General features: G+C 58.6%; 51 protein-coding genes (2 of these 51 only partly in view). 37 read left to right on the top strand and 14 right to left on the bottom strand.

All coding sequences use genetic code 11. From position 1 onward, the window contains the following. A protein-coding gene (locus CU100_RS22450) for an Lrp/AsnC family transcriptional regulator (RefSeq protein ID WP_106718859.1) crosses the window boundary here: on the bottom strand, positions 1-233 show its 5' end (the start). Its footprint begins 274 nt before the window's first position; the window shows 233 of its 507 coding nt (coding positions 1-233); it begins with the start codon at positions 231-233; the stop codon falls past the left edge of the window. A 193-nt stretch (positions 234-426) separates the two neighbouring features. Here CU100_RS22450 and CU100_RS22445 point away from each other — a divergent pair, with 193 nt between their 5' ends. Beyond that, positions 427-1,275 carry a sugar phosphate isomerase/epimerase family protein gene (locus CU100_RS22445; RefSeq protein WP_106718858.1) on the top strand — a complete coding sequence of 283 codons (849 nt, stop codon included), beginning with the start codon at positions 427-429 and terminating at the stop codon, positions 1,273-1,275. A 14-nt stretch (positions 1,276-1,289) separates the two neighbouring features. On the opposite strand, the gene CU100_RS22440 is transcribed toward CU100_RS22445, so the two are convergent. Next, the gene (locus CU100_RS22440) at positions 1,290-2,456 is read right to left on the bottom strand and encodes a diphosphate--fructose-6-phosphate 1-phosphotransferase (RefSeq protein ID WP_106718857.1); all 1,167 of its coding nucleotides are present in this window, start codon (positions 2,454-2,456) and stop codon (positions 1,290-1,292) included. Between the two features lie 118 nt (positions 2,457-2,574). Here CU100_RS22440 and CU100_RS22435 point away from each other — a divergent pair, with 118 nt between their 5' ends. The 25 genes from CU100_RS22435 to CU100_RS22315 all read left to right on the top strand — a co-directional run bounded on the left by CU100_RS22435 (position 2,575) and on the right by CU100_RS22315 (position 30,903). Further along, positions 2,575-3,852 carry a DUF763 domain-containing protein gene (locus CU100_RS22435; protein WP_106718856.1) on the top strand — a complete coding sequence of 426 codons (1,278 nt, stop codon included), beginning with the start codon at positions 2,575-2,577 and terminating at the stop codon, positions 3,850-3,852. 193 nt (positions 3,853-4,045) lie between these two features. Next, positions 4,046-4,255 carry a cold-shock protein gene (locus tag CU100_RS22430; RefSeq protein ID WP_106718855.1) on the top strand — a complete coding sequence of 70 codons (210 nt, stop codon included), beginning with the start codon at positions 4,046-4,048 and terminating at the stop codon, positions 4,253-4,255. 126 nt (positions 4,256-4,381) lie between these two features. Further along, the gene (locus CU100_RS22425; RefSeq protein ID WP_106718854.1) at positions 4,382-4,744 is read left to right on the top strand and encodes a DUF6481 family protein; all 363 of its coding nucleotides are present in this window, start codon (positions 4,382-4,384) and stop codon (positions 4,742-4,744) included. 89 nt (positions 4,745-4,833) lie between these two features. After that, positions 4,834-6,747 (top strand): ABC transporter ATP-binding protein, encoded by a 1,914-nt coding sequence (locus CU100_RS22420; protein WP_106718853.1) that lies wholly within the window; start codon positions 4,834-4,836, stop codon positions 6,745-6,747. Between the two features lie 97 nt (positions 6,748-6,844). Further along, positions 6,845-7,342: an arsenate reductase ArsC gene (locus tag CU100_RS22415; RefSeq protein WP_106718852.1), complete on the top strand. Its 498-nt coding sequence runs from the start codon at positions 6,845-6,847 to the stop codon at positions 7,340-7,342. Between the two features lie 106 nt (positions 7,343-7,448). Continuing rightward, positions 7,449-7,733 carry a helix-turn-helix transcriptional regulator gene (locus CU100_RS22410; RefSeq protein ID WP_146141892.1) on the top strand — a complete coding sequence of 95 codons (285 nt, stop codon included), beginning with the start codon at positions 7,449-7,451 and terminating at the stop codon, positions 7,731-7,733. A 174-nt stretch (positions 7,734-7,907) separates the two neighbouring features. After that, complete coding sequence (locus CU100_RS22405; protein ID WP_106718850.1) at positions 7,908-10,445, top strand: EAL domain-containing protein; 2,538 nt, start codon at positions 7,908-7,910, stop codon at positions 10,443-10,445. 175 nt (positions 10,446-10,620) lie between these two features. Further along, positions 10,621-12,270, top strand: a complete 1,650-nt coding sequence (locus CU100_RS22400) for an FAD-binding dehydrogenase (protein ID WP_106718849.1) — start codon at positions 10,621-10,623, stop codon at positions 12,268-12,270. A gap of 66 nt (positions 12,271-12,336) precedes the next feature. After that, positions 12,337-13,302, top strand: coding sequence for a bifunctional helix-turn-helix transcriptional regulator/GNAT family N-acetyltransferase (locus tag CU100_RS22395; protein WP_245419200.1), 966 nt, complete (start codon positions 12,337-12,339; stop codon positions 13,300-13,302). A 157-nt stretch (positions 13,303-13,459) separates the two neighbouring features. Continuing rightward, on the top strand, positions 13,460-15,106 hold the full coding sequence (locus CU100_RS22390; protein WP_245419209.1) for an ABC transporter ATP-binding protein: 1,647 nt from the start codon (positions 13,460-13,462) through the stop codon (positions 15,104-15,106). 213 nt (positions 15,107-15,319) lie between these two features. After that, the gene (locus CU100_RS22385; RefSeq protein WP_106718847.1) at positions 15,320-15,814 is read left to right on the top strand and encodes a MarR family winged helix-turn-helix transcriptional regulator; all 495 of its coding nucleotides are present in this window, start codon (positions 15,320-15,322) and stop codon (positions 15,812-15,814) included. A 1-nt stretch (position 15,815) separates the two neighbouring features. Beyond that, positions 15,816-16,514: an SDR family NAD(P)-dependent oxidoreductase gene (locus tag CU100_RS22380; protein ID WP_106718846.1), complete on the top strand. Its 699-nt coding sequence runs from the start codon at positions 15,816-15,818 to the stop codon at positions 16,512-16,514. Position 16,515: 1 nt separating this feature from the next. After that, positions 16,516-17,847: an NAD(P)/FAD-dependent oxidoreductase gene (locus tag CU100_RS22375; protein ID WP_106718845.1), complete on the top strand. Its 1,332-nt coding sequence runs from the start codon at positions 16,516-16,518 to the stop codon at positions 17,845-17,847. Between the two features lie 105 nt (positions 17,848-17,952). Continuing rightward, a complete protein-coding gene (locus tag CU100_RS22370) occupies positions 17,953-19,629 on the top strand; it encodes a peptide ABC transporter substrate-binding protein (protein WP_106718844.1) in 1,677 nt (558 codons plus the stop codon). Positions 19,630-19,696: 67 nt separating this feature from the next. Then, positions 19,697-20,647, top strand: a complete 951-nt coding sequence (locus CU100_RS22365; protein ID WP_106718843.1) for an ABC transporter permease — start codon at positions 19,697-19,699, stop codon at positions 20,645-20,647. A gap of 10 nt (positions 20,648-20,657) precedes the next feature. Then, positions 20,658-21,545 (top strand): ABC transporter permease, encoded by an 888-nt coding sequence (locus tag CU100_RS22360; protein WP_106718842.1) that lies wholly within the window; start codon positions 20,658-20,660, stop codon positions 21,543-21,545. 13 nt (positions 21,546-21,558) lie between these two features. Continuing rightward, entirely contained in the window at positions 21,559-22,881 is a 1,323-nt protein-coding gene (locus tag CU100_RS22355) for an NAD(P)/FAD-dependent oxidoreductase (RefSeq protein ID WP_106718841.1), read from the top strand. Positions 22,882-23,025: 144 nt separating this feature from the next. Then, the gene (locus tag CU100_RS22350) at positions 23,026-24,447 is read left to right on the top strand and encodes an MmgE/PrpD family protein (protein WP_106718840.1); all 1,422 of its coding nucleotides are present in this window, start codon (positions 23,026-23,028) and stop codon (positions 24,445-24,447) included. A gap of 55 nt (positions 24,448-24,502) precedes the next feature. Then, entirely contained in the window at positions 24,503-25,471 is a 969-nt protein-coding gene (locus CU100_RS22345) for a tripartite tricarboxylate transporter substrate binding protein (RefSeq protein ID WP_106718839.1), read from the top strand. A gap of 73 nt (positions 25,472-25,544) precedes the next feature. Continuing rightward, complete coding sequence (locus tag CU100_RS22340) at positions 25,545-26,021, top strand: tripartite tricarboxylate transporter TctB family protein (RefSeq protein WP_106718838.1); 477 nt, start codon at positions 25,545-25,547, stop codon at positions 26,019-26,021. Continuing rightward, positions 26,021-27,517 carry a tripartite tricarboxylate transporter permease gene (locus CU100_RS22335; RefSeq protein WP_106718837.1) on the top strand — a complete coding sequence of 499 codons (1,497 nt, stop codon included), beginning with the start codon at positions 26,021-26,023 and terminating at the stop codon, positions 27,515-27,517. Before CU100_RS22340 ends, CU100_RS22335 begins: the two co-directional genes overlap by 1 nt. Further along, positions 27,514-28,881, top strand: coding sequence for an MmgE/PrpD family protein (locus CU100_RS22330; protein WP_106718836.1), 1,368 nt, complete (start codon positions 27,514-27,516; stop codon positions 28,879-28,881). Before CU100_RS22335 ends, CU100_RS22330 begins: the two co-directional genes overlap by 4 nt. Before the next feature lie 11 nt (positions 28,882-28,892). Next, entirely contained in the window at positions 28,893-29,651 is a 759-nt protein-coding gene (gene fabG, locus CU100_RS22325) for a 3-oxoacyl-ACP reductase FabG (RefSeq protein ID WP_210204113.1), read from the top strand. A gap of 135 nt (positions 29,652-29,786) precedes the next feature. Then, positions 29,787-30,347, top strand: coding sequence for a chromate transporter (locus CU100_RS22320; RefSeq protein WP_170113933.1), 561 nt, complete (start codon positions 29,787-29,789; stop codon positions 30,345-30,347). Between the two features lies 1 nt (position 30,348). Next, positions 30,349-30,903 (top strand): chromate transporter, encoded by a 555-nt coding sequence (locus CU100_RS22315; protein WP_106718833.1) that lies wholly within the window; start codon positions 30,349-30,351, stop codon positions 30,901-30,903. On the opposite strand, the gene CU100_RS22310 is transcribed toward CU100_RS22315, so the two are convergent. Genes CU100_RS22310 through CU100_RS22300 form a run of 3 tightly spaced genes read right to left on the bottom strand, consistent with a single transcriptional unit; the run spans position 30,892 to position 34,102 of the window. Further along, the gene (locus CU100_RS22310; RefSeq protein ID WP_106718832.1) at positions 30,892-31,914 is read right to left on the bottom strand and encodes a PdxA family dehydrogenase; all 1,023 of its coding nucleotides are present in this window, start codon (positions 31,912-31,914) and stop codon (positions 30,892-30,894) included. The two genes, CU100_RS22315 and CU100_RS22310, sit on opposite strands and share 12 nt — an antisense overlap. Next, on the bottom strand, positions 31,911-33,014 hold the full coding sequence (locus CU100_RS22305; RefSeq protein ID WP_106718831.1) for a tartrate dehydrogenase: 1,104 nt from the start codon (positions 33,012-33,014) through the stop codon (positions 31,911-31,913). The genes CU100_RS22310 and CU100_RS22305 overlap by 4 nt, the downstream gene beginning before the upstream one ends. Before the next feature lie 11 nt (positions 33,015-33,025). Then, positions 33,026-34,102 (bottom strand): tartrate dehydrogenase, encoded by a 1,077-nt coding sequence (locus CU100_RS22300; RefSeq protein WP_106718830.1) that lies wholly within the window; start codon positions 34,100-34,102, stop codon positions 33,026-33,028. Positions 34,103-34,269: 167 nt separating this feature from the next. Here CU100_RS22300 and CU100_RS22295 point away from each other — a divergent pair, with 167 nt between their 5' ends. Further along, on the top strand, positions 34,270-35,223 hold the full coding sequence (locus CU100_RS22295; protein ID WP_245419198.1) for an alpha/beta fold hydrolase: 954 nt from the start codon (positions 34,270-34,272) through the stop codon (positions 35,221-35,223). A 38-nt stretch (positions 35,224-35,261) separates the two neighbouring features. Here CU100_RS22295 and CU100_RS22290 read toward each other — a convergent pair whose 3' ends face one another. From CU100_RS22290 to CU100_RS22260, 7 genes are all read right to left on the bottom strand, one after another. Then, a complete protein-coding gene (locus tag CU100_RS22290; RefSeq protein WP_106718829.1) occupies positions 35,262-36,332 on the bottom strand; it encodes an isocitrate/isopropylmalate dehydrogenase family protein in 1,071 nt (356 codons plus the stop codon). Positions 36,333-36,345: 13 nt separating this feature from the next. Then, complete coding sequence (locus tag CU100_RS22285; protein ID WP_106718828.1) at positions 36,346-37,440, bottom strand: AbrB family transcriptional regulator; 1,095 nt, start codon at positions 37,438-37,440, stop codon at positions 36,346-36,348. A gap of 11 nt (positions 37,441-37,451) precedes the next feature. Beyond that, positions 37,452-38,867 carry an MmgE/PrpD family protein gene (locus tag CU100_RS22280; RefSeq protein ID WP_106718827.1) on the bottom strand — a complete coding sequence of 472 codons (1,416 nt, stop codon included), beginning with the start codon at positions 38,865-38,867 and terminating at the stop codon, positions 37,452-37,454. A 128-nt stretch (positions 38,868-38,995) separates the two neighbouring features. Next, a complete protein-coding gene (locus CU100_RS22275) occupies positions 38,996-39,760 on the bottom strand; it encodes an FCD domain-containing protein (RefSeq protein WP_170113932.1) in 765 nt (254 codons plus the stop codon). A 121-nt stretch (positions 39,761-39,881) separates the two neighbouring features. After that, positions 39,882-41,615 (bottom strand): ABC transporter permease, encoded by a 1,734-nt coding sequence (locus CU100_RS22270; protein ID WP_106718825.1) that lies wholly within the window; start codon positions 41,613-41,615, stop codon positions 39,882-39,884. Positions 41,616-41,621: 6 nt separating this feature from the next. Further along, on the bottom strand, positions 41,622-42,665 hold the full coding sequence (locus CU100_RS22265; protein WP_106718824.1) for an extracellular solute-binding protein: 1,044 nt from the start codon (positions 42,663-42,665) through the stop codon (positions 41,622-41,624). Between the two features lie 14 nt (positions 42,666-42,679). Further along, a complete protein-coding gene (locus CU100_RS22260) occupies positions 42,680-43,747 on the bottom strand; it encodes an ABC transporter ATP-binding protein (RefSeq protein WP_106718823.1) in 1,068 nt (355 codons plus the stop codon). A gap of 212 nt (positions 43,748-43,959) precedes the next feature. On the opposite strand from CU100_RS22260, the gene CU100_RS22255 reads away from it, so the two are divergent. From CU100_RS22255 to CU100_RS22220, 8 genes are all read left to right on the top strand, one after another. Then, positions 43,960-44,688, top strand: coding sequence for a FadR/GntR family transcriptional regulator (locus CU100_RS22255; RefSeq protein ID WP_106718822.1), 729 nt, complete (start codon positions 43,960-43,962; stop codon positions 44,686-44,688). Next, positions 44,685-46,265: an ABC transporter substrate-binding protein gene (locus tag CU100_RS22250; RefSeq protein ID WP_106718821.1), complete on the top strand. Its 1,581-nt coding sequence runs from the start codon at positions 44,685-44,687 to the stop codon at positions 46,263-46,265. The genes CU100_RS22255 and CU100_RS22250 overlap by 4 nt, the downstream gene beginning before the upstream one ends. A 63-nt stretch (positions 46,266-46,328) precedes the next feature. Continuing rightward, positions 46,329-47,288: an ABC transporter permease gene (locus tag CU100_RS22245; RefSeq protein ID WP_106718820.1), complete on the top strand. Its 960-nt coding sequence runs from the start codon at positions 46,329-46,331 to the stop codon at positions 47,286-47,288. Between the two features lies 1 nt (position 47,289). Beyond that, positions 47,290-48,165, top strand: coding sequence for an ABC transporter permease (locus CU100_RS22240; RefSeq protein WP_106718819.1), 876 nt, complete (start codon positions 47,290-47,292; stop codon positions 48,163-48,165). A gap of 18 nt (positions 48,166-48,183) precedes the next feature. After that, a complete protein-coding gene (locus tag CU100_RS22235) occupies positions 48,184-49,101 on the top strand; it encodes a dihydrodipicolinate synthase family protein (RefSeq protein WP_106718818.1) in 918 nt (305 codons plus the stop codon). An 8-nt stretch (positions 49,102-49,109) separates the two neighbouring features. Then, entirely contained in the window at positions 49,110-50,132 is a 1,023-nt protein-coding gene (locus CU100_RS22230) for an ABC transporter ATP-binding protein (protein WP_106718817.1), read from the top strand. Next, positions 50,129-51,085 carry an ABC transporter ATP-binding protein gene (locus CU100_RS22225; protein WP_106718816.1) on the top strand — a complete coding sequence of 319 codons (957 nt, stop codon included), beginning with the start codon at positions 50,129-50,131 and terminating at the stop codon, positions 51,083-51,085. Before CU100_RS22230 ends, CU100_RS22225 begins: the two co-directional genes overlap by 4 nt. A gap of 9 nt (positions 51,086-51,094) precedes the next feature. Then, positions 51,095-52,024, top strand: a complete 930-nt coding sequence (locus tag CU100_RS22220; RefSeq protein ID WP_106718815.1) for a dihydrodipicolinate synthase family protein — start codon at positions 51,095-51,097, stop codon at positions 52,022-52,024. A gap of 12 nt (positions 52,025-52,036) precedes the next feature. On the opposite strand, the gene CU100_RS22215 is transcribed toward CU100_RS22220, so the two are convergent. Further along, entirely contained in the window at positions 52,037-52,252 is a 216-nt protein-coding gene (locus tag CU100_RS22215; protein ID WP_106718814.1) for a cysteine rich repeat-containing protein, read from the bottom strand. Between the two features lie 167 nt (positions 52,253-52,419). Here CU100_RS22215 and CU100_RS22210 point away from each other — a divergent pair, with 167 nt between their 5' ends. Further along, positions 52,420-53,553, top strand: a complete 1,134-nt coding sequence (locus tag CU100_RS22210) for an efflux RND transporter periplasmic adaptor subunit (protein WP_106718978.1) — start codon at positions 52,420-52,422, stop codon at positions 53,551-53,553. Continuing rightward, positions 53,550-56,705 carry an efflux RND transporter permease subunit gene (locus tag CU100_RS22205; RefSeq protein WP_106718813.1) on the top strand — a complete coding sequence of 1,052 codons (3,156 nt, stop codon included), beginning with the start codon at positions 53,550-53,552 and terminating at the stop codon, positions 56,703-56,705. The genes CU100_RS22210 and CU100_RS22205 overlap by 4 nt, the downstream gene beginning before the upstream one ends. 28 nt (positions 56,706-56,733) lie before the next feature. On the opposite strand, the gene CU100_RS22200 is transcribed toward CU100_RS22205, so the two are convergent. Beyond that, positions 56,734-57,671 carry the 3' portion of a cryptochrome/photolyase family protein gene (locus tag CU100_RS22200; RefSeq protein WP_106718812.1) on the bottom strand. The gene runs 508 nt beyond the window's last position, so 938 of the gene's 1,446 nt are visible here — the last part of the coding sequence; the start codon falls outside the window, past its right edge; it ends in the stop codon at positions 56,734-56,736.

Raw genomic sequence — 57,671 nt, 5'->3', positions numbered from 1 at the left:
CCACGGCCTTGCGTGCTCACACCGACAATGGCCGAGATCAACTCGGGACGCTCCGTCAGGTTAAGCAGTCCGACTATCTTCAACAGGTTGCGGTCAAGCAGGTTGCGAAGGCGCGTCCGCACCGTGGGCACGGACATGGCCATGGTTTCAGCAAGGCGTGTGAGGCCAGGCTGCGCATCCTGCGAAAGCTGTTTTACGAGCCGCCGATCCGTCTGATCCAGATGTTCGCGCAACGGATTGGACTTTCATAAAAGAGAAAATACTGAAGGTATTTTTGTCGTTATGAGATATCCTATGCCGGGAATTTGCAGAATACAAGGGTTCGAGCGGACTGGAACATTTGCGCGGCAGTTGGCGCTAGGCTGGTGGTGGAATAGTTTGAAATCCACTACTCTACCGAAATCATCGGTGCGGGAGGAGGACTGCATGGAAGGTTTTGGTGTGCACACCAGCATGTGGACGATGCAATGGGATCGTGCGGGTGCAGAGAGGGCGATAGCGGCGGCCGTCAAGTACAAGATGGATTTTATTGAAATAGCGCTGTTGAATGCGCCGGCAGTCGACGCCGCTCATTCCCGCGCCTTGCTGGAGAAGCATCGATTGCGGGCGGTCTGCTCGCTGGGTTTACCCGAAACCGCCTGGGCGTCGGTCCGACCTCAGGCTGCCATCGACTACCTCACCGTCGCCATCGACAAGAGCGCAGACATAGGGGCGGAGGCGCTTTCGGGCGTCATCTATGGCGGGATCGGCGAGCGAACGGGTGTCCCGCCAACCTCGGCGGAATATGACAATGTTGCGCGGGTTCTGCAGGCTGCTGCCCGACATGCCAAGACCCGTGGCCTTGAACTCGGTATCGAGCCAGTCAACCGCTATGAAAATCATCTCATCAATACAGGCCGCCAGGCTGTCGATCTTCTGGAACGCGTCGGGGCCACGAACGTCTTTGTCCATCTCGATACCTACCACATGAACATCGAGGAAAAAGGCGCGGCCAACGGTATCCTCGAGGCGAGAGAGCATCTCAAATATATTCACCTCTCCGAAAGCGATCGCGGCACGCCGGGATATGGCAATATTCCGTGGAACGAGATTTATGCCGCTCTTGCCGCCATCGGCTTCAAAGGCGGATTGGCCATGGAGAGTTTTGTCAATATGCCACCCGAACTGGCCTATGGTCTCGCCGTCTGGCGCCCCGTAGCGAGGGACGAAGAACAAGTGATGGGCGAGGGTTTACCTTTCCTGCGCAACAAGGCCGTTCAATACGGCCTGCTTTGATCGAGGCCCGGCTGTTAAACGAAGGGTTTCGCGACTTCGAACCTGCGTGGCAGCAATCGCTCCAGATAGGCTTTGCATTTTGCGGAGATCCGGTTGCTGTCGGTCAGCAGGAAATCGTCCGGCAGGTGCTTCGTCTTCCCCGCTACATCGGCGAGCGGCACCAGTTGAGGCCGCGTGATCCCGTGTGCGTATTGCAAGGCCACGGATCCGCCGCCCCGCGCCGCCGCCTCGACGGCAAAGACACCGGCCTGGAAGGCCTCGCGAGCGTCCGTGTCGTTGATCGTAGCCACGTTGCCGCGTGGCAGATAGCCAAATGTATCCACCCTGGCTCTTGCGCCGGGCAGCCCGTCGTGAATCAGTTGTTCGATCGTCATGCCGAGATCGCCGCCAGATAGACGGACATTGCCGTGCGCATCGCGTTCGAGACGGTCCGGCGGAACCAGATTCTCGACCACGGACCGTCCGTCTTCCGCGGTTACGCCTTCCGACACGGCCACGATGCAGCGCCCGTGACGGCTCGTCACCTCGCGCACATCATCGATGAATCGTGCGGGTGAAAATGCCCTTTCGGGGACATAGACCAAATGAGGTTCGCTGTCCTCGTCCTGTTGCCATGCGGCTGCCGCCGCGGTGAGAAAGCCCGCATGGCGGCCCATGACAATGCCGACATAGATGCCGGGCAAGGCACGGAAGTCGAGGTCGACACTGAGAAAGGCTCCTGCGATGAACTCAGCGGCCGATATGAACCCTGGCGTATGGTCGTTTTCGACCAGATCATTGTCGATCGTTTTGGGAGCGTGGACAAAGGCGATGTCCTTGCCGGCCGCCTCCGCGAGAATTTGCTGGGTCCCCGCGGTATCGTTGCCGCCAATATAGATGAAAGCGGTCGCCCCCACCTTGTGAAGACCAGCGAGAACCGTCTCGCAATAGGCGGCATCAGGCTTGTCGCGCGTGCTTCCGAGTGCTGCGCTCGGGGTGGCGGCGACTAGGCGGAGTTGTTGCTCGCTCAAAGCAGAAAGGTCGACGTAATTTCCATCGCGAATGCCGCGAACGCCGTGTAGCGCACCCAGTACACGCGAACCGGGATGGCGCTTTCGCGCTTCGAGCGCGGCGCCGGCCAAAGTCTGGTTTATAACGGCAGTCGGCCCGCCGCCCTGCGCAATTACGAACGTCTCGGTCATCTTCAATTCTTTCGGTGTGCTGGTTTCGGGAAAGCCGGGTCGCCGGATCAACTGGAATGATACCAATATTTGACCGCATGCACTATATAACAGTATCGAAGGAGATTAACGTTCATTCATGGCACAACGGGCAGGCAGCGCCGATCTTCCCTTGCACAATGGCCGGGTTCCGAAATGGCTCGGCGACCGCATGACCCGGCTTGGTGCGGTCATATGCGAGGCGATCATTCACCATTACGGCCGCGATGAACTTTTACGCCGTCTTTCACATCCCTACTGGTTCCAGTCATTCGGCGCGATCATGGGAATGGATTGGCACTCGTCGGGGATAACCACCAGCGTCATCGGGGCCCTGAAACGCGGATTGACGCCTTTGTCGCGCGAACTCGGCGTCCATGTGTGCGGCGGGCGCGGTACGCACTCGCGCAAGACACCCGATGAACTTGCCGCAATCGGTGAACGCGTCGGTATCGACGGCCTGGCGCTTGCGAGGGTCAGCCGGCTGGTCGCCAAGGTCGACAGTGCAGCCGTACAGGACGGTTTTGATCTCTATCTCCACGGGTTCATTGTCACTGACGATGGGAAATGGGTTGTTGTTCAGCAGGGCATGAACGGCGACAGCCGGCAGGCGCGGCGTTATCACTGGCTGTCAGAAGGACTGACAAGCTTTGTCAATTCGCCCCACAGCGCTATCGAAGGCAGAGAGCAGGGCCGGATCATCAACCTTGCGGACGAGCGTGCCGTTGCCTCGCGGCGCGGACAACTCGACCTGCTGAGGGATCTTGGCCCTGACGGGATCGTGCGAGAGGTTGCAGCGTTCGAACCCGAACACCAGTCCCGACCTGTCGAAGAGCTCGCGCAACCCATGCTGCCGCACCTGATCATGCCGGCACACCATGACGTGCGTGAGAGCGACGTGATCATGCGGCGCCTGCACGGAAATCTTGCAGCGGCGACCGAACGTGGCCCGGCTGACTTCGAAGATCTGCTTCTGGTACCGGGCGTCGGCGCGCGTACAGTCAAGGCGCTCGCTCTGGTTGCGGAGGTGCTCCATGGCGCGCCTTGCCGTTTCTCCGATCCCGCCCGCTTTTCGCTGGCCCATGGAGGCAAGGACCGGCATCCGTTCCCGGTGCCGCTTAAAGTCTATGACGAGACGATCAACGTGCTCAAGTCTGCGGTGCAGAAAGGCAAGCTCGGACGTGAGGAACAACTGCAAGCGCTCCAACGACTCGACAATCAATCCCGGCAGCTTGAACGCTATGCAACCGGGCCCGATCTCAAGGAAATCATTGCCGGTGAGTTTGACCGCTCCGCGTCACTCGGCGGCCGCAGCGTTTTTGGCTGGGAGCCGGCGCCTGCCGAATACCATGCAAAAACAGACAAGAAAATCGGGTGAAACCTCGCGGAAAATTGTTTTGCGCAAACCGAGTTGAAACAATGTGGATTCAATTCTATAAAAGCTGCGTTGAATTTTTGATTGTCGAAGTTTTTCGCGTGCAAACGCTTCTACCTTCTCGTCAAAACTCGATAAGAGCGGTGATCGTGCAAGGTGCGCGGTCCCAAGTTGAAGTTGGCAGGGAGGGCTTAATATGGCCACAGGCACAGTTAAATGGTTCAATTCCACAAAAGGTTTTGGTTTTATTCAACCTGAAGACGGCGGCGCAGACGTGTTCGTACACATTTCTGCTGTTGAACGCGCCGGGTTGCGTAGCCTTAATGATGGCCAGAAGATCAGCTACGAGCTCGTGCGTGACAAGAAGTCAGGCAAGATGTCGGCCGATCAGTTGAGCGCTGCCTAAGTCAGCAATCAATGAACTCTCTGGACCTACCCAAGCGTCTAGTTGACAACGAAGGCCAGGTCTATGCCTGGCCTTTTCAATTCATGCTGGTTGAGCCAGCTATAATACAACAAGGATGACCACCGGTTGAAAAATCTTAAAGAATTGGCTGAGCGCCGCACTGCTGCAGCCGACGCAAAGAAACTTCTACTCAAGAAGTTCGATAATGCGCCCAAGCCGACTGATCCCGAGATGGTGGCAAAACGTGCCGAGCGGGAAGCAATCGTTGCAGCGCGCGAAGTACGGCGTGCGGAAAAAGAGCGGTTAGCGCAAGAGGAGTTGGCTCGAAAGCAGGCAGAAGCAGAAGAACTTGCCGCAGCCGCCCTCGCCGAAGCCGAAGCTGCCAAGATCGAAGCAAACAGGCATGTCGCACGTGTGCTTGCCGATGAAGCTGAACGCAAGGCGGAACGTGACCGCCGCTATGCCGCCCGCAAGGCCAAGCAGCGTTGAGACCTGAATAATCTCCCTTTAGTTGCTTGTCGCCAGTCCTCTGACTGCGCCGATTGACAAGGCCTGACAGAATACAGGATTGTTGTCGTATGCCGAGGAGCTATAGCAGTGGCGGACGGGTTCCGCGCGGGGCGCCCGGGCGAGCGCCGGGAGGCCCGCCTTTGCCGGAGATCCGGACCTTCCGCGAACGTTTCGGCGCACTGAAGAATCTGTGGCCATTCCTGTTGATGGTGTGGCGCACGAGTCCGTACCTCGCTTCGGCTTCACTCGCCCTGCGCTTGGCGCGCGCGCTGCTGCCGATTGCCACTCTCTTCGTCGGCAAGCTCATCATCGATGATGTCGTGCTGCTGGTGCAGGTGCCGGACAAGCCGCAAACGCTGTCGCAATGGGTCAATAGCGGCTTGCTGAACTGGCTGGGTCTCCTCCTTCTTGCGGAATTCGCATTGGCCGTTCTGTCGGATATTCTGGGCCGCGTCGTCTCCCTGATAGACAGCCTCCTGTCGGAACGCGTCTCCAACGTCTCGAGCGTTCGGTTGATGCAGCACGCAGCGACACTCGACCTGGAGGATTTCGAGGACGCCGAATTCCAGGATCAACTCGAGCGGGCCCGCCGCCAGTCCAGTGGCCGCATGACCTTGATGGGGCAATTGCTCAGCCAGGCCCAGGACATGGTGACGGTGGCAAGTTTTGCCGCAGGGCTTCTCGTTTATGCGCCCTGGCTCATTGTGCTCCTGCTTCTTGCATTGGTGCCGGCCTTCCTGGGCGAAGCGCATTTCAACGCGCAAAGCTACTCGCTGGATTTTGTCCGCACGCCCGAGAGGCGGGAACTCGATTATGTTCGCCAGACGGCAGCGAGTGTCGAAACGGCAAAGGAGGTCAAGATTTTCGGCCTCCACAGCTTTCTGATCGACCGTTACGTGCGGCTCGCCACGGACTTCTATGCGGCTAATCGCAAGCTTGCACTCCGCCGCGCCGGTTGGGGCGGTGTCTTCACCGCCATGGGTACGGTGGGCTATTACCTGGCCTACGCGTACATCGTCCTGCGCACGCTTGGCGGGGAGTTTTCGATTGGCGACCTGACCTTTCTCGCAGGTTCGTTCCGGCGCCTGCGGACGCTGCTGGAAGGTCTTTTGTCAAGTTTCTCCAGCACGGCGGGACAGGCACTTTATCTGGACGATCTGTTTGCTTTCTTTCAGGTCAAACCCGAGATCCTCTCGCCGCAAAATCCGCGTCCGTTCCCCCATCCAATCAGTCAGGGGTTCGTCTTTGAAGACGTCGGTTTCATTTATCCCGGTGCCGAAAGCTGGGCAGTGCGCCATCTCAGCTTCACGTTGCAAGCCGGTGAAGTGGTCGCCCTGGTTGGTGAAAATGGTGCCGGAAAGACGACTTTGGTGAAGCTTCTGACTCGCCTCTACGATCCCGACGAAGGCCGGATCCTGCTCGACGGCCATGATTTGCGCGAATACGATCTTGAGGCATTGCGCGGCAATATGGGTGTGATTTTCCAGGATTTCGTCCGTTATAATCTCAGTGCTTCCGATAATATCGCGGTCGGCAGGATCACTCATCGCGACGACCATGAGCGGATATCGAAGGCGGCGTCGCGAAGCCAGGCGGATGGTGTCATTGCCAGACTACCAGGCAAGTACGAGCAGATGATTGGCAAGAGGTTCAAGAACGGCGTCGAACTGTCAGGCGGTGAGTGGCAGAAGATCGCCATCGCCAGGGCCTATATGCGCGAGGCGGAAGTCTTGATTCTGGATGAGCCGACTGCGGCGCTTGATGCCCGTGCGGAGTTCGAAGTGTTTCGCCGCTTCAAGGAACTCAGTGAAGGCAAGACAGCGATCCTCATTTCGCACCGATTTTCCAGTGTGCGCATGGCCGACCGTATTCTCGTACTTGCCGATGGCAAGGTGGAGGCGGCTGGCACCCATGAAGAACTCCTTGCCCAGGAGGGCCGATACGCCGAGCTCTTCGAGTTGCAGGCGGCGGGCTATCGGTAGCGTCCGAATCTATCCCACAAACATGCTCTCACTCCGCTGTCACATTTCTGTAACATGCTACGTCCAAGAATCGCTGCATAGAAGAAGGAGATGAGCCGTGAACGATAAGATTTTCCACGTCCTGTTCCTCTCACATCGGAATTCCGCACGCAGCATGATTGCGGAAGCCATACTTAACCGGATCGGACAACCAAACTTTCAGGCTTACAGCGCTGGTGTGGAGCCGGCAAACGCGATAGATCCCGAGACAAGGGAGCTTCTTCAGCAAACCGGTTTCCCTGTGGATAATCTCAGGCCCAAGCATTATCGCGAATTTGGCCTCGAAGGTGCCCGAAACCTGGACTTCGTTTTCACGCTGCACGACGATGCTGCAGGCGAGCCGATGCCCGAGTGGCCAGGCGTACCTGTTACGGCGCATTGGGAATCACCTGATCCTCTGCGCGCCGAGGGCGAGCCATGGGAGCGAAAGCAAGCATTTTCCCGTACGATGATGGAATTGGACCGTCGACTGAAGATTTTCATCAATCTTCCATTCTCATCGCTGGATCGCCTGAGCGTTCAGCGTCACGTCGATGAAATCGGCAGATCAACTTAGCTGCCGGCCGGCTTGTGGTCCATCGCCGTTTTTGCGCCATGATTTCTTCATCCGCGTGACATGCCCTTACGTCATCCTCCGGATACTCGAATCAACCTGATCGGCAATGATGATGAAGACACCGGCAAACCGCTGGACGCCGCACTGGGCGATCCATCCGGGCGAGCATTTGCGTGAATGCATCGAAGCCCATGGTCTTACAACTGAAGAGTTCGCACGGCGCATCGAGGTGCCGGTTGCAATCGTCGACGCAATTATTGCGGGTCAACATCCAATTACACTTGATATAGCCACGTGCATAGACCGGACACTCGGTATCATGCCCGAACTCTGGTTCGTGCTACAGTTGAGATGGCAACGATACCAGGAAAGTTTTCAGGCATCGGCGTAGCTGTGTGAGCAAAAAATCGACGTCTATCTTGATCCGTCCCCCGGTTGAGCGAACGTGGGGCTGCATCGACCGGTTCGATGAGGCATAGAGCCATAGCCGCGAAAGTAGCCATCAAATAGCGGGCGGCTTTAGCCTTTGTCTAACGAACACATTAACTGTCTTTTTCTGCTTTTCATGTTAGTTTCGGCCATGACTGACGTTCGGAATATTCGCCTGCACTCAGGACCTTCCATAACGCCCGCTGATGCCGAGGCCAACCGGTGGAGCTTCGCGCTTGAATCCGCCGGTTTGGGTGTCTGGGATTCCAACCTTGTCACTGGTCAATGCTATTACTCTCCCACATGGAAAAGAATGCTGGGCTATCGTGAAGACGAACTTGGCGATCGGAGTGATCTTTGGCTGACGCTCATCCATCCTGATGACAGGCAGCGGGCAATCGAAAGCGGGGAACGGCACATATCCGGCGAAATTCCGCAGATAGAAACGGAGTTTCGGTTGCGCCACAAGGATGGTCACTGGGTCTGGGTTCTGGACCGGGGCCGCGTAGTGGAATGGGATGAGAACGGTAATCCGTCAAGGATGATCGGGGTCCAAACCGATATAAGCGACCAGAAGAACGCCGAACATCAGCTGACGCTGCTGAACGAGCGCATCCAGCTGGCGCTGGATGCTGGTCAGGTCGGGTTGTGGCACTTCAATATCGAGACCGAAACGGTGTTGTGGGACCGGCGCATGCGTGAGATCTTCGGCATCGGTCCGGGACCTGAGGAAGTTCCTCGTGCAACCTGGCATAACCTGCTGCATCCGGACGATGCGGCGAGGGCAGAGCGCGAGATAGAGTCCACGTTTGAAACCGGCGAACCGATGAAGACCAGCTATCGTATCGTCAAGCCTGACGGCGAGATACGGCACGTCTTTGCGCTCGCCCGGCTGGTCCGGCACGCGACGATGCCCGATATGCTGATGGGGAGTATCTGGGATATTACGGAGGAGGTGCTGAATGCAGAAGCACTTGCCCGGGAAAAAGATCTTTACCGGATAACACTTCAATCGATCGGCGACGCAGTGCTGACTACTGACGTCGATAACAATATTACGTTTGCCAATCCTGCCGCAGAAAAATTACTTCAGCGCGACGCCGATGATCTCGTCGGTTCGCAGCTGGATGAAGTATTGAACCTTGTTGATGAAGCGACAGCCAACGCACTTCCCTCTACGACCAGCCGGGCAATGCAGCTTGGCGAGACGATTGAAGGCGGGGAAAACGTGGTCTTTATCCGTTCCGACGGAATGCGACGCTCCCTGAGGGATATCGCCTCTCCGCTCTTTGATCTTGCGGGTGCGATAACCGGTTCGGTGCTGGTGCTTCAGGACGTGACCACCGCCCGAAATCTTCAGCGGGAGCTTTCCCACGCTGCAACGCACGACGCCTTGACGGGGCTCCTTAATCGTACCGCATTCGAGGCGGCGGCATCTTCGCTGATGGAGCGAAGTGGCGGAAACACGTTGCACGCACTGCTTTATATCGATCTCGACCGGTTCAAGATGGTCAACGACACGCTCGGCCATGCGGCGGGCGATGCCTTGCTCAAACTGGCGACGTCGAGCATGAACACGGCCTTGCCGGCGACCGCCATCATCGGGCGCTTGGGCGGTGATGAGTTCGCTGCGCTCCTGCCAATTGCCAGCTTTGACGAGGCGGAAGAGACTGCGGAGCGGCTGATCGATGAAATCCGGACCATCCGGCTGCCTTGGGGCGGAAAAATCCAGAACATCGGCGCAAGCATCGGGATTGCGGCGCTCGATGAACCCGGGGTCACGCTAGCCGAGGCGATCGCGCGTGCCGACGCTGCCTGCTACGCGGCCAAGGCTGAAGGACGTAATCGAAGCGCAGTTTATAATATAGCAACGGGTGCCGCGCGACAGAACCTGGCAAGTATACAGGCTGCGTCAGGTATCCTGGAGGCCCTGTCCGAAGGTAGACTTGAGGTCTATGGACAGGAGATCAGAGCGATATCAAACACAAGCGATGATGGTATCTGTATCGAAATACTGTCGCGGATGACCGGCGACGACGGAAACATCATTGCTCCAGCCGAGTTCATACCGGCTGCCGAGCGCTTCGGGCTCATGGGTATAGTGGACCGGTGGATCATCCAGCATACGCTCGAGACTTATGGTTTGAAGGTCATGGACATGGAAAATGTGTCCATCGCCATTAATCTTTCAGCAAATACGATAAGCGACCCGACGCTTTGGCCCTTTCTACAAGCAGCGATGGAGAAGACCGGCGTGGCCCCGTCGCGCTTGATATTCGAAATTACGGAAACTACTGCCATCAACAATTACGAAGCTGCCGAACACTTCGTCCGGGAGGCACGTGCATCAGGATGCCGTATAAGTCTGGACGATTTTGGTACTGGCCTGAGTTCATTTGGTTATTTACATCATTTCAAGGTCGACAGTATCAAGATCGACGGCGCCTTTATTGAAAGGCTTTCAGATAGCCGCCTCGATCAAGCCGTCGTTGCTTCCATAGGAGGCATTGCGCGGGAATTGGGCGTCGATGTCATCGCGGAACACATCGAGGATGCGCAGGCGGTGGACATCCTGAAATCTCTCGGAATAGGCTATGGGCAAGGTTTTCTTTTCCATCGACCGCAGCCGCTCGAAGCACTTTTGAGCCGTTTGGAAAGTGCGGAAGCACCCTAGCCAAACACGGAAAACAACCGGCTGCACTTAATCTTCAACCACGGGTAGTTAAACCTACGCCAAAAACCCAGATTCTTGTGCAAGAGCCGAAGCTTTTGTTTCCAGTTCTACTTTTTTCACTTCAAACTCCCGCGAATATTGATCTCGACGATGCGTTAGCCAAAGGATCGGCAAAATGAATTATGATGCGGATGCAATTATCATAGGTGCTGGCCTCGCGGGGCTTGTTGCGGCTACCGAACTGACGGACGCCGGCAAGAAGGTGATCATTCTCGACCAGGAGCCGGAGCAAACGCTCGGCGGCCAGGCGTGGCGTTCCTTCGGCGGATTGTTCTTCGTCGATTCTCCCGAGCAGCGTCGATTGCGCATCAGGGACTCGCACGAACTCGCCCTGCAGGACTGGATGGGGTCGGCCCGATTCGACCGGGAGGAGGATCACTGGCCGCGGCGGTGGGCGGAGGCCTATGTCGATTTTGCAGCGGGTGAAAAACGCAGCTGGCTGCACGCGCAGGGCATGCGCTGGTTTCCGGTCGTCGGCTGGGCCGAACGCGGTGGATCGCTCGCGACTGGCCACGGCAACTCGGTGCCCCGGTTTCATATCACGTGGGGCACGGGGCTTGGGGTCGTCGAGCCGTTTGTACGGCGGGCACGGGAAGCCGAGGAGAGCGGGCTCCTGGCTTTTCGCTTCCGGCACCGGGTAACGGCACTCGCCACCAGTGCGGGGGCGCTCGATACGGTCGATGGCGAAATTCTGCAGCCGAGCGATGTCCAGCGCAGCGAGCCAAGCTCGCGCAGTGTCATCGGAAGCTTTTCCCTGAAGGCCCAGGCGATCATCGTCTGCAGCGGCGGCATCGGCGGCAACCATGATCTCGTGCGCAAGAACTGGCCCGCCCGGCTCGGAAAGCCGAAACATCTCATCTGCGGCGTGCCGGACCATGTGGATGGGTTGATGCTGGGCGTTGCACAGAAGGCGGGAGCGCATCTCATCAACGAGGACCGCATGTGGCACTATGTCGAAGGTGTGAACAACTGGAACCCGATCTGGACCAAGCACGCCATCCGTATTCTGCCGGGGCCGTCATCGCTATGGTTCGACGCGCTGGGCAACCGTATGCCGGCGCCATGCCTGCCAGGCTTCGATACGCTGTCAACGCTAGACCATGTGATGAAGAGCGGCTTTGACTATTCCTGGTTCGTGCTGAACCAGACCATCGTCAAAAAGGAGTTCACGCTTTCCGGCTCCGAGCAGAACCCCGACTTCACCTCAAAAAGCTGGAGACAGGTACTGAAGCGTGCGCTGGGTGGCGTCCCGGCTCCAGTCCAGGCCTTTCTCGACAATGGAGAGGATTTCATCGTGGAAAAGGACTTTTCCGAACTCGTCCGCCGCATGAACGCCTTGACAGGCGACAACCTGATCCATGCAGAGAAGTTGAAGGCTCAGATCATCGCCCGTGATCGCGAGATCGACAATCCATATACAAAGGACGCGCAGATCACCGCGATAAGGGGTGCCCGCAACTATATCGGCGACAGGCTGGTTCGCGTGGTCCCGCCACACAAGATTCTCGATCCCAGGCATGGACCTTTGATCGCGGTGCGCCTCAACGTCCTGACACGTAAATCGCTTGGCGGCATTGAGACGGATTTGAGTGCACGCGTCCTGAAGGCGGATGGGGAACCGTTGCCCGGTATCTATGCAGCGGGGGAGGCGGCGGGTTTCGGCGGCGGCGGCATGCATGGCTATAATTCGCTCGAAGGAACTTTTCTGGGCGGCTGCATCTTTTCGGGCCGGACCGCCGGTAGAGCCGCGGCCAAGGCAGTATAACCGGACTTCACCTAGCCAGCTTGTGTCCGCATTTCCGGCTTGCGATCCCATGAGAGGATGCATAAGATGTTGTCACTGACAACATTGAGGTTTCACATGAGTGCCGTTGATGAATTCCGCAGTTTCAACCGCTTTTTCACGAGGGAAATCGGACTGCTCGACAAGCATCTGCTTGCTAGCGACTACACTTTGGCCGAGGGCCGGGTGCTCTACGAACTGGCAAACAATGGCGAGCAGACAGCCGCCGATCTCGGCCGGAGCCTTCAGATGGACAAGGCTCATCTCAGCCGCATCGTGGCGCGTTTCGAAAAGCGCAAGCTCGTGCGCGTTCGTGCCAGTTCAACCCATGGCAGGCAGCGGCTCATCGCTCTGACGCCAGCGGGCCAGGAGGTTTTTTCGGGCCTGAACCGGCGTTCGCAACTTCAGATCGAACGCATTTTGGCTCCCCTCAACGACAATGAACGCGGGCGGCTGATTTCTTCCATGCGTCAGATACGCAGCATTATCGACACGGACCAGACGCCGGACAAGGTGACGTATCGCAGCCCGCGCCCCGGCGATCTTGGCTGGGTCATCCACCGGCAAGCGGTGCTCTACCATGAGGAATATGGTCTGGACTGGACCTATGAAGCGCTGGTTGCGGAAATCCTGTCCAAGTTCGTGACGACCTTCGAGCCGGCACGCGAGGCGGCGTGGATCGCCGAGTATGCGGGGTCTATCGCAGGCTCGATATTCCTCGTTCAGAGCGACGATTCCATGGTCGCGCAATTGCGGCTGCTCTATGTCGAACCCAGTGCCCGCTGTCTTGGTATCGGCCGAACCCTCGTCGCAATGTGTATCGATCGAGCGCGCGAACTCGGCTACCACAAGATCAAACTCTGGACGAACGACATTCTGATCTCGGCCCGGCGCATCTATGAGGCAGCGGGATTTCAGCTTGTGGACGAGGAAAAACATCATTCCTTTGGCCAGGATCTGGTGGGTCAGACCTGGGTGCTGGATCTTCGGCCGGGCGGGGCGCCTGACAAGTAGATGCTGTCACATTGAACCCGGCCGATGCAGACCGACAGGCGAGACATCGTTGTAATCTACGATCCAATCGCGCATGTTGCTGCAATGCAGCGCCTTCATCGCCACGATGGAAGCAGGGAATCGGGGACTTATCAAACCAGAAAGGATTGCCGGAGTGATGACGAATGCAGACCGGATCAGCACGATCGTCAAAGGAGATGCCATCCTTTCAGTTGAAAATCTGACGATCGACCTTCCCAAGGGAATGGAGCGCCGCTACGCGGTCGAAGACATTTCTTTCGAGCTCTGCTCCGGAGAAATCCTGTGCATCATCGGCGAGTCAGGTTCCGGAAAGTCCGTCACCGCCAATGCCATCATGGGCCTGCTGCCATCTTCCATCCGTCCCAGCAATGGAGCAATCCGCTTCAAGGGCATGGACATCCTCAAGGCCAGGGAAGCGGATGTGCGCGAACTTCGCGGCCGCGCTGTTTCGATCATTTTCCAGGATCCGCTTTCCGCGCTCAATCCGCTGATGACGATCGGCTCACAGATCGCCGAGGTCATGGAAGTGCATAATGTCGGCACGCCGCAAAGCCGCGCAAAGGCCGTGCTCGACCTGCTTGTCGAGGTCGGTCTGCCAGACCCGCTTCTCATGCAGCATCAATATCCCTTCCGGCTGTCCGGCGGACAACGCCAGCGGGTCATGATAGCAATGGCCCTGGCGCTCGGCCCGGACGTCCTGATTGCCGATGAGCCGACGACGGCACTCGACGTGACGACGCAGGCGCAGATCCTTGAACTGATCCGCAAGATTCAGCGCGACAAGCACATGAGTGTCATGTTCATCACACATGATTTCGGCGTTGTTGCCGAGATAGCAGACCGCGTTGTCGTGATGGAGAAAGGCAAGATCGTGGAGCAGGGAAAAGCGGATGACGTGCTCAATCATCCAGTGCATCCTTATACGCAACGCCTCACAGCGGCCGTTCCGCGCATGCGCGACAAGGACAGGGCGAGCGATGCACAAACCCCTGTCGTGCTCGACGTGCAGAAGCTCAACAAGATCTATACGAGCGGCGGCGGTTTCTTCACGAAAGGCCGTCAGGTCCACGCGGTCAATGATGTGAGTTTCAGCATCCGCAAAGGGCGCACATTGGGTGTGGTCGGTGAATCGGGTTCCGGAAAATCTTCGCTTGGGCGTGTTCTTCTCAAACTGATGGATGCGGATGGCGGCAAGATACTGTTCAATGGACAGGACATCGCCCCGCTGAATGCCGATCAATTCCGGTCCATGCGGCCATATATCCAGATGATCTTCCAGGACCCCTTCGCGTCGCTCAATCCCCGTCACACGATCGGACAGATTCTTGTCGTCGGGCCGATGGCGCACGGCGTCAGTGCCGTCGATGCCAGGGCCAAGGCGGTGCAGCTTCTTGAACTTGTCGGCCTGGATGAAGGCGCATACGACCGCTATCCCCATGAGTTCTCTGGAGGGCAGCGGCAACGCATTGGCATTGCCCGTGCGCTGATGTTCGACCCTGTGCTCCTCGTTGCCGATGAGGCGGTGTCGGCGCTCGATGTTTCCATACAGGCACAGATTCTCGAACTCTTGACCAAGATTCAGAAACTGCTTGATGTGGCGATAATCTTCATCACCCATGATTTGCGCGTGGCAAGCCAGATTTGCGACGACATCGCGGTCATGTATCGCGGCGAAATAGTCGAATTCGGACCGCCCTCGCAAATCTTCCGCAACCCGGCGCACGCATATACGCAGCGGCTGGTCTCGGCTATTCCAGGCAGCCAATGGGAACCGGCTGCCTGAAAATCGGGCTCTCAGTGCCCGTCAAGCGCCCGTTTGGCCTGTCAAACGGGCAATTTCCCTGTTCACGTCTTATTCCTGCAAGCTGACACAAAAAAATAGTTGCATTTGTCCACTATTTGCCGAAGCATGTGAATTGAAAGCTGCATAACCAATTTACAAGCCTTGGAAGCCTGGACGTATCGGAACGTGTCGGGAACCGAAGGAATTTGCCCAATGCCGAAGGTAACTCCAAAGCCGACGACGATCGAACATGTCGATCTGGACGTGCTCGAGAATACGTTGAGTTTCTACATCCGCACGATGAACATCGCGGTGTCCCGCGACCTGGACGAGCGCCTGGAGGGATACGATGTGGCGCGCGGCACAGGCAAGATCACCACGCTTCTGCTTGTTGACAGCCATCCGGGTATTCGGCCTTCGGTCATTGCGCAGATCATCATGAAGGATCGGTCGGCCATGGGACGTCTCATCGACCAGATGATAGAGCATGGCTTGCTGACACGGCAAACGTCAGAACGCGAGCGACGTGCACACGAGCTGTTCGTGACGCCGAAAGGCGCCGAGCTTGCCGCAACCATCCGGCCGATCGTCACCGAACAATCAAAGGATTTCTTCTCGTTCATTGCCGAAGAGGAGCAGGCGCAAGTCATGGACATATTGCGGCGTGCATACCGGAAGATGGTTGGGATGACGGGGGAGCAACATTGATATGAGCGAAGAACGCGTCGTTTTGATATCGGGGGCAAACAGGGGGATAGGCGAAGCGATTGCCCGTCTTCTTGGCGCTGCGGGATGGCGTTTATCCCTCGGAATGCGCAAACCGCAATTGCCGGACTGGGCTGATCCGGAACGCGTGCAACTGGTTTCCTACGATGCCGATGACCCATCGGCGGAGGCCGAATGGGCAAAGCGGGCATTGTCGAAGTTCGGGCGGATCGACGCGGTTATCGCCAACGCCGGCATCATGATCCCGAAGAACGTCATCGAAGCCGATGACAGCGAGCTCGATGCGATGCTGGCAGTCAATGTCAAAGCACCGCGCCGCTTGGCTGCGGCAGCCTGGGACGCCCTCGGCAAGAGTGGCCGGGGCCGCGTGATCATACTCGGTTCGCTCTCCGGCAAGCGCGTCAAATCCGCGGGGGCCGGCCTCTACTCCATCTCCAAGTTCGGTGCCGTCGCGCTTGCACACGGCATTCGCCACGCGGGCTGGGACCTTGGCATACGCGCAACGGCGCTATGTCCGGGTTTTGTCGCAACGGACATGGCACGGGCCCTGACCAACCGCCCCGATGAACTCATGACCGATCCCGACGACATCGGCCGGATCGCTGTAATGCTGCTCGACCTTCCCAATGAGGCGAGCGTCGCCGAATTCACCATCAACTGCCAGTTAGAGGAATCCTATTAAAATGCCCGGTCCTTATGTCGTGCGCGTTAACGGCGACGAAAACCTGCCTGAAAAAGTCGACGTTGTTGTTATCGGTGGCGGTATTATCGGCACCTCGACAGCGCTGGAACTTGCCGAGCGCGGCCAAAAGGTGGCGCTGTGCGAAAAGGGAGGCATCGGCCAGGAACAATCGAGCCGCAATTGGGGCTGGGTACGCATTTCCAGGCGCGATCCGCGCGAAGTGCCGCTCATGGCCGAGGCGCTGCGCATCTGGTCGGGTTTCGACAAACGGCTGGGCCGCGACACGGGCTACAAGCGTGCCGGCATCATATTCGCCTGCCCCGACGACAAATCCTATGAAGAGCATGAAAGCTGGGGCAAGAATCTCGAGGGCTATCAACTGCCGAGCAGGATGGTCAGCGGCGCTGAACTCGACGCGCTCCTGCCCGGCGGCAACATGAAACTCAAGGGTGCCCTCTACACGCCTGCCGACGGCCGCGCCGAACCGCAAAAGGCCGCCCCGGCCGTGGCTGAAGCTGCGCGCGACAAAGGGGCGGCGATCCTCACCGAATGCGCAGTGCGCGGCATCGAAACGTCCGGCGGCAAGGTCTCCGGTGTCGTTACCGAGCGCGGCCGCATCGCCTGCGACGCTGTCGTTCTCGCCGGCGGCGCCTGGTCCAATCTCTTCTGCGGCCTCTATGGAATAGACCTGCCGCAACTGAAGGTGATGAACACCGTACTGCGGACGAAGCCGCTGGAAGGCGGGCCGGAGGCCGCTCTCTGGTCCAAGGACTTCGCCATACGCAAGCGCCAGGATGGCGGCTACACGATTGCGTCCGGGCACGAGAACATCGTCGATATCGTACCGAAATCCTTCCGCTACGCGCTGAATTTTCTTCCCGCGCTCAAAATGGAATGGAGCTCCCTGTCATTCCGGTTTGGCGGCCGCTTCTTCGAAGAAGCGCGCATGCCGGCGCGCTGGAACATGGATGAGGCAAGTCCGTTCGAATATAACAGGGTGCTCGACCCCAAGCCTTCGCTGGACATGTCGAACAAAGCGTTCAACGGGCTCAAGGCTGCCTTTCCGGTCTTCAACAAGGCCGAGATTGCCCAGCGCTGGGCTGGCTATATCGACGTCACACCCGATGCTATTCCCGTGATTTCCGCAGTGGACCAGATTCCGGGCTTTCACATCGCAACCGGGTTTTCAGGGCATGGGTTCGGCATCGGGCCGGCGGCAGGCCGCCTGATGGCGGATATCGTAACCGGCCGCTCGCCCGTCGTCGACCCGACGGATTTCCGTTTTTCCCGCTTCAGCGACGGCACGAAGGTGCGGCCGCTCAGCGGGTTCTGAGATCGGCGTGGTTGAGGAGCCACGCGGTAACGAGAATGCTCTGCCGAACGGCAGATAGAATGCAGACTGGTACATTGAACAAACCAATAAAGAAGGGAAACGACAATGTCTGATAAGCATCGAAATTCAATTCTCCACCCAACCAGGCGCCAGGCATTGGCGATGATGGGCGTCGTTGGTGCAACTGGTCTCGTCATGCCGGGCATCCTCGGGCGTGACAAGGCTTATGCTGCTCCGCCCTCGGCTCCCAAGGGCCAGGTCATCATCGGTTTCTCGCAGGAGCCAACGGTTTTCAACCCGCACATGCTGCATATCGAAGTGGACGAAGGTATCCATTTCAGTGTCTTCGACCCGCTGTTCAACGTCGACCCGGAAGGCAAGTTCACACCGGCGCTCGCTGTCGAGGTTCCGACAGTGGACAATGGCGGTATCTCCGCCGACGGCCTCAACTGGAAGGTGAAACTGCGCGACGGCGTGAAGTGGCATGACGGCAAGCCGTTTACCGCCGAGGACGTAAAATTCACGCTCGACCTCGTCGTCGACAAGGACTTCCGCAGCGCGCGTCGGGCGGGCCATGATCAGGTTCGCGACATCAAGGTTGTCTCGCCGACGGAAATCACCTGGCGGATGGAAAAGCCCTACGCGCCTTATGCTTCGATCCTGGCCGCGACCTTCATCGTCCCCAAGCATATTCTCGAGCCGGAAAAAGACAGGAATACCGCACCCTTCAACAACGCACCTGTTGGCACGGGGCCGTTCAAATGGGTCGAACGGGTTGCGGGCGATCATATCGAACTCGCTGCAAACACGGATTACTATGGAGAGGGTCCTTATCTGGAACGGGTAATCTACAAATACATTCCGGATCTCACAGTACTCTATACCCAGTTCAAGACCGGCGATATCGATGTCACCGGCCTGCAATGGATCACGCCCGATCATTACGACGAGGCCAAGGCGCTGGAAGGCAAGACGGTGCAGGTGGTTCCCGGAGGGACGGTCGAGTCGGTCACTTTCAATATGGAAAAGCCGCAGTTCAAGGATCCTGCCGTTCGTCAGGCGCTCTATCATGCGCTCGACAAGACAACCATCATCGACGCTCTCTACTATGGTTTGCCGGCACCGACGGAAACCTACATGCCGCAGCAATCCTTCTACTTCAATCCCGATCTGCCCAAGCATGAATTCGACATCGAGAAAGCCAAGAAACTGCTGGACGATGCCGGCTGGAAACCGGGCGAAGACGGTATCCGCGCCAAGGATGGGGTGCGGCTTTCGTTCTCCAACTCGACCACGGCAGGCAATCACATTCGCGAACAGGTGCAGCAGTTCATGCAGCAATCGTTCAAGGATGTCGGCGTGGAGATGACAATCTCCAACCTGCCGCCGGCAGTCATGTGGGGCGAATACTGGATGCAGTCGAAATTCGATTCCGTCGTCGTGGGTCTCGACTTTCTCACGGGACCCGATCCCGACACATCGGACTATTTCCTGACAAGCTCGATCAATGCGAAGGGAGGGGCGGGCCAGAACACGTGGCAGTACTCCAACCCCGAAGTCGACAAGCTTCTTGCCGAGGGTGGACAGGTTTTCGTGCCGGAAGAGCGCAAGAAGTCCTATCTCAAGATACAGGAGATCATCCGCTCCGAATTGCCGTTCCTGCCGATTTTCCAGTACGCGACCATTCGGGGGCGCAAGAAGGGCATGACCGGCTTCACCCCCAACGTGAACAATCGCATCGATTCCTGGAACGTCGGGTCCTGGTACTGGGAAGAGGCATAGGATCGAAAGGGCCGGGGCGACAATCCCGGCCCGTCCAGCCTTCGAACCGCTACCGGAGATCGTTGCAATGACGCGATACATATTGAACAGGCTCGGGCAAAGCCTCGTGCTGCTCGTGCTGGTATCCATGATCGGCTTCGCCGTGCTCAATCTGGCGCCCGGTGGCCCGCTGTCGCAATTTGCGCTGACGCCGGGCATGACCCAGGCCGACCTTGACCGGATCTCGGCGCAAATGGGTCTCGACCGGCCTCTGATCGTGCAATATGCGGACTGGTTCTGGCGGTTGCTTCGCGGCGATTGGGGACGCTCCTTCCGCGACAGCCGTCCGGTTCTCGATGTCATCAGCGGGCACTTCGGAGCGACGCTGCTGCTCATGGGCACGGCAACGGTCATCTCGGTCACGATCGGTACCTGGGTTGGTATCAAGGGTGCGACGAAGCGCTATTCGATCTTCGACTATGCCGCTACGGTTGGCGCCATGGTCGCGTTATCCATCCCGACATTCTGGTTCGGCCTGGTTGCAATCTACATTTTTTCGCTGAAGCTTGGCTGGCTGCCGGCAGGCAATATGTACACGATCGGAAATGGTTCGTTCCTGGATTACGCCGTTCACCTGATCATGCCGGCCATGGTTCTGGCACTTGTCGATGTGGCGGTCTGGAGCCGCTACATGCGAACGGCGACGCTTGATGTGATTAACCAGGATTTCGTCCGCACGGCCCGGGCCAAGGGCATGACGCCGCGCCGGGTCCTGATGAAGCATGTGGTCGGCAATGCATTGCTGCCGATGATAACGCTGGCTGGCTTGCAGGTGCCGACGCTCCTCGGGGGAGCTCTCGTGACGGAGACAGTATTCACCTGGCCGGGGATGGGGCGTCTGTTCCTCGACAGCCTGGGCTATCAGGACTATCCCGTGGTGATGGGCCTCCTGATGTTCTCGGCCATTCTCGTTCTTCTCAGCAATCTAGCGGCAGACTTGCTTACGGCATTCGTCGACCCGCGCATCCGGCTGACATAGGGGGTTCGCGATGTCCGTTTCCTCAACACCCGGCGCCATCTCCGTCAAATCCGCGTGGTGGAACAGCCGCACCTTCCGGCGGTTCGTCCGGCACAGGCTCGCTGCACTCGGCGTGGTGATGGTGATCATCCTCACGCTTGCCTGCATCATCGGTCCCTACCTTCTGCCCTACAATGATCTTTATATCGATCTGCGCGCACGCTTTTCGCCGCCGCTGACCGGATATCATTTTCTCGGCACCGATCCCCTGGGGCGCGATCTTGCTGCCCGCCTGTTGATGGCAGGCAGGATTTCGATGCTGGTGGGTTTCGCTGCCATGGTCCTGAGCACGCTCATCGGTGCAACGATCGGTGTGGTTGCCGGTTATTACGGCGGACGGATCGGCACTGTTCTGATGCGGTTCGTCGACGCGGTCCTGTCTTTCCCAAGCATCTTTCTGCTTCTCGCCCTGGCCGCGTTCATCAAACCCAGTCCGATCATGATCACGGTCATCATCGCGATCACAAGCTGGATGGAAGTCGCACGCATCGTCGAGGCCGAGGTGCGTTCACTGCGCGAGCGGGATTTCATCATGGCAGCGCGCATGCTCGGGCTCAGCAACCGCTGGATCATGTTTCGCGAACTTCTGCCGAACGCGATGGGACCAATCATCGTCGCGGCTACACTTACTGTGGCGAGGGCGATACTCCTTGAGGCCTATGTGAGTTTTCTCGGCTATGGCATTCAGCCTCCCCTGCCGAGCTGGGGCAATATGCTCAACGGTGCGCAACAATATCTGCAGTCCGCACCCTGGCTCGCCATTATTCCGGGTGTGGCGATCACGCTTGCCGTGACCAGCTTTAATTTTATTGGCGATGGCCTGCGCGATGCGCTCGATGCCCGTAGCGATCTGAACTAGGAAAGGGAGATCGATGCCGAAACTCTCCTCCTTCGAAGCAACGCTCTGGTATGCGACGGCCGCACCCGCGCCGGAAACCGCGCACTTGACCGGCACGATCCGGGCGGATGTCTGTATCGTCGGCGGTGGTTACACCGGTTTGACGACCGCGCTGCAACTCGCGCGTTCGGGCGTGAAGGTCGTTTTGCTGGAGGCAAAGGAGATCGGGTTTGGCGGCTCCGGCCGCAATGCCGGACACTGCACCCCGACATTCACGCACTATAGTCTGCCCGAACTTCGCAAGATGCTTGGAGAGCCATGGGCGGAGCGATTGATACAGCGCCAAACCAGGGCTAACGACCGGGTCTCCGAGATGATCTCTCAGTATAAGATCGAGTGCGAATGGCAGCAAAACGGTTATGTGATGGGTGCCCATTCGCCAAGTGCGATGAAAGGCATCGAAGAGAAGACGAGAGACTATAACGCAGTTGGTGCCAGGACGCGGGTTCTGGACAAGCGCGGGGTCGAAGCGATCACCGGCAGCCCGCGTTTCCACGGCGGCTGGTTTCACGCCGAAGCCGGGCATCTCAATGCACTTGGCTATGCGCGCGGACTTGCACGGGCCGTGATTTCCGAGGGTGGCGCAATTCACACGCAATCGCCTGTAACCAAGGTTGAGCGCGAGGGCCAAGGATGGTCGGTCAACACGCCCCAAGGCAGTGTCATTGCAGACAAGGTGATATTCGGGACCGGCGCCTATACGGTCGGTGGCTGGCCCCGCCTCGACACCACGTTCAAAATCCAGCGCGTATTCGTTGCAGCGACGGAGCCGCTGCCGAAGGACCTTCGGTCGAGCGTCTTGCCGCAAAATACCACGATCCACGACGGGCGCGGGGACATTTTCGTTTATAAGTACAATGCCGAGGGACGGGTCGTGGCATCGATGTTCCCGATGGGGAGACGAGGCAAGGACATTGCCTATACAAAACAGGTGATGACTGACCGGCTCAGATGGCTTCACCCGCAAATCCGTCAAGAGATACACTGGGATTTCTTTTGGTTCGGTGATCTGGATATGCAATATCGCACTATTCCGAGACTGTATGATCTCGCGCCCGGCGTCGTTGCACTTACCGGCCTTTCCGGTCGTGGCGTTCCGACAGGGAGCATGCTTGGCGGTATTTTGTCGGAATGGGCGCTGGGTGTGCCTGGCAGAGACTTGGCCATCAAGCTCGAACCCCTGACGGCAGCACCCTTCTATATGAGTTTTGGGCCGCAACTGACACTACGCTACTATCGCGTGAGAGATTGGCTTACCGCCAAGCGGGACCGCGCGGCTTTGCCACCGCACGCCTGATCAAGACGCCTACGCGCCTTTTGGACGATATGTAATTGTCGACAATTTACAATCATTGTTGACAATTAACATTCTACATCCTAGCGTTCAAAGGATTGGGACTTGGCAAAAAGCCCGATTTTGCACAATCAGGAGAGTAGACGCGTGAATCCAACTTCCGCCATAACGGCCCAGGCCCTACGTTTCATCGAACGCACGACCTACGAGGACCTGCCGGAAGAGGCGCTTGCCATTGGCCGCCGCTGCATGATCGATACGGTCGGTCTCTATCTCGCCGGCAGTCGCGAAGCATCAGTGAGCATCCTGGTCAAGGATGCGCTTGCGCAAGGTGGGAGTGAAGATGCACCCTTGCCGGGGAACGGCGCGGCGAGAGTGCCCGCCTCGCTCGCAGCCCGCGTTTGGGGAACAGCCGGACACGCGCATGATTGGGATGACACGCAAGTTTCCCACGATCCTGCTCATATATACGGGTTGCTGACCCACCCTTCCGTTCCGCCCCTTACCGCTGCGCTGATTATCGCGAGCGAGAAAGACAACATCGATGGCCGTGACCTGATGCTCGCCTTTCAACTCGGGTTCGAAGTGGAATGCAAGATTGCGGAGTGGATGAAGCCGCGTCACTACCGCCGTGGACATCACACGAGCGGTACAGTCGGCACGTTCGGTGCAGCTGTCGCTGCCTCAAAACTCTTGGGGCTGACGGGCAGCAAGCTTGCCCATGCGCTCGGGCTGGCCGCGAGCTTCGCCGCTGGCATCAGGGTCAATTTCGGCACCATGACGAAGCCGCTTCATGTCGGGCGCGCCTGCGAAAACGGCATCACGGCGGCGCGCCTGGCAGCAGCGGGCTTCGAGGCCGATCCGGCCGCGCTAGACGGACCCTGGGGTTTCTTCTCGGTGATGGGCGAGGGCTTTGACGAGGCAAAGACAACGGACGGGTTCGGTGCTCCCTTGACCATCGTTGAGCCCGGCGTCAGCATCAAGCCATATCCTTCCGGCATTCTGACCCATCAATCCATGGATGCGATGCTGAAGCTGGTTCTGGATCATGACCTGAAGCCGCAAGAGGTGGAGCGTATCCGTTTCTTTGCCGGCAAGAATATCATCGAGCCTATTCGCTATCCTATCGCGAGCAACCATTTGCAGGCCAAATTTTCGATGCCCGCTCTGCTGGCGATGATCGTACTATGCCGCCGCGCCAGTCATCACGAATTCGAGGACGCCTTCGTTGCCGGAGATGCCATGCAGGACCTGCAGGCGCGTACGGAAATCATCAATGACCTTGAAATCGATGCGCAGGGTTATGACAAGATCCGCTCCCGTATCGAGGTGGCTACCAAGGATGGGCGCAACCTAGTTCAATGGGCCGATGAGCGCTACCGCGGCGGCCCATCGAATCCCATCAGCGACGCGGGACTCCACGATAAATTCCGCATGTGCGCCGAGGGTGTCGTGGATGGCGCTCGCCAGGACGAACTTCTGGCATTGGTACAGAATATCGACAAAGGTGCTGACGTCGAGAGATTGATTGCGTTGATCAGTGGCGAACGGGAACTCGCTGCCAGATGAATTGAATAGAGGGAAAACCGTTCTGAAGAAACGGTGCTTGAAAGGGAGAGAGACGATGAACTTGATGAAATCCATCGGCATGGCGGCACTCGGCATTGCCACTGCCGCCATTCTATCTGGCGCATCAGCCATGGCCGATCCGCTGCCATATCCCAATAAAGTCGTGACGCTGGTCACTCACTCAAGCCCTGGCGGCGGCAGCGATGTCTTCCTGCGCGAAATGACGAAGCACCTCGGCAAGTATATCGGCGCCACGTTCATCGTCGAAAACGCGCAGGGTGGCAGTGGCGCGAAGGCAATGGCACGGGTTGCGACAGCACCCGCCGATGGAAGCGTCTTCTATGCGACCACGCCGACCTATATCTACACGTCGTTGATGAGCAAGCCACAGAATACATACAAGGATCTGGACCCGCTTGTGAACATCTTCGCGGACAGCGAGGTGATCTATACACGGACGGATGGACCGTTCAAATCGCTGAAGGACGTCATCGAACACGCAAAGAAGGAGCGTGGCCGCTGGGGCGCTGCAAATCCTGCATCGCTTGAACGTCAAGCTGCCGAGCAATTGAAGCGTGCAGCGGGCGTCACTCCGGCAATTGTTACCCATGAGGGTGGCGGCGACATGATGCTGAATGTTCTCAACGGCACACTCGATATCGGCATTGGCGAGATCCAGGAACTGCGCTCGCAACTCGACGCCGGGACGATCACCTTGCTCGCGACCTTCAATCCGGAGCGGATCGTCGAGAAGCCGGATGTACCAACGGTCAAGGAATCTGGTTTCGACGTCAGTCTCGTCAAGTTCCGCGGCCTCGCAGGCCCCAAAGGCATTCCGGAAACGACGACTGCGATCTGGGACGAGGCCATAAAGAAGCTGCTCGAAGACCCGGACTACAAAAAGGCGTATACAGCGGAAGTTCTGGTGCCCCAATTCATCCCGCACAAGGACTATCCTGCGTTCATCGACAATTTCGGGTCGACAACGGAAGCGTTCCTGAAGTCCACAGGCGCCATCAAATAATGAACGTCAGGGGATCGGCTGCGCAAGCCGGTTCCATCGTCCACACGACCTAGCGTCCCTGTGAGGGCCACCCATGAGCAAAGATCTTATCAGCGGCGTTGTTCTTCTTGCCATCTCCGGGACCTATTATGCCTGGTCCGGCGGAATTGCCGACAGCACCTTGTCGGATGAAGTGGGTGCCACGGGCCTCCCGCATGTGCTTTCCTTCGTCCTCGCCATTCTTGCCGTCCTCTTGATCGTGCGTGCAATCCTCGTCAGCCGGGCCCGAACGGCAATCGCAACAGGTGCTGACGACGGAAGCGACGCAAGCTTGCCACGCGCGATCGGATTTCTACTTCTAGGCGCAGTCTATGTCTTTGTTCTCCCGTTCATCGGCTATGTCGCGGGTACTGCTCTCCTCATCGCCGCCGTAGCGCTTTACGAGGGCGCACCGCGCAACTGGGTGGTCCTGGCGGCGGCTGGCGGCGGCGCGGTTCTCTATTGGGCGCTCTTTGTAAAACTGCTTGGCGTTCATCAGCCCGTCGGCTCGCTGTTCCAAGGGTTATTGTGATGACCACGTTCCAGGACATCATCCATCTGCTCACCGGGACGCCGCTCTTCTTCGTTGCCATTGGCGGGCTGACCTGGGGCATCCTTGGCGGCGCCTTGCCCGGCATATCGGCGTCCATAACCATGGCGCTCGTTCTGCCCTTCACCTACACGATGGATCCAGCCCAGGCGATCGCACTACTGGCCTGCGTGTATATTGGTGCCGAATATGGCGGATCGATTCCGGCCATTCTCATAAGGACGCCCGGGACCAACTCATCGGCTGCCACTGTTATCGACGGCTACGAGATGAATCGCCAGGGTCGCGCCGGCGAGGCGCTCGGTATTTCCTTGATGTCCGGCGTCGTAGGCAGTCTGTTTGGCCTCGCGATGCTGATCCTGCTCACCGAGCCGCTGTCATGGCTGGCGCTCGCATTCACGCCGCCGTCCTATTTCGGCCTCGGAATCCTCGGCCTCAGCGTTATTGCCTCGATGAGCGGAGGGTCGTTGATCAAGGGTCTCGCGTCCGCGACGATTGGCTTGATGATCGCAACTGTCGGTACGGACCCCATCTCGGGCGTCACGCGCTTCACCTTCGATATCCCCGATCTCCTTGGCGGTATCGAGCCCGTCCTCGTCATGGTTGGCCTGTTTGCGCTCACCGAACTGATGAGCCAGTCAGGCTCGACAACCGTGCTGCAACTGAACGAGACGATCAGGATCAAGCTGCCAAGCTGGTCGATGATGAAGAGGCTCAAGCGCTCGCAAACCATCGGTTGTATTCTCGGCCTGTTCGAGGGCCTGACACCGGGCGGCGGCGGATCGATTGCCGCCTTCATGTCCTATAATGAAGCCAAGCGCTGGTCGAAGACACCGGAAACATTCGGCAAGGGGTCGGAGGAAGGCGTGGCCGCACCTGAAGCTGCCAACAATACAGTTGCAAGTACGGCACTGATCCCGCTTCTCAGCTTCGGCATTCCAAGCTCCAATTCAACGGCTGTCCTGCTCGGCGGTCTTCTGATGCATGGGCTTATTCCGGGTCCGCGGCTGTTCGAGCAGAGCGCACAGGTCATCGACAGCATCTATGTCGGCTCATTCATCGCCATCGTCGCGCAAATCGGCGTCGGCATGATTATCCTGCCCGCCTGTATCTGGCTGGTTAACAGACCAAGGGCCTACCGCGCAGGATTTATCTTCGCACTGATCCTGTCGGGCATCTTCACGCTGAACAACAGTCTTTTCGATCTCGGGATCGCGCTCGCACTCGGGCTCGTCGGCTACCTTATGCGGATCGCGGGTTTTCCGGTGCTGCCGATGATCCTCGGCGTCGTACTCGGTCACATGGTGGAATCAAGCTATCGCCGTTCGCTTGTCCTGTCAGGCGGCGATCACATAATCTTCCTGCAGGATCCCATAGCGGTTTTCCTGTTGTCCATCGCTCTCATCTTCGTCGTGTTTTCGCTCACCCGTGAGTTCCGCGACGCTCGCAAGACCAAAATCGAGGAAGCGCATTCATGAATCACGTTCCGATATCGACGCCGGTGGCGGTCAAGCTGGCTGCGTTCGCTGCCGAGGCGGCTCCCTCATCCGCCGTCGCCGCGGTTTGCCGCCGCCTGATCTTCGACATCATCGGTCTTTCCGTAGCGGCGAGACATACGGATTACGTTCAGGCCGCGCTCGCCAGCGCGGTTGATGAAGGTTCGTGCACGGCTCATGGTCATCAACGCGGTCTTGGGCTTTACGACGCGGCGCTGGTCAATGGGACGGCCGCCCATGGCGAGGACTATGATGACACGTTCGAAGGCGGGCCTATCCACGCCGGAGCGGTGATCGTATCCGCTGTTCTTGCCATAGCCGAAAAGCGCGGCCTCGGCGGCAAGGCGGCCATGCGCGGGATTGCAGTCGGTTCCGAACTGATGTGCCGCATGAGCCTCGTGGCACCGCAGGCGACGCATAAGGCAGGGTTTCATCCAACGGCGATATTCGGCGCGCCAGCCGCCGCGGCCGCCGTTGGTGCGGCGCTCGGTCTCGACGCGGCCACCATTGGCAGGGCGCTCGGCATTTCGGGCAGCCTTGCTTCGGGCATTATCGAATATCTGGCCGATGGCAGTTCGACCAAACGCCTGCACGCCGGAGCGGCGGCGCAAGCCGGGCTGCGCGCAGCGCTTCTCGCGGAGGGGGGCTTCACGGGACCCATCACGGTATTTGACGGCTCCCATGGTTTCTACAAGGCCTTTGCGCCGTCTAAAGCGCCGGATTTCACGCCGTTGCTCGATGGCCTGGGCAGTCGCTGGATTCTGGAGACGCTGGCCTTCAAGCCGTACGCCTGCGGGACAATGACACAGCCCTTCATCGACTGCGTGAAGAAGCTGTCGGCCACGGGTGTGAGCGCCGATGACATTGTCTCCATCACGTGCAGGGTAGGGGAGGGAACCGTGCACCGTCTTTGGGAGCCGCTCGCAGAAAAGCACCGGCCACCAAACGGCTATGCTGGGAAATTCTCGACCCCCTTTTGTATGGCGGTGGGTTTTCTCGATGGCGAAGCCGGACTTGGCCAGTTCACCGACGAACGGGTCAAAGACCCGCAAGTGCGGGCGCTCGCGGCGAAGATTTCCTATGAGGTCGATCCAGACGATCCCTATCCCAGGAACTTCACCGGGCACCTCAAGGCGACCATGAGGGATGGAACAGTGCACGAGTTTCAGCAACCCTATATGAGGGGCGGCGCACATGAACCATTGTCCGACACCGAACTCGACGACAAGTTCGAGGCCAACTTGCGTTTCGGCAGGCTTGGCGACAGCGCGATCGCTGCGTTGCGCAATGCGCTTGGACGCATAGCGGAAGGCGGCGATGTCGATTTGTCGGCATCAAGAGCATGAGCGGGGATAACATGAACAAACGGGAACTCAATGGCCGCGTGGCACTTGTAACTGGCGCCTCCCGCAATATTGGACGTGCCATCGCACTGGCGCTGGCCGAAGCAGGGGCCTCGATTGCCGTCGTCGCAAGGGCCGATCGGGCCGCAGCCGAGGCCGTCGCACGCGAAGCCGAGGCGAAAGGCGTCCGCGCAACAGTTATTCTCGGCGACGTCTCGCAGGAAGATGACTCAGCGCGACTTGTCAGCGAGACAGTGGATGTTCTTGGCTGCCTGGATCTCCTCGTGAACAACGCGGCGATACGGCGCGAGGATCCGCTCGAAAGCCTGTCATTCAAGGACTGGCGCGAAGTCTTGAGTGTGACGCTCGATGGAGCGTTTCTGATGAGCCGAGCTGCAATTCCCCATCTGCTCGCCAGCAATGGCGGTTCCATCATCAATATTGGCGGCCTCACTGCCTATACCGGGGCTGTGAACCGCGCGCATGTCATTGCGGCCAAGGCAGGGCTAGATGGACTAACCAAGGCAATGGCGCATGAACTCGGCCCGCGCGGCGTCACCGTCAATCTCGTCTCGCCCGGAATGATCGATACCAACCGCGCACACGCCTCGTCCGCAGGCGAACCAGCGCACCACAATACAACGCGCACGCTTGTCGGCCGGCGCGGCACGCCCGAGGAAGTCGCAGCTGCCGTGCTTTACCTCGCGGGGCCCGTCGCGCGCTTCACAACAGGCCAGACTTTGCACGTGAACGGAGGAGCATTCCTGCCCTGAACGTAAATTCCGAGCCGTCACTATACTATGTGATCGACGACCGAAATGCCGATTGACTAACCCCTTCGGGAGACCCAAGACGAGATGATCGTCCTAACAAGTTAGAATCTTTCAGCCAAGCAACGGATACAGCCCGTGACTGCTCCAGTCCCTGCCCCTTCGCCAGAGGCACCGCACCTTCGTTCTCTGTTCCTCCTGTGTTTCAAGGTTGGCATCCTGAGTTTTGGCGGGGGCCTCAGTGGCTGGCTTTACAGGGAGTTCGTTCTTAGAAAACGCTGGATCGACGAAGAGGATTTTTCGAGCAGCCTTGCGATTTCGCAGATGCTGCCAGGAGCAAACGTGGTCAATCTGGTGATCTGCATGGGCGAGCAATTGCGCGGGCCCGTGGGTGCACTCACATGTGTTCTCGGTTTTCTGGTCGGCCCGTTCTTTGCGGTCGTCGGGCTTTGCCAGCTGTTCGACGCCCTGTCCGGTTATCCCCTGCTGCCGGTGATTTCGGACGGTGTGGCCTTCGCCGCCATGGGCCTTCTGATCATCATGTGTATCCACGGGGTCCGCCGCGCGATGCGATTTCCGCCATCCGTCGTCACGATTGCCGTGACAGCCGTTCTCGTCGGGGTTTTCCGCCTGCCCCTTATTCCCGTCGTCTGTGTCATCGCCCCGGTCAGTGTGGCCTTAGCCTGGCGGAGGATCTGACGTGCGTTTCGATACACTCGTCGCGATCGCCCTGGTGTTCATTCCGTTTTCGCTCACTTCCATAGGCGGGGGCGGGGCCATCGTCGCCGGTATTCAGCATGAAACAGTCAGCGTCCATGCCTGGGTGAACTCGCGAGAATTCCTCGATCTGTTTGCCGTGTCGCGTGCCGCTCCCGGCCCTGGCATGATGTTGGCCACGGTCATCGGCTGGAGGGTTGCCGGATGGCTCGGGGCCCTGGTTGCGACGCTCGCCCTTTTCGTCCCATCATCCGTTTTGTGCTATTCGGTGTTCAAGCTGACCAATAATCATCGCGACAAGAAATGGCATCGCGCCATGCGGGAGGGCCTTGCGCCGGTTGGCATCGGCCTGATCATCGCCGGTGTGTTGTCCCTCTTCAGGCTGGCCGACGGCGGAATTGTCGCGATCCTGATCGCCGGTCTTTCGTGCGCAATCCTGTTCTGGGCACCAAGGTTTCCTGTCTTGGCTGTGCTGGCGCTCGGTGGCCTTACGGCGGTGTTGGCTTCATCATTGGATACCTGGCTGTCAACTCTGTAGCGGGCCGGTCCGCCTCGATTGGACCAGCCGGCTTGCCAGCTTGATCGCATTCTCGAACGCACCGGTATCCGCGACGCCCCTCCCGACAATATCGAATGCCGTACCATGCGCGGGCGTGGTGAAGACCGTATCGAGACCCGCGGTTATTGTGACGCCGCGGTTGAAGCCACGCATCTTCGTCGCGATCTGGCCCTGGTCATGGTACATGGAAAGGACGCCATCATAGTCTCCGGCGAAAGCCTTCAGATAGACAGTATCAGACGGGAAGGGGCCTTCGCAGTTGATGCCCCTGGCCGCCATTGCCTGAACGGCCGGGCGAATGATTTCGATCTCTTCGGTTCCGAACAGGCCGCCTTCGCCGCCATGAGGATTGAGTGCAGCGACGGCCAGCCGCGGGGACTCGATGCCTGCCTTGTGCATCATCGTCGTAGAAAGGACGATCGCCTCCTCGATTGCCGGACGATTGATCTGATCGACCGCCTGCCGGAGTGAAACATGTGACGTCACGCGCGACATCCACTGGTTGTCAAGCACGTTCATCTCGCTGAAATAGCCCTTGTGGCCGAGGAGATGGGCGAACATCTTGTGCTCGTCCGGAAACTTCCAGCCGCCGTCATACATGGCGCGTTTGTTGAGCGGAGCGAAGGAAACCGCATCGACTTCGCCAGCCCTGGCGAAATCTATTGCCCGCGACAATGTCTCGCCGGTTACGCGCCCGGACTCCGCGCTGCCCGTACCGGGGGCATAGAGCGAGGGGTCGGTGTTGCCCAGGTCGACGATAGGGACGGCATTGTCCGACCAGTCGACCGCCACGGGCGATGTATAACGCCTATAGGAAAACGATACGCCCGCCTGTCGCATGCCGAGATCGATCACCCGCGCATCACCGACGACCACGATCCGGGCGGTTCCGGACAGCCGTTGGCCGTGCAATATCCGTGCGGTTTGCTCCGGGCCAATTCCTGTGCAGTCGCCGGGCGTCAGGGCGATGATGGGAAGTTCCGAGTTCATGAAGCCCTCGATTCAATGGCGTTGGTCAGGGACAGCGCTTCCGCGACTGCCCTGCCGCAGGCGGCTGTATTTGCAGTACCGCCGAGATCGCGGGTACGGGATGAAGGATCGGCAAGGATCTTCTCGATTGCTTTTACGATAGCGGCAGCGGCCTGTGCGTGGCCCAGGTGATCCAGCATCATCGCGCCTGCCCATATCTGGCCGATCGGATTGGCGATGCCCTTGCCGGCGATATCGGGCGCCGAGCCATGAACAGGTTCAAAAAGCGAGGGGAAATCGCGCTCCGGATTTATGTTGCCGGAGGGCGCAATGCCGATGGTTCCTGTGCAGGCCGGGCCGAGATCGGAGAGGATGTCGCCAAAGAGATTGGAGGCTACGACCACATCGAAGCGATCGGGGTTGAGCACGAAATGCGCGCAGAGAATATCGATGTGATACTTGTCCCAGCGCACGTCGGCGTAGGACTGTGCCATCTCTTCGACCCGTTCGTCCCAGTAGGGCATCGTGATTGAAATGCCGTTCGATTTGGTAGCCGACGTCAGATGCTTCTTGCCCCGGCTCCGGGCGAGGTCGAACGCGAAACGCAGGATACGGTCCACGCCAACACGGCTCATCACCGTTTCCTGCACGACGATCTCGCGGTCGGTCCCGGGATACATCTTTCCACCGATGGAGGAATATTCACCTTCGGTATTCTCGCGGACGACGAAGAAGTCGATGTCGCCCGGTTTGCGACCGGCCAGTGGTGAGGGAACTCCCGGCATCAGGCGGACAGGACGCAGGTTCACATATTGGTCGAACTCACGCCGGAACTGCAGAAGCGAGCCCCACAGGGAAATATGATCGGGCACTGTCTCCGGCCAACCGACGGCACCAAAGAAGATTGCATCGTGCCCACCGATCTGCGCCTTCCAGTCTTCGGGCATCATGCGGCCGTGCTTCGCGTAATAGTCGCATGAGGCGAAGTCGAAGGTCTCGAACCTCGTATCGATGCCGAATATTTCCGCAGCGGTTTCGAGGACACGCAGCCCTTCCGGGACCACTTCCTTTCCGATGCCGTCGCCGGCAATCACCGCGATCTTGAGACTGTTGGCTGGCATATTGTTTCCTCCTATTCGTTGGCGCCGAGGATGGCCGCACAGACTGCTTGCGTGACCATTTCAGTCGTCGCATTGCCGCGAAGGTCCGGCGTGTGCAGCGCCGGGTCAGCGGTGACCCGTTCGATGGCGCGCATGAGACGTGCCGCGGCAGAAGCTTCTCCGAGGTGTTCCAGCATCATCACGGCCGACCAGAATGTTCCAACCGGATTTGCAATGCCCTTGCCGGTGATATCGAAGGCCGAGCCATGAATAGGCTCGAACATCGAAGGAAAACGTCCTTCAGGATTGAGGTTCGCCGTCGGCGCGATGCCGATCGATCCCGCAAGTGCGGCGGCGAGGTCGGAGAGAATATCGGCATGGAGATTAGTGGCAACGATTGTATCGAGCGACCCAGGATTGAGTGTCATGCGCACTGTCATCGCGTCGACCAGCATCTTGTCCCAGATGACATCCGGGAAATCGTTAGCCACTTCGCGGGCAATTTCGTCCCATAGAACCATACCATGGCGTTGTGCGTTCGATTTGGTGACGACGGTCAGGAGTTTGCGCGGCCGCGATTGCGCCAGCTGGAATGCGAAACGCATGATGCGGCTGACGCCAGCACGCGTGAAAATGGACACTTCCGTCGCCACTTCTTCTGGCAGGCCCCGGTGAGAGCGGCCACCCTGGCCGGCATATTCCCCCTCGGAATTCTCGCGGACGATAACCCAATCGAGATCTCGGGCAGTAACACCGCGCAAGGGGCTTTCGATTCCAGGCAGGATACGCGTCGGCCGGACATTGGCATATTGATCGAAAGGCTGGCAGATGGCGAGGCGCAGGCCCCATAGTGTCAGATGATCGGGAACGTCTGGTGCGCCCACTGCACCGAAATAGATTGCGTCGAAGGCTTTCAGTTCATCAATCCCGCCCTCGGGCATCAAAACGCCATGGGCCTTGTAATAGTCGGATCCCCAGGGGAAATCCGCGACGTCGAGTTTGAAATTACCGTCTCGGCTGGAGCAAGCCTCCAGAACGCGAAGCCCGGCGGCAACCACCTCCTTGCCGATACCATCGCCAGGTATGGCTGCAATTTTGTACGTCTTCATGGGTTGGCTCCTTCGAGAAGGCTGAGGCAGTACCGCGTCACCCTATTCGGATGCCGATTTTTTTGACGATTGTCAATTATAAATTGTTGACAATTTACAGAAATGGGCATGACGTGATCGCAATCATATTCCTGCACGATTGATAACGACTGAAAAGGAGAAATACGATGTCGCTGGCCAAGACGTTATCCGAGATGCCCGCATTCTTCGAGGAGAAAGGAAAATTGATGCATGGCTTCCGCTATGAGCGGATACGCACGGCGGGCGCCGAGATCAACGTAGCCGTGGGAGGCGAGGGGCCTCCGCTTCTCCTCTTGCACGGCAACCCGCTGACGCATGTCAGCTGGCATAGGATTGCACCTGCGCTGGCCCGGAGTTTTACTATTGTCGCTCCCGATCTTCGCGGCTATGGCGACAGTTCGAAGCCGGATGGAGGAGAAGATCATGCCGGCTATTCCTTTCGGGCGATGGCGCAGGATAACGCCGAGGTCATGTCAGCTCTCGGTTTTGAAAAATTTCAGGTGGCCGGACATGATCGCGGCGCGCGTGCGGCTTTCCGCATGGCCCTCGATTTTCCCGATCGTGTCGAGAGGTTGGCTTCGCTCGATATCGTTCCGACACATCATGCACTTACCAACGTTACTCTCGGCTGGGGGCTCGAGGCCTATCATTGGTTTTTCATGGCGCAGAAGGCGCCATTCCCGGAAAAGCTTCTGACGGCCGACCTTGACTACTACATCGACTACAAACTCAACAAGAAAGGCGTTGGCCTGGAGATATTCAGCCCGGAAGCAATGGCCGAATACAAGCGCTGCACCACGCCTGAGCAGATCCACGCGGTATGTGAAGATTATCGCGCAACCGTCAGCGTCGATCTCGCCATGGATACGGCCGATTTCGGCAAGCGCACGATCGGCTGTCCCGTGCTGGTGCTGTGGGGATCCAACAGCCATTGCGGCCGTCACTTCGCCCCACTCGAGGCGTGGAAGCCCTGGGCTCCCGACATGCGAGGCTGGGCCATGCCGACCGGCCACTACCCGGCCGAGCAACGTCCCGATCTTGTTTATCATGCGTTTTGGAAGTTCTTCAACGGCCAGGAGCCGGAAGAGATAAAGGCTTAGCTCAAAGACTGCCTTTTACAAATACTAGACTTGGCGAACTAACCCAGCGCCGCGATGATCCCGCGTGTCATCCCGGCAGTGTCCGCGGTTCCCCTTATATCGCGGGTGCGGGTCTCGGGACTTGCGAGCGCAGAGGCGATTGCCCTCTCCATGAGGGCGGCCGCTTCTATGGCTTGCGCAATCTTGCGGTTGTGGCCGAGCCACTCGATCATCATTCGCGCCGATTCGATCATTGCAAACGGGTTGGCTATGCCCTTGCCGGCAATATCCGGCGCGGAGCCGTGCGTTGCCTGCGCCATCGCCAGATTGCCCTCGCCGATGCACAAGCCCGGCGCCATGCCAAGCCCGCCGACAAGCCCTGCCGCTTCATCGGTCAATATATCGCCGAACATGTTGGTGGTGACGATGACGTCGAAGCTCTGCGGATCCCGGATGAGACGCATCGCCATCGTATCGACGATCACTTCGTTGACAGTGACATCGGGAAATTCCTTGGCGACCCGATAGCACTCTTCGACAAACATGCCGCAACCGAGCTTGAAGACCGTGTTCTTGTGGACGAGCGTCAGGCGCTTCTTGCGCTGCTGTGCGATCTCGAAGGCGGCCCGCGCCACGCGTGACGAGCCAACCCGCGTGATGACGCGGACCGAGATCGTCACGTCTTCGGTCGGCCGGAATTCACCTGAACCCGCAACGACGTTTCGGTCGGGCTGGAACCCTTCATTGTTCTCGCGCACGATGACGAGATCGATGCCCTCGTGAATCGCGCCAAGACCGGGAAAGGACTTGGTGGGACGGACATTGGCGAAGAGGTTGAAGCCCTTGCGCATGATCGGATGCGGATTGATGGCGCCGGGAACTTTCGGGTATGCCTGATGTCCGATCGGACCAAGAATGAACCCGTCCATGCTGGAAAGCGTCTCCATCGTGCCTTCGGGAAATGTCGAACCATGGGTATCGAGCGCGGTGCGGCCGATGGGCATTGGCCGCCAATCGATCTGCAGTCCTGTCCTGGCAGCGGCAGCGCGCGTCACTTCGACAGCAGCCGGCACGATTTCGTGGCCGATGTCGTCGCCGTTCAAAATCCCGATCACGAGATGGCTGGTCATGAAAACGGTCCTTTCAATCAGAGGTGGCGTCGAGACGACGCGAAAAGGTTTCAAAGATGCGGAGTGTGAAGAGGATGGTCGTCATGACGACAGCAATCCGTGTAATCTGGAACGCGGTCACGGTGGTCGCATCGAGATGCATGGCCGTTGCGGTGAGAGCCATTTCCGTTACGCCCGCCGGTGCAACGGCAAGCAGGCTCGTGACGAAGGAAAGACCGGTCGCCGCCGAGAGAGCCCAGGCTATTCCGACAGCGACGATCAGCAGAAAGGCGGTGGTCATCAGGGCCGAGGAACTGACGCGCCACAATCTGCCGAGAAGCGACCGCCGAAAGCGGCAGCCAAGCCAGACGCCGATGACAACCTGCGCGATCGTCAGGACGATCGACGGGACCGCAAACGGACCGAAGCCAAAGCCGGAAACGAGTGCACCTATCGCCGCCGGAACAAGCAGCCAGGTGTTCGGAAGTTTCAACCCCCGAATGAGAAATCCCGCTGACGCGCCTGCAGCGAAAAGGGCGATGAGCGGCAATGCCTCGCCGCGAAACGGTATCGGCGGAATGTTGATGCCCCCATCCTGTGCAAAGATCGTCACGAGAAAGGGAACGGTCGTCACGATGGTGGTTACGCGTATCAGATGGACCACGGCGACTATGTCGCTGTCGGCGCCCTTCTGGTGTGCGACAACGGCCATCTCGGCAAGACCGGCGGCTGCGGTAGCGAAGAAAGCGGTCTTGCGATCTGTACCGGCAAGCTTTCGCAGGATCAGCGCGGCGATCATCGTCGCAACGACCATCAAGACCGTTGCAACCAGCATGAACGGGAGCAGTTTCGCGATCGCGACAACGACGGCGGGAACAAAGCGCAGACCGATTGCCAGCCCTACTGCCACCTGACCAAGTTCACGGCCATAGGGCAAGGCAGCAAGCGGTGCGCCAAGGATTGCGGCACTGCCGCAAGCCAGAAGCGGACCGAGTAGATAGGGGAGCGGCATCGAGATGCTTTTAGCGATCAAAGCGCCCGCGATGCCGATCAGAAACGCCAGACCAATCCTCGCGAGGGTGCGGTCGAAGACCCGCGGACCGCCACCCCATGTTCCCGAGTCTGGCATGGTGATTTTCGTCAGGCGACCGAGATGAGACGCGCCGACAGATCGTCCAGGCTGCGGAGGTTTTCCAGGCCCCGCACCAGTTCGACGATTTCATCGGCTTTGACGCGCGACATTCCTGCGAATTCCGCGTTCTCGCGGAACTTGCCTGCCACCTCCTCATAGCTCATTGGAAAGGCCGGACTGCCCTTGCCAAAATCTGCACGCCCGGAAATCTTTCGGCCATCCTTGAGTTCGATATCGATGAGGGTTGTCATGAGGTGATAGCCAGCAGCCTCGGCCTCATCGTCTATGACGAAGTCGACCTTCTCGATCATGGCCTTGACGTCCTCGCGTTCGACCGTCGCATCGGTAAACTCGTTGAGACCGGCGCGACCCTCGATCAGCAATATCGCCATGCAGAATTCCATCGAGAATTTGGCCTGGAGCTCATCCTTGGGGCGATGATGGATCAGAGCATTCGGCATGTTGGAATTGGTGCCGACGCGGACGTGACTTACATCCTCGGCGCGAATGCCATGCTCTTTGATCAGCCGCAGCATTTCGGTCATACCGGGATGAGTGAGGGAGCCCGACGGATGCGGCTTGATGGAGACACCTGGATTGGCGAAAGTCCATGGCGCGCCAAGCTTGTCGAGGATCGCAGTCTGGTCGTAACCGCCACCGGCCGCGGCAAAGAAGCCGCGCGGAGCTTCCAATATCCTTGGCGTTGCGGTCCAGCCGTATGATGCGAACTGTGCCGCCGCAACGCCACTTTCCGACGAGCGACCCGCATGGAATGGCTTGGTCATGGTGCCGAAATTCTCTCGCAGGCCCGCAGACTGGCTGCCGGCAATCGACAGCGCACGCTGTGTGGTCGCGACATCGAAGCCCATGAGCCTTGCGCTCGCGGCTGCGGCGGCGAACGTCCCGCAGGTTGCAGTCGCGTGGAAGCCAGTCTGGTAATGGCGCGGGGCAATGGCTTCAGCGATCTTGCACTCGACCTCTACGCCCAGATGATATGCCAGCATGAAATCCGTGCCGGAAGACTTTACCAACTCGCCGATCGCAAAGGCTGCCGGCAGGGCTGGTGCGGTCGGATGCGTGAGCAGGCCATAAACGCGGTCCTTGGCGACAGCCAATTGCGTGTCATCATAGTCGTCTGCATGGATGCCGACACCGTTGGCGAAGGCTGCAAAGCGAGGTGCTACCTTGCGGCCACCGCCGATGACGGTCGCAGCGCCGTCGGCCAGACCGAGATCATCCAGATGCTGGCGCACCAGTTCGCCGCTCTTGGCCACAGAACCGGAAAGCGCAAGTCCAAAGCCATCGAGTATCGATTTCTTGCCGAGTTCGACCACTTCCGCCGAGAGATCCGAAAGTTTCGTTTCAACCACGAATTCGGCGACGTATTTTGTCAGCTCGATGTCGATTGCCCTGTTCTGGTTCATGCCAAATCCTCTTGTGTCACATCTGTCTTGAACAATTCTCAAGTCGACTGTGCTAGGAGGATTGTTAATTGTCAACAGTTTTGTGTTGGCAAAAGAGACCTGACGTGAAGCAAATCACATCGGGCCGACTAGATGTCGCTGGCGGACTTTTCCACGCCGCGCTGTTTGCGGGTCGTCGTCTTTTCCAATGTTTCGGCTGCTATGGCCGGCTGGCCGGCCTGACGCGTGCGTACGATGCCGTTGAGAATATGGGCACGTGCAGCGATGAGGCTGCGAACGGGATCGCGCGCCTCGAGAGCATCGACGATCGCGCGATGTTCTTCGTTGGAAATATGCAGGACGTCGTGGCTCGAAAGGGCGCGATATCGTTGAATGTGCAACTCGCGCACAAAGCTCTGATATATGAGCTCAAGTCGTTTATTGCCAGCCATATGCGTGATCTGCTTGTGGAATTCGAGATTGACCGGGTAGTAAATGTGGACGTCACCCAATGCGACAATCTCGTCCATGCGTTGTAACAGAGCGCGGAGGATGGCGATCTGGGCATCGGTCACCCGCTCCGCCAGCATCATTGCCATGCACCCGAATACTCCCGCGCGAGCTTCGGAAAGATCCTGGGCTTCGTCATTGGTCAGTGCCCGGATGAAGAAACCGCGGTTCGGAATAATCTCGATGAGACCCATTGCCGCCAGGGCGCTGCAAGCCTCGCGGATGGGTCCGCGGCTCACGCCCAGCCTCTGCGATAGACCGTTTTCGTTCACGCGTTCATTCGGCTTGAGTTCGCCGTCAATGATCATGCGCTCGATCTCCGCCTGCACAACATTAGCGAGCGAGCGGGTCCGGAGAAAGTCGATCGCGGACAGGTTATGCGGGGCGTTCGTTATGTCTGACATGCGCAAGCCATTTTGACAGTTCCAATACGTGGAGCTCGACCTTGCGGGCATTGCTCCTCCAGCCCTCGTTTAGCAGCAATTCCCGCGATTGGCGACCCTGCCTGCTGGCGGGGCAGCAAAGCTAGCCTCGCGCATTCATCTGGGAGCCGCCAAGAACAGGAACCCGGTTGGCGACAAAGACCACGGCAAAGGATGCGGCAAGCAATATGATACCGAGAACGCATATCGCGCCGAGATCACCACTCTCGTTGAGATCATAGATGATGACCGAGACAAGCTTGGTATTCGCCGTCGTGAGCAGGATTGTTGCCGACAATTCGCGAATTGTACCGACGAAGACAAAACACCATGCGGCGACCACGCTCGTCCGCAGAAGCGGTGCGGTGATATCCCAAAGAGTTTTCAGCCGGGAAGCCCCCATGATACGCCCCGCTTCTTCCAGCTCCGGATGGACACCGGAAAAAGCCGAGGACATTTGCTGGTAGCCTGCCGGCAGCTCGATCGTCATGAAGGCAATGAGCAGGATCCAGATCGTGCCATAGAGCTGGAATGTCGGATTGGCATAGCTGAGGAACAGGCCAACGCCGAGGACGATACCAGGGATCGCGACCGGAGCCGTGGCAAGCACGCCGAGGAAACCCGAGCCCGGAACCGACCTTCGGGTTACCAGGTAGGACACGATCAGTGCAATTGCCGTAACTGCGGTCGCGGTGAGAAAGCCGAGAAGGAATGTGTTGCGAAGGGCGAGCTGTGTCGCCGAGAATTCGAAAAGCACAAAACGCCAATGGCTCAACGTCAGGGTGCTGAGATTGATCGGATCGCCGACAGTCCCAGTGAAAGCCGTCTTCAGGATCGCGAGATAGGGCAAGATGATCGTCAGGCTCAACACGGTAAGCACGAAGGCGATTGCTACCCACTTCCATGGACCAAGCTTGGTGATTCGTGGCGTCCCGCTCTTTCCGCCGAGAACGGTATAGCCTTTGCGTCCGAGGATCGACTTCTGCGCACGCAGGAGGATTACGGTGATGATCAGCAAGGGAAGCGCAGCCGCTGCTGCGAGCCCGAGACGAGGCGGAAATTGAAACAGGCTCCAGATTTTCGTCGTGATCACATGGAATCCGGCAGGCAGCGCAAGGATGGCCGGAGAGCCGAACATCGTCAGCGCCTGCAAAATGGCAATCAGCGTTCCGGCCAGCATCGCCGGCAATACAAGCGGAATAGTGACCTTTCGCAGTGTCGTCATGGATTTCCCGCCGAGAATCGAAGAAGCATCCTCAAGATCGGACGGAACCCTGTCGAGTGCGTTCGCGACGAGCGTGAAGACGTAGGGGAAAGTGAAACAGGCGATGGCAAAGACGAGGCCGCTGAACGTATAGATATTCACCAGATACTCGGAAGCTTCGAGCCCGAAGATGCTTCTGTAGATGATGTTGACGATACCGCTGTTGGGTGCCGCCAGGATCTCATAGGCGATTGCGCCGAGGAAGGGCGGAGTGACGAACGATGCCGTGACGAGCATGCGGATCGTTCGCCTTCCCGGCAGGTCCGTTCGCGCAACGAGCCAGGCCATAGGCGTGGCAATGACGCAGGCGAGAGCGCCGACCGCCAGCGCCATTCCGATGGCAAGGCCGTAAGCACGCAGAAGGGTAGGATCAACGACAAGGGCAATATAATTGTCGAAGGTGGCGCCCCCGCCCGTATCGCTGCGAAAGCTGTAATAGACCAGCCAGAACAGTGGCAGGAGAACCAGGACGCTCAGGACAAGAGTCAACAGAGCGAAAGTAGGCCATGAAAGGTCGATTCCACGGCGCCAACCTTGAGCCGGCAAAGCTTGAACCTGAACGTCACTGGTCATGATCGATTATGTCCCGAAATACTTTTCGTAATTGGCTTTGATCGTGGGAATCTCGGGCTCGAGCTTCTCTGGATCCGAGTGCAAGACCTTGATCTTCGACAGCGGAGTCCGATCCGCCTTCTCCTTGACGTCAGGATGGAATGACCTCAGCCCGCCAAAATCGCTGTTGAGCTGCTGCGCGTCGAGTGAAAAGAGGAATGCGTAGAACAGCTTGGCAGCGTTCGGGTTTGGTGCCTGCTTGAGCACGGCTGCGTTACCGACGGCAAGCGGCGTGCCTTCGTCCGGATAGACGATCTTGATGGGTTTGCCTTCGTCGATAAGACGGAAGACGTTGTACTCATTTCCATCGACTTCCAGCGCCCGTTCGCCCTGAGCAAGCTTCTTTGGCGGCTCGGTCGAAGATTGCACCTGCATGATGTTCTGTTTGCCAAGCTTCTCGAAATATTCCCAGCCGAGCAACTGGCTGAGCACGAATGTCGAGGTCATCACCGTGCCGCTATAACCCGGATGCGCCTTGACCATCTTGTCCTTGAAACGAGGATCGAGCAGGTCGTTCCAAGTCTTGGGCGCATCGGCCTCCTTCATCAGGTCGGTACGATAGGCGATGACGGACAGGTGCGCGCGGTAAGCAGCGAAGTTGCCATCGGGGTCGCGCTCATCGGCAGGCCACTTGTCCGCGACTTCCTGCGGAACCATGGGTTCAAGCCAGCCCTGGCGCTTGAAATACTCGAAATGCACGGCATCGGAGGTTTCGATGACGTCGGCATTGTAGATCCCGGTCGAGTATTCCTGCCCGATGCGCTGGAACACCCGTTCGGATCCGGCCCGCTCTACCTGTACGGCGATGCCCGGATACTTGGATTTGAAATGCTCGGCGAGCTTTTCTGCAACTGCAACGTCAGTCGCGGTATAGAACACTACCTTGCCTTCAGCCTTCGCCGCTGCCTCAAGCTCGGGAGTAATCTGGTAGGGTGCCGGTGCTTCGGCCCAGGCGGCGGACGACGCCAGTCCCGTAGCCAAGAGCGCGGCTGATAAAGCTTTCTTCCACATGCATAGTTCCTCCCTTATTGCGCGAGCGCCCGGCATTTCTCTGGCGGAAAATGCAGCCATACTTCCTGGCCGACCGGGATCGCGACGTTGACTGGTGCGACTGTGCGCACCGTTTCTCCACCAGCGATTGAAACGAGATAATCCCGGTGCGAACCGAGATAGATTTGGCGCGTCACCGTGCCCATCGTGACATTGGTGTCGGTGCTCTTGGGCTTTGCCGACGAAAGCTCGATGTCGTGGTGGCGGACCGAAACCGCCGTCTTCCCAGAACTCGCGGTACTGCCACTGCCGCAACGCAGGACGAGTCCACCTTCGCCGATGACGCTATCCTTGTCGCCGCGGGTGCCGCTGAGAATATTCGTGCCGCCAATGAAGCGCGCGACAAATTCCGTCTCCGGCCGTTCATAAATATCTTCCGGCGATCCCGCCTGCTCGATACGGCCATCATTCATGACGACAATCATGTCGGCGGTGGTCATGGCTTCCGCCTGATCGTGCGTCACATAGACAGTCGTGTAGCGGAACTCGTCGTGGAGCCTGCGAATTTCGAAACGCATCTCCTCGCGCAGATTGGCGTCAAGGTTCGATAGCGGCTCATCAAGAAGCAGGATTTCCGGCTTGATGACCAAGGCACGCGCGAGCGAGACGCGCTGCTGCTGGCCGCCGGAGAGTTCCCCCGGATATCGATCTTCCAGCGGTAGAAGCTGTGTTGCTGCAAGAATCGTCCGGACGCTCTTCGTCACTTCGGATTGGGGAAGGCGCCGCAATTTCAAGCCATAGGCAACATTGTCGAAGACGGTCATATGAGGCCACAGCGCGTAGCTCTGGAAGATCATGGACATGTTGCGTCCTTCGGGGGGCACGGTCGCATGAGCAGACGATATCGTCTTTCCCCCAACGCGTATCTCACCGGCGTTTGCCGGAACAAAGCCGGCAATCAGCCTAAGGGTCGTCGTCTTGCCGCAGCCGGATGGTCCAAGAAGGCAAACCAGCTTGCCCTTGTCCACCGAAAGGTTGACGCCTTTGACGACCGTAAGCGTGCCGTAGCTCTTGGTAAGCCCGTCTAATTCCAGGAATGCCATTCCACCTCCCGAGTGTTCGCAGGTACCGACAGGTCTTCTGCTGAGATTGGCTGACCCGAAGCCTACGAAGCAAATTGAAGACTGTCAACAGATTACTATTTGCAACGCTTCACATTCACTTGTTGCCAGAAATAGCGATGAACTATCCAGTTGACAGATATCCTACAAGTGACTATCAGCGTGAGATCAGCACGTCGACGGGAAACAGCAGAATGGCGTTCAAGACACTGAAGCCTCTACACCGCGCGCCTTTGCTGCATGTCTCCGTGCAGGAAAGCTTGAGGGCTTATATCAACGAGAACGGAATGGAGGCTGGAGCGCCAATGCCGCCTGAAGGCGAACTTGCCAGCCAGCTTGGGGTCAGCCGTAACTCGCTGCGTGAAGGTATCAAGGCGCTGGAGTCGGTTGGCGTACTGGAATCGCGGCGTGGCGTGGGCGTTTTCGTCAAGGCATTCTCCTTCGAGCCATTGCTGGACAATCTCGCCTATGGCCTGGGAGGAGCGCTGCGCCAGATAGAAGAGGTGCTTGAGATTCGCAGGACCCTCGAAGTCGGGCTGATCGCCAAAACCTTGCAGAAGATCACCGATGAAGACATCCGGGAGCTACGGCAGGTGGTGGCCCGCATGCGGGTTCACGCGGAGCGCAACGAGGCGTTCGTCGACGAAGACAGGCTGTTTCACCGGCTGCTTTTCCGCTGTCAGGAGAATGAGACTCTGGTCCGGCTCATCGAGGTGTTCTGGCTCGCATTCTACAAGGCTTCCGATTTCGTCAATCTGGAAAACACAGACCCGATGGCGACCTGGCGCGACCATGAGGCGATCGTCGATGCCGTGGAAGCCAGAAACCTCGAAGACGCGCGCAACCGTCTCGACAGTCACTACGAGGGCATCGCCCGGGTGATTGAACACAACAAAGCGACTTCAAATGGGAGGATATCATGAAACTTAGAATGATCGCTTCGGCGCTGGCATTGTCCGCTGCGTTGATTGGCAGCGCGTCTCTGGCGCCGGTCACCGCTCAGGCGGCAACCCTCTCCGGCGGGTTTGATGTCGGACCGGGAGGGTTCCAGGGCAACTTCAACCCATTGGCAGCCACTTCCGGCTTCACCTGGCTCAGCATCTACTTCGAACCGCTCGTCACCTATGACGAGAAGTTGCAGAAGGTCGTCGGTGTGCTGGCGAATAGCTACGAAGTCAGCGCCGACCAGCTAACCTATACGTTCAAGCTGAAGGATGCCAAATGGCACGACGGCAAGCCGTTCACAGCCAAGGACGCCAAGTTCACGATGAGCCTTGCCATGGACGCAAAGTCGGGCTCCGTGCTTGCCGCGAGATTGAAAGCAGTCTCGTCGGTGGAAGCCCCGGATGATCGCACGCTGGTGGTCAAGCTGAGTGCCCCAAGCGCCAGCACCCTCGATACAATGACCAAGGTGATGATGCTGCCCGAGCACGCATTGGCATCGATACCGGCGGATCAACTCGCCAAGAACGCCTGGTGGTCGACCGCGCCAATCGGCACGGGACCCTTCAAGTTCACCAAATACGTCACCGATCAATATGTCGAACTCGCCGCCAATACAGACTATCGCGACGGCAAACCGGCGCTTGAGCGGGTGATCAACCGCTATTTCGCCAACCCAGCAGCGGCGATTGCTGCGCTTCGCGCCGGTGAGATCCAGTTCACCTATGTCGACTCCAATGATGTTTCGACATTCAAGGACGACGAAGCGTTCAAGGTCATCGAAGGCGACAGCTTCGTCGTCAACTATCTTGGATTCAATCATGAGTCGCCGATCTGGAAAGATGTGCGCGTTCGCAAGGCGGTGATGTACGCGATCAACCGCGACGCCATCATCAAGAGCCTCTACGCCGGTGCGGCCAAGCCAGCCAACTGCGCCTATGTGGCAGAGCGGCTGATCCCGCAGGGCATTGATCCTTACGCGTATGATCCGGAAAAAGCCAAGCAATTGCTCGATGAAGCGGGATGGGCGCAAATCAATGGCGACAAGCCGATCACGCTCCTGACCTACTACACCACTCCGCTCGCCACCAACGTTCTTGCTGCCGTTCAGGCAATGCTCGCGCAGGTAGGAATCAATGTCGTGCCGCGTGCAGTCGATACGCCGACCTATAATAGCATCGTCTTGAATCCGCAGCCGGATATCGGACAGTTTCAGATGGTCTATGCCGGCTTGCAGAACGGTCCGGATGCGGGAAGCATCAATGTCGGGCTCAACGAAAAGCAGATACCGCCAGCGGGTCCCAACGTGGTGCGCGCGCGAATGCCCGAACTCAACAAGGCGCTCGACACTGCCCTTGCCGAGATTGACGCTACCAAGCGCGACAGCCGCTATCAGGAAGTATGCAAGGTCATGAATACCGATCTGCCCTGGGCAACTCTCTGGGTCGCCAATCGCTACGGCGTCGTTTCGGCGAAGGTCAAGGATTTCATCTGGACACCGGCGCCGGGCGGCGGCCCCTATCAGGCTCATCCGGAAAAGTGGTCGACCGGCGAGTGAACGCAACCAACTGATCCCAGTTTGAGGGGTGGCAAGCGGCCACCCCGGCAAAACGGAACCGATATGCTTCAATACAGTTTTCGACGTCTGCTGGTGGGAGTTGGCATGCTCCTCGCGCTGAGCATGCTGATCTTCATCCTGCTGCGTCTTACCCCCGGCGACCCGATCGATGCCTATATCGATCCCAACATTCCCATGTCGCCGGAGCAGCTTGCACAATTGCGCAGTCAGCTTGGACTCGACAAGCCATTGCCTGCCCAATATCTGGCCTGGCTGCAACAGGCCATCTCGGGAAATCTCGGTTATTCGATCAAGCGCCAGGACCAGCCGGTGCTGGATCTGGTATTGTCGCGCATCGGACCGACGGTCCTGTTGATGGGATCGGCATTGCTGATCGCCATCGTCACGGGAATCGTCACCGGCGTTGTCAGCGCAGTGCGGCGAAACACGTCCGTCGATCTTGCGTTTTCCGTGTTTGCGCTTGTCGGCATTTCGAGCCCGGCATTCCTGAGCGCGCTGATCGGACTGTATATCTTCGCGGTTCGCCTGAAGCTGGCTCCCTCGGGCGGCATGCTGACGCCGGGCGCGGAGTTTTCCATCGGCGATCTGCTCCATCATCTCATCTTGCCCGCAGCGCTTCTCTCGATCGCCCAGGCCGCATTGATCATGCGCTACATGCGCTCGTCACTCCTCGAAGTTCTCAATCAGGATTATGTGCGCACGGCTCGGGCGAAAGGCGTCAAGGAATTCTGGGTCATCGCCAAACATGCCTTGCGCAACGCACTGTTACCGGTAGTGACGGTAATCGGCTCCACCATCGGCCTTGCAATAGGCGGGGCGATTTTCATCGAGAGCGTGTTCAACTGGCCGGGCATGGGTCTCTTGCTGGTGAACGCGGTGGAGACGCGTGACTATCCGGTGATCATGGGCGCGACATTGATCATCGGCGCCTGCGTGATCATCGTGAACCTACTGACCGATATCACCTACGCGGTCATCGATCCGCGCATAAAGGTGGGCTGAGATGCTTGCACGCACCCCCTCCCGCAGCCCCGGTCCCATGGCTCGGGCCCTTCACCGCTTCGGTCACAACAAGGCCGCGCTCTTCGGCGTATGCGTCATCGTGCCGATGCTCGCGATGATCCTGTCCTACCCGCTGTGGTGGGCTTTCAAGCCAAACGACATTGACCTGCTTGCCATGAACAGCGGTCCAAGCGCCAGCCACTGGTTCGGAACCGATGGAGTAGGCCGCGATGTATTCGTGCGTGTCATGGAGGGCGGCCGCATCTCTCTGCTGGTGGCCGTGGCCTCGACTGCCATTTCCGCGATCATAGGATTTCTGGTCGGTGCGATATCGGCATTTGCCGGTCGCTGGGTCGACGCCGTGAGCATGCGCTTTGTCGATCTCGTCATGACGCTGCCGCCGGTCATCTTCCTGCTGGTACTGGCGTCGATTGCCGGTACCGGCATCTGGCCAACCGTGCTCGTCATATCTCTGCTGTCATGGCCGCTCCTGTCGCGCATGATCCGCTCGCGTCTGCTCGAATTGCGCGAGCGGGACTTCGTGCTTGCGTCACGTGGCATGGGAGCAGGCCTTGGGCATCTCCTTTTCCGGCACGGCCTGCCGAACTCCATCGACATCCTTGTCGTCTATGCGACGCTGCAGATTGCCAATGCGATTCTACTGGAAGCAGGACTGTCCTTTCTCGGTCTTGGCATCGCGCCACCCGCCGCGAGCTGGGGCAACATGCTCAACGCAGCGCGCTCGACGGCCGTTCTCGAACAATTCCCCTGGCAATGGCTGTTCCCGGGTGGAGCGTTGGTCCTTGCCGTCCTTGCAATCAACTTTATTGGCGATGGTCTGAGGGATGCCTTCGATCCTCGCGCCGAACTGAACTGACAAAGAAAGAAAGTGAAAATGACAAAATTTCATGGGGTTGTTCCTCCTGTCGTAACACCTCTCAACGCGGACTTCACGGTGGACTATCCGTCCTATACGCGGGTTCTCGAACATCTGATCGGCGCGGGCTGCCAGGGCGTATTCGTGCTCGGCTCGACGAGTGAAGTGGTGTTCCACAACGAGAAAATACGTCGTGAAATCCTCGAACACTCCGTCAAGATCGTCAATGGCCGCGTGCCGGTCATTGCAGGCGTTCTCGATGCAACGACCGACAATGTCATCGAGCATGCCAGGGTAGCGAAGGCAGCAGGTGCTGCTGCAGCCGTCGTAACGGCACCATACTACACCGTCACCAGCCAGCCCGAGATCATCGACCACTTCCGCTATATCAAGGATGCCGTCGACATTCCGCTCGTCGCCTATGACATCCCCGTCTGCGTTCACGCCAAGCTGGCCCGTTCGACAGTGACGACGCTGGCCAGGGAAGGCACCATTATCGGTCTCAAGGATTCGAGCGGCGACGACGGAAATTTCCGCTACGCGCTCCTCGACCTTGCTGAGCATAGTGATTTTTTCCTGATGACCGGTTCCGAGATCGTCGTGGACAACGCGCTGTCCATGGGTGCGCATGGCGTTGTCCCCGGTCTCGCCAACGTGGATCCGCACGGCTATGTCCGCTTGTGGGATGCCGCACAGCGTGGCGACTGGACAGCCGCGCGCAAGGAACAGGAAAGGCTCTGCCGCCTGTTTGAGATCGTCTGGGTTGGACAAAACCGCGTCAGTGGCGGCGCGTCCGGCGTTGGCGGGTTCAAGACCGCCATGCGCAACCTCGGCATTATCGACACCAATCTCATGCCGAGACCAAGACAGGCGCTCAACGATGCAGAGGCGGCAAAGATCGACGCCATTTTGCGCTCAACGGGACTGCTTGGCTGAGATCGGACATGGACAAGCGCCTGGAACCAATTCTCGATATTCACGGGCTGCGGACAATCTTCCGCACCCGCGGCGGCGAGATCACGGCCGTCAATGGTCTCGACCTGGCTGTTGCAGCCGGCGAAACGGTGGCACTTGTCGGCGAATCCGGTTCCGGAAAATCCGTGACCAGCCTGTCGGTCATGCGCCTGTTGACCCGCAACGTCGGGTCGATTGCCGCAGGAAGCATCCGCTTCAAGAGCAAGGATGGAGCGGTTCGTGATCTTGTCACGCTCGACGAAGAGCAGATGCGGAGAATTCGCGGCAATGAGATCGGCATGGTGTTCCAGGAGCCGATGTCGAGCCTCAACCCGGTGTTTACGGTCGGAGACCAGATCGCCGAACCCATTCGCATCCATCGCGGTGCTGACCGGAAAAGCGCGATGGACGTAGCAGTGGCGCTTCTGGATCAGGTGGGCATCCCCGATGCGAGACGCCGGGCGGGTCAGTATCCGCATGAACTCTCCGGCGGCATGCGGCAGCGCGCTACAATCGCCATGGCGCTTGCCTGCGATCCGACGTTGCTGATCGCCGACGAACCGACGACGGCGCTCGACGTGACCATACAGGCGCAAATCCTGGATCTGTTGCTCAAGCTCCAGCGCGAGCGGGGCATGGGCATGCTTTTCGTCACTCACAACCTGGGCGTGGTCGCCGAGATCGCCCATCGCGTCGCGGTCATGTATGCGGGGCGGATCGTCGAGGAAGGGCCAGTCGCGGAGGTGTTCCGCAATCCGCGCCATCCTTATACACTCGGTCTTCTCGCTTCCATGCCAAGGCTAGGCGATGCCACGCGCATGAAGCAGGCAGGCGAACAGCTTGCAGCAATCCCCGGTGTTGTACCCAGTCTTGCCGACATGCCGGACGGATGTGCATTCTCCCCGCGCTGCCTTTATGCCATCGATGCCTGCCGGCAGGCGGTGCCGCCGCTCCTTGCGGTGAATGCGATGCACCGAAGCCGCTGCATCCGCTGGCAGGAGGTGAGTCGATGAGCGCTGCACCATTCCTCGTCGTCCGCGATTTGGCAAAACATTACGTTTCCCGCGGCAAAAGACTCAATATCCTGGAAGGCATCTCATTCGAGATAGCGAAGGGCGAAGTTGTCGGTCTTGTCGGTGAATCGGGCAGCGGCAAGACCACCATCGGCCGTTCGGTACTGCGTCTGGTCGAGCCTTCTTCGGGTAGCGTAACATTCGACGGAACCGAATTGACGACGCTCTCTGCCGCGCAGATGCGACGGACGCGGCCCCGAATGCAGTATATATTCCAGGATCCCTTTGCCAGCCTGTCACCGCGCATGACAATTGGCGAGATACTGACCGAAGGTTTGAACATCCAGGGAATCGGCACGCGCAAGGATCGGCTCGACCGGGCCAGAACCGCACTGGAACAGGTCGATCTTCCTGCCGAAGCAGTCAACCGATACGCGCATGAGTTTTCCGGCGGGCAGCGTCAGCGCATCGGCATCGCTCGCGCCCTGACGCTTGCGCCGGAATTCATCGTTGCGGACGAGCCCGTCTCCGCACTCGATGTATCGATCCAGGCACAGGTGATCAATCTCCTGCGCGACCTGCAGCAGCGGCTCGGCCTGACCATGCTGTTCATCTCGCATGATCTCGCGGTTGTGGAATATATATGCGACCGGGTGATCGTTCTCTATCTCGGCCGCATCATGGAAATTGCGCCCAGTGCTGATCTCTATGCGAGGCCGCAACATCCCTATACGAGGGCGCTTCTGTCGGCGATCCCATCGCCTGATCCCGACGCACAGCGCAACCGGCAGATACTCAAGGGCGATATTCCAAGCCCGGCCAATCCGCCGAGCGGCTGCGTGTTTCGTACGCGTTGTCCGGTGGCGCTTGAGGCGTGCGCCCATACGGTGCCGGAATTGCGTGAAATAGCTCCCGGCCGCTTCAAGGCTTGTATCCGCGACGATCTGAACTAGGAGCTCGAGGTGAAATCCGGAGAATTTGCGATCAGGGGCAATTGGGCAAGCTTGCTCCTGCCTATCGAGGCGGACGATAATATCGAGTTCGGCAAGCTGGGGGACGAGATCGACATTTTGATCGAGGCGAAGGTCGATGGTATCTACTCCAATGGCACAGCAGGCGAATTCCACAACCAGAGCGAAGAAGAATTCGATCGCATTCAGCTGATGCTGGCCGAGCGCTGCCATAAAGCGGGCATGGCTTTCGTTATCGGTGCCTGTCAGCCCGACTCAACGATCATGCTGAACCGTGTGAGACGCGCCGCTTCGCTGCAACCAGCTGCCATCCAGCTTATCCTGCCGGACTGGTGGCCGCTGACCGACACAGAGGCGATCGACTATCTCAACCGGGCAATGGAGATATCCAACGGCATTCCGCTCATTCTCTATAATCCACCGCATGCAAAACGCGTTCTTTCACCGAGGGAACTCGGTGGGATATTGGCTGAAACACCGGGCGTGATTGGTGTGAAACTCGCAGATGGTGACTCGGCCTGGTACGCGGAAGCCCGGGAGCATCTGTCGCGCACGGCACTTTTCGTGCCGGGACATCATCTTGCGACGGGGATCAGGGAAGGGATAGCCGCAGGTTCTTTCTCAAACGTCGCCTGCCTCAATCCTCGCGGCGCACAACGCTGGAGCGACCTGATGCGGACGGACATTGGCGCCGCAATCGAAACCGAAAAACGCATCTGCAAATTCATGGACCAGCATATCGTTCCGTTCAGGCAGAAGGCCGGCTATTCAAATGCTGCGCTGGATAAATTGCTCTGCGCAATCGGCAAATGGGGGCCGGTAAGTACACGCTTACGGTTTCCTTACCGATGGATCGACGACAGTGAAGCGGATCGCCTGCGCATCGTTGCCCGGCGGGAACTGGGCGAGATCATGATCTGAGTTCGCCGCGGGCTATTTCGGAGCGTGCGACTGCACGACCTTCCTGCATTCCGGGGTGAGCTTGTCCACTTGCTTGGCCAAACATTCGATGACCCGGCCGCCGCCCGGTATCACGCCGGCGCAATATTTTTCGAAGTCGGCCATGCAGGCCGTGCGCTCGGCTGCCGTCTGTGCCATGGCGGCGGTGGAGAAAAACGCAACTGCGAAAACTGCCACAATGAGCCGCACTGCAACCTCCCACAATTTTTGATGGAGAGCTTTCTCTCCGATGTGGAATAACGTAGCATCGAAAATGCATTTTCTGCAAAGGCCAACCGGGGGACATGATGGCCGGATTCAGCAACCTGCACAGGCGGCGACAGCAACGCGTTTCAAGCGCGGGCCGAAGGACGGCAATGGTTTGCGCTGCATTGATCGCGCTGGGACTGGCCGGCTGCAACCAAGAGAACAGCTACGTTCCGCCGCCACCGCCCAAGGTCGATGTCGCGCATCCGGTAAAGCAGAACGTTACCCCCTATCTCGAAGCGACGGGCAATACGGCGGCCGTCAATGAGACTGCGCTGGTGGCGCGGGTGCAGGGTTTTGTCGAGGAGATCGACTATAAGGATGGCGATGCGGTAAAGGCCGGCACCGTGCTCTTCGTCATCGAACCCGAGCCCTATCAATTGGCACTCGACCAGGCAAATGCCGCAAAGGCATCGGCAGACGCTGCCGTCAAGCTTTCGCAAGCGGAATACGAGCGGCAGGCGGCGCTAGTTGCCAAGACCTTTGCCACGCAACAGGACCTGCAGAAGGCCGAGGCCCAACGCGAAGCTGATCTTGCCGTTCAGCAGCAGGCGGCGTCGAATGTCAAACAAGCCGAGCTCAACCTCAGCTATACAAAGGTGAAAGCGCCCTTCGATGGCGTCGTCACGGCTCGGCTGGTTTCCGTCGGCGAGCTTGTTGGTGCGTCGACCACGACGCTTGCCTCTATCGTCGAGTTCGATCCCATCTATGTCGATTTCAATATCAGCGAAAAGGATGTGCTGCGTATCCGCGGTGATATGGTGAAACGCGGGATGACCGCGCAGGACCTTAAGAAAGTGCCCGCGGAAGTCGGAACGCAAACCGAGACCGGTTACCCGCACGCCGGCACTCTCGACTATGTGGCACCCACTATAACCGCGTCGACTGGCATGCTGGCCGTCCGCGCTGTGCTGCCCAATGCGGATCGGCAATTGCTGCCCGGCTATTTCGTCCGCGTGCGCGTTCCCTTGTTCGAAGAGCCTGGGATGTTGCTTGTGCCCGATCGCGCCATCGGCAGCGATCAGAGCGGGCGCTATGTGCTGGTTGCCGGCAAGGACGATATCGTCGAGCAGCGGAAGGTCGAGATCGGTCAACTGGTCGGTGAACTGCGGGTGGTAACGACAGGTCTGCAACCGGAGGACCGTGTCGTTGTTACAGGTCTGCTCTCGGCCATACCCGGTCAAAAGATCGAGCCGCAGCTGATGGAAATCAGCGCCTTTGCGGCAAATGGCGCCGCGCAATGATCTCGAAGTTCTTCATAGAACGGCCGGTACTGGCCAATGTAATCGCCATTCTCATGGTGGTCATCGGTTTTGTTTCGCTCTATTCGCTGCCGGTCGCTCAGTATCCGAATGTCGTGCCGCCAACCGTGCAGGTCACGACCCGTTATCCCGGAGCCAGTGCTCGTACGCTGATCGATACGGTGGCGTTGCCGATCGAGCAACAGGTAAACGGCGTCGAGGACATGCTCTACATGCAGTCCTATTCTGCTTCGGACGGCAGCTACTCGCTTACCGTAACATTTGCGATTGGCACCGACCTCGACGCAGCACAGGTCCTGGTACAGAACCGCGTTTCCGCCGCCTTGGCATCGCTGCCGCAATCCGTGCAGGTCCAGGGCGTCAACGTGCAGAAGAAATCGACGTCGATTCTCGAGATCGTCACTCTGACCTCGCCGGACAAAAGCCACGACAGTCTCTATCTCAGCAATTACGCCACGATAGCGCTCAAAGACGAGATTGCCCGCATCCCCGGCGTCGGCAACGTCACGGTATTTGGCGCCGGACAATATTCCATGCGCATCTGGCTCGACCCGAACAAGATGCAGGCGCGGGGCCTTACCGCTCAGGATGTCATTCAGTCGCTGCAGCAGCAAAGCGAGCAGGTTACGGCGGGTCAGGTGGGCATGCCACCGGCACCGGAAAACCAATCCTTCCAATATACGATCAATGTCGAGAGCCGCCTTGACTATCCAGAGCAGTTTGCTGCCGTCATAGTCAAGACCGATACGAATGGCGGCATGACGCGCGTGCGCGATATAGGCCGGGTGGAACTCGGCGCGCAGACATATAGCCAGGTGTTCAAGCTCGACGGCGCAGATTCGGCGGGGCTTGCGATCTTCCTTTCTCCGGGCGCCAACGCACTTGATGTCGCTCAACGAGTAAGCGCCAGGATGAAGACGCTGGCCGGCGAATTTCCCCAGGGCGTCACGTATTCCATTCCCTTCGATACGACCACCTTCGTCAGCCAGGCAATCGGCGAAGTGTACAAAACCTTGCTGGAAGCCGCGCTTCTGGTTCTGATCGTCATCCTCGTTTTCCTGCAGGACTGGCGGGCGATGCTGGTGCCGGCGACAACTGTGCCAGTGACGATCATCGGCGCTTTCGCCGCGATGGCGGCAATGGGCTTCTCGGTCAATCTTTCCACCCTGTTCGCTATTGTGCTGGCGATCGGCATCGTCGTCGACGATGCCATCGTTGTAGTCGAGAGTGCCGCGCATAATATGGAACGGGGCATGTCCGGCCATGATGCAGCGATCAGCGCCATGGATACGCTCTTCGGACCGATCGTCGGGATCACGCTTGTCCTTATGGCGGTGTTTCTGCCTGCCGCATTCCTCCCGGGCATCACGGGACAGATATTCGCGCAATTCGCGCTGGTAATCGCGGCGACCGCGCTGATCAGTGCCATCAACGCCGCGACATTGAAGCCGACGCAGTGCGCCATGTGGCTGCGGCCACCCGTACCGCCGGAGAGGCGTAACTTCTTCTTTCGCGGCTTCAATTCAGTCTATCAGAGACTTGAAAATGGCTATGTCCGCGTGATCGGCTCCATGGTCGCGCGTAGCGGAACCATGGCGGCAATCGCGCTGCTCATCATAGCCGCCGCCGGATATGGCATGTCACGTGCGCCAACAAGCTTCCTGCCGATAGAGGATCAAGGCTATCTGCTGGCAGCGGTGCAATTGCCGGACGGCGCTGCCCTTGGCCGAACGCAAGCGTCGCTGGAGGAACTGGGGCGGGTTGCGAAGGAAACGCCCGGCGTCGCCCAGGTCATTACGATCGCCGGCGTCTCCGCCCTCGACAATAATTCCGCGCTCGCCAATGCGGGACTTGCCTACATCATGCTCAACGACTGGAGTGAGCGCGGCAAGGGCGAAGACCTGGCTTCGCTTTACACGACGCTCAACGCCAAATTGAAGAACGTTGGCGAGGGCAGGGTGCTCGTTCTGCCCCCGCCGCCGATCCAGGGGATCGGCAATGCCGGCGGCTTCACCATGCAGACGGAGCTGCGCGACGGCAGTTTCGATCTTGCGAAGTTGCAGAGCTTGACCAATGCCGTGGTGAAAGCTGCTGAATCTCAATCGGGCATACAGAGTATCAATGCCCCCTTCCGGGCGACTGCACCGCAGTATGATGTAGCGATCGATCGCGAGAAGGTTGAAAACCTGCAGCTGACAACCGATCAGGTATTCGACGCGCTGGCGAGCTATCTCGGCTCCAGCTATGTCGCTCAATTCAACAAGTTCGGGCGAGTGTTCCAGATCTATGCCCAGGGGGATGCGCAATTTCGCCTGACGCCGGAAAGCATCAACAGCCTGACCGTGCGGAACAAGAATGGCGACATGATTTCGCTCGGTACGGTGCTAACGATCACACCGAGCGTCGGACCCTCCCTCATCAGCCTCTACAACCTTTATCCTTCAGCTTCGATCATCGGCGTACCTGCGGCGACATTCTCGTCGGGTGAAGCAATGAAGCTCATGGAGGAAATCGCGACCGCCACGCTGCCTAATGGCTCCAGCTTCGAGTGGACGGCGCTCTCGTTCCAGGAGAAGCTTGTGGGCAACCAGATGATCCTTGTCTTCGCCCTTGCACTGTTGCTGGTCTATCTGGTGCTGGCGGGGCAATATGAAAGCTGGATCGCCCCGGTATCAGTGCTGCTCGCCGCCCCATTGTCATTGATTGGTCCCGTTTCGATTTTCCTGGGCCTGCATGTCGCGATCAATCTTTACGTTCAGATCGGCCTTATCCTGCTCCTCGCTCTCTCGGCCAAGAACGCCATTCTCATCGTCGAGATGGCGCGAGAATTGCGTGCCTCCGGCAAGTCGATCATCGAGTCTGCGACCGGCGCTGCCCGGTCCCGTTTCCGGCCGATCCTGATGACATCGTTCGCCTTCATCCTCGGCGTGGCTCCCCTCGTCTTTGCAACGGGGGCAGGGGCCAGCGCGCGCAGGTCGATAGGCATCACCGTATTTAGTGGCATGATTGCTTCCACATGCCTTGCAGTCCTCTTCGTGCCGTCATTTTTCGTGGTGCTGCAGCGTTTCGAAGAGTGGCGCGCCGCGCGCAAGCGGCCGGTCGCGGAGAAAGTTCTCGACAGCGAAGTCAGCTGACAAAGCGCTCGTAAAACTGGTCTGATGTCTAACGCGTCTCGGCATAGGCTCCAAGTGCCCGCCTGCGGGCCGATCGATGATCGACGATCGGATGAGGGTACGTCTCTCCCAGCATGATGCCGGCATCGTCCAGAACCCTTTGCGGCGCAGTCCACGGCTGGTTCAGGTATTTACCGGGAAGCGCCGCCAGCTCAGGGACAAATGTCCGTACATAGTCGCCCTTAGGATCGAACTTTTCGCCCTGCAGTATCGGGTTGAAAATGCGGAAGTATGGCGCCGCGTCCGCACCTGTGCCGGCAACCCACTGCCAACCGGCGGCGTTGTTGGCGGGGTCCGCGTCGACGAGCGTGTCCCAGAACCATTCTTCGCCCTTGCGCCAGTCAATGAGCAGATGTTTGATGAGGAACGACGCAACGATCATGCGCACCCGATTGTGCATCCAACCCGTTTGCCATAGCTGTCGCATCCCGGCATCGACGATAGGGTAGCCGGTCTTGCCCTGTTTCCAGGCATCGAAATGATCCTGCCGGTCGTTCCAATGAAAGGCGTTGAAGCTTGCATTGAAGTTTTCAGTGTGCAGCGCCGGGTTGTGGAACAGCAGATGGTAGCAGAATTCGCGCCAGGCCATCTCGCGGCGGAATTTTGCGACGTCGGCTCCATGGTCCCGGAGCTTCGGCGCCTTGAGTGCATGCCAGATCTGAACCGGTGTAATCTCGCCATGGACAAGATGTGGCGAGAGCCGCGATGTTGCTTCAATGTCGGGACGATCCCGCTCCCGGGAATAATGCCCGATTGCTCCATCGAGAAAGTCCGCGAGGCGCTGATGCGCAGCCTCTTCGCCCGGAGTCCAGTCCGTGAAGCCTTTCGACCAGTCCGGATGCTTCGGCAACAAATTCCAGTCGTCCAGGGTCTCCGACGCGATCTCGCCGTGCCAACTTTTCAATCCGATGGGGGCCGCAACGGGAT

It is taken from the genome of Phyllobacterium endophyticum (genome assembly GCF_003010935.1).
In the GTDB taxonomy this organism is placed as follows: Bacteria; Pseudomonadota; Alphaproteobacteria; order Rhizobiales; family Rhizobiaceae; genus Phyllobacterium; species Phyllobacterium endophyticum.
Note: the sequence above shows the minus strand (reverse complement) of the source record. Positions and strands in the feature narration are given on the sequence as shown.

What these genes read in the sequence shown, in the direction of transcription:
- CU100_RS22445 (WP_106718858.1), top strand. Translation starts at nt 427, where the DNA reads ATGGAAGGTTTTGGTGTGCACACCAGCATGTGGACGATGCAATGGGAT.
- CU100_RS22440 (WP_106718857.1), bottom strand. Translation starts at nt 2,456, where the DNA reads ATGACCGAGACGTTCGTAATTGCGCAGGGCGGCGGGCCGACTGCCGTT.
- CU100_RS22435 (WP_106718856.1), top strand. Translation starts at nt 2,575, where the DNA reads ATGGCACAACGGGCAGGCAGCGCCGATCTTCCCTTGCACAATGGCCGG.
- CU100_RS22430 (WP_106718855.1), top strand. Translation starts at nt 4,046, where the DNA reads ATGGCCACAGGCACAGTTAAATGGTTCAATTCCACAAAAGGTTTTGGT.
- CU100_RS22420 (WP_106718853.1), top strand. Translation starts at nt 4,834, where the DNA reads ATGCCGAGGAGCTATAGCAGTGGCGGACGGGTTCCGCGCGGGGCGCCC.
- CU100_RS22410 (WP_146141892.1), top strand. Translation starts at nt 7,449, where the DNA reads ATGATGATGAAGACACCGGCAAACCGCTGGACGCCGCACTGGGCGATC.
- CU100_RS22405 (WP_106718850.1), top strand. Translation starts at nt 7,908, where the DNA reads ATGTTAGTTTCGGCCATGACTGACGTTCGGAATATTCGCCTGCACTCA.
- CU100_RS22400 (WP_106718849.1), top strand. Translation starts at nt 10,621, where the DNA reads ATGAATTATGATGCGGATGCAATTATCATAGGTGCTGGCCTCGCGGGG.
- CU100_RS22395 (WP_245419200.1), top strand. Translation starts at nt 12,337, where the DNA reads ATGTTGTCACTGACAACATTGAGGTTTCACATGAGTGCCGTTGATGAA.
- CU100_RS22390 (WP_245419209.1), top strand. Translation starts at nt 13,460, where the DNA reads ATGACGAATGCAGACCGGATCAGCACGATCGTCAAAGGAGATGCCATC.
- CU100_RS22385 (WP_106718847.1), top strand. Translation starts at nt 15,320, where the DNA reads ATGCCGAAGGTAACTCCAAAGCCGACGACGATCGAACATGTCGATCTG.
- CU100_RS22380 (WP_106718846.1), top strand. Translation starts at nt 15,816, where the DNA reads ATGAGCGAAGAACGCGTCGTTTTGATATCGGGGGCAAACAGGGGGATA.
- CU100_RS22375 (WP_106718845.1), top strand. Translation starts at nt 16,516, where the DNA reads ATGCCCGGTCCTTATGTCGTGCGCGTTAACGGCGACGAAAACCTGCCT.
- CU100_RS22370 (WP_106718844.1), top strand. Translation starts at nt 17,953, where the DNA reads ATGTCTGATAAGCATCGAAATTCAATTCTCCACCCAACCAGGCGCCAG.
- CU100_RS22365 (WP_106718843.1), top strand. Translation starts at nt 19,697, where the DNA reads ATGACGCGATACATATTGAACAGGCTCGGGCAAAGCCTCGTGCTGCTC.
- CU100_RS22360 (WP_106718842.1), top strand. Translation starts at nt 20,658, where the DNA reads ATGTCCGTTTCCTCAACACCCGGCGCCATCTCCGTCAAATCCGCGTGG.
- CU100_RS22355 (WP_106718841.1), top strand. Translation starts at nt 21,559, where the DNA reads ATGCCGAAACTCTCCTCCTTCGAAGCAACGCTCTGGTATGCGACGGCC.
- CU100_RS22345 (WP_106718839.1), top strand. Translation starts at nt 24,503, where the DNA reads ATGAACTTGATGAAATCCATCGGCATGGCGGCACTCGGCATTGCCACT.
- CU100_RS22340 (WP_106718838.1), top strand. Translation starts at nt 25,545, where the DNA reads ATGAGCAAAGATCTTATCAGCGGCGTTGTTCTTCTTGCCATCTCCGGG.
- CU100_RS22335 (WP_106718837.1), top strand. Translation starts at nt 26,021, where the DNA reads ATGACCACGTTCCAGGACATCATCCATCTGCTCACCGGGACGCCGCTC.
- CU100_RS22330 (WP_106718836.1), top strand. Translation starts at nt 27,514, where the DNA reads ATGAATCACGTTCCGATATCGACGCCGGTGGCGGTCAAGCTGGCTGCG.
- fabG (WP_210204113.1), top strand. Translation starts at nt 28,893, where the DNA reads ATGAACAAACGGGAACTCAATGGCCGCGTGGCACTTGTAACTGGCGCC.
- CU100_RS22310 (WP_106718832.1), bottom strand. Translation starts at nt 31,914, where the DNA reads ATGAACTCGGAACTTCCCATCATCGCCCTGACGCCCGGCGACTGCACA.
- CU100_RS22305 (WP_106718831.1), bottom strand. Translation starts at nt 33,014, where the DNA reads ATGCCAGCCAACAGTCTCAAGATCGCGGTGATTGCCGGCGACGGCATC.
- CU100_RS22300 (WP_106718830.1), bottom strand. Translation starts at nt 34,102, where the DNA reads ATGAAGACGTACAAAATTGCAGCCATACCTGGCGATGGTATCGGCAAG.
- CU100_RS22295 (WP_245419198.1), top strand. Translation starts at nt 34,270, where the DNA reads ATGTCGCTGGCCAAGACGTTATCCGAGATGCCCGCATTCTTCGAGGAG.
- CU100_RS22290 (WP_106718829.1), bottom strand. Translation starts at nt 36,332, where the DNA reads ATGACCAGCCATCTCGTGATCGGGATTTTGAACGGCGACGACATCGGC.
- CU100_RS22285 (WP_106718828.1), bottom strand. Translation starts at nt 37,440, where the DNA reads ATGCCAGACTCGGGAACATGGGGTGGCGGTCCGCGGGTCTTCGACCGC.
- CU100_RS22280 (WP_106718827.1), bottom strand. Translation starts at nt 38,867, where the DNA reads ATGAACCAGAACAGGGCAATCGACATCGAGCTGACAAAATACGTCGCC.
- CU100_RS22275 (WP_170113932.1), bottom strand. Translation starts at nt 39,760, where the DNA reads ATGTCAGACATAACGAACGCCCCGCATAACCTGTCCGCGATCGACTTT.
- CU100_RS22270 (WP_106718825.1), bottom strand. Translation starts at nt 41,615, where the DNA reads ATGACCAGTGACGTTCAGGTTCAAGCTTTGCCGGCTCAAGGTTGGCGC.
- CU100_RS22265 (WP_106718824.1), bottom strand. Translation starts at nt 42,665, where the DNA reads ATGTGGAAGAAAGCTTTATCAGCCGCGCTCTTGGCTACGGGACTGGCG.
- CU100_RS22260 (WP_106718823.1), bottom strand. Translation starts at nt 43,747, where the DNA reads ATGGCATTCCTGGAATTAGACGGGCTTACCAAGAGCTACGGCACGCTT.
- CU100_RS22255 (WP_106718822.1), top strand. Translation starts at nt 43,960, where the DNA reads ATGGCGTTCAAGACACTGAAGCCTCTACACCGCGCGCCTTTGCTGCAT.
- CU100_RS22250 (WP_106718821.1), top strand. Translation starts at nt 44,685, where the DNA reads ATGAAACTTAGAATGATCGCTTCGGCGCTGGCATTGTCCGCTGCGTTG.
- CU100_RS22245 (WP_106718820.1), top strand. Translation starts at nt 46,329, where the DNA reads ATGCTTCAATACAGTTTTCGACGTCTGCTGGTGGGAGTTGGCATGCTC.
- CU100_RS22240 (WP_106718819.1), top strand. Translation starts at nt 47,290, where the DNA reads ATGCTTGCACGCACCCCCTCCCGCAGCCCCGGTCCCATGGCTCGGGCC.
- CU100_RS22235 (WP_106718818.1), top strand. Translation starts at nt 48,184, where the DNA reads ATGACAAAATTTCATGGGGTTGTTCCTCCTGTCGTAACACCTCTCAAC.
- CU100_RS22230 (WP_106718817.1), top strand. Translation starts at nt 49,110, where the DNA reads ATGGACAAGCGCCTGGAACCAATTCTCGATATTCACGGGCTGCGGACA.
- CU100_RS22225 (WP_106718816.1), top strand. Translation starts at nt 50,129, where the DNA reads ATGAGCGCTGCACCATTCCTCGTCGTCCGCGATTTGGCAAAACATTAC.
- CU100_RS22210 (WP_106718978.1), top strand. Translation starts at nt 52,420, where the DNA reads ATGGTTTGCGCTGCATTGATCGCGCTGGGACTGGCCGGCTGCAACCAA.
- CU100_RS22205 (WP_106718813.1), top strand. Translation starts at nt 53,550, where the DNA reads ATGATCTCGAAGTTCTTCATAGAACGGCCGGTACTGGCCAATGTAATC.